Origin of the sequence: Acidovorax sp. ACV01 (assembly GCF_014851495.1) — a bacterium.
GTDB lineage: Bacteria > Pseudomonadota > Gammaproteobacteria > Burkholderiales > Burkholderiaceae_C > Acidovorax > Acidovorax radicis.
Map to the genome: position 1 here is coordinate 1 of NZ_JACUZT010000009.1, position 55,939 is coordinate 55,939.

The following is a 55,939-nucleotide window of genomic DNA, read 5'->3' on the forward strand; positions in this document are numbered from 1 at the left end:
TACAAGGCCGTGGCCAGCGACGACATCGCCACGCAGCACAAGTTGCTCAAGGAGTTCTTCATGCCTTACCTGGCGATTCGCAACCGGGTGGAAGGCTATGGCGTGAGCATCATCAAGGCGGGCGCCAGGATCGTGGGCCATGACGGCGGCCCGGTGCGGGCTCCGCTGACGGACCTGAAGCCCAGCGAGATGGAAGAGCTCAAGGCGCTCATCGACAAGCTCGGCCCGCAGTAAGCACCCCGAAAAGTGAGTCAAGGGCCTGGTTTTCCAGGCCCTTTTTTCCAGCGATTTCCATACACCTCACACCACGCGGCTGGCCGTGCACGGGCGCGTGGTGCCCGCACGGCACGCCAATACAACACCATTACGGAGACACACCACATGCTCAAGACTCTCATCCTCGCCGCAGCCGGCGCCCTGGCCCTTGTCACGCTGAGCGGCTGCGCCACCCACGCGACGGCCACCGCATCTGCCGGGTCCGAGCAAGCCGTGGCCGCCGCCGCTGAACGCCTGCGCCTGGCCATGATCGACCCCACGCCCGCAGCGCTGGCCCCCCTGGTGGCAGACGACCTGAGCTACGGGCACTCCGGCGGCCGTGTGGACACCAAGGACAGCTTCATCGGCGACCTGGTCGCAGGCAAGTCCGACTTCGTGACCATCGCCATCTCCGACCAGACCATCAAGGTCGTGGGCCACACCGCCATCGTGCGCCACACCCTCACGGCCGACACCAACGACTCGGGCAAGCCCGGCAAGGTGCAGATCAAGATCTTGGGCGTGTGGCAGCAACAAAGCGGGCAGTGGCAGCTCCTGGCCCGCCAGGCCGTGCGCACGGCGGCATGATGTAACCCGCAGGGCCGCCGCGTGCGGCCCTTTGTTTTTGCACTTCAGCTCAACGAAGCCCATGACAGAAAATTCCCAGCCCCGCATTCTGCAAATCGGCCGCCTGCCCCTTCCCGCGCTGGAGGCCGAACTGGCAACCCGGTACCACGTCGCCTGCCTGGCCGACCAGCCCGATCCGGCATCCTTTCTGGCCGCACAGGGCGCGGAATTCACCGGGGTGGTGACGACGGCATCCATCGGCCTCAAGGCCGAGGTCATTGCCGCCCTGCCGCGTTTGCAGGTCATCAGCAGTTTCGGCGTGGGTTTTGACGCGTTGGACATCGGTGCTGCCAAGGCGCGTGGCGTGCAGGTGGGCTACACACCCGGCGTGCTCAACGACTGCGTGGCCGACATGGCGTTTGCGCTGATGCTGGATGTGTCGCGCGGCATTGCAGCCAGTGACCGTTTTGTGCGCCGCGGCGAATGGCCCCAGGCCCGCTTCGCACTGGGAACCCGGGTGTCGGGCAAGCGCCTGGGCATTGTGGGCATGGGCCGCATCGGCCAGGCGGTGGCTGAGCGCGCCAGCGGTTTCCGCATGGAGGTGGGCTACCACAACCGACGCCCGGCCGAAGGTTGCCCACTGTCCTATTTCGAGTCGTTGACTGCGCTTGCGCAGTGGGCCGACTACCTCGTGCTGACCGTCGCCGGTGGCACTGGCACGCGCCACCTCGTCAACCGCGATGTGCTCAACGCCCTGGGCCCGAACGGCTACCTCATCAATGTGGCGCGCGGCAGTGTGGTGGATGAGGCCGCGTTGATCGAAGCGCTGACCGAACGCCGCATCGCCGGTGCCGGACTCGACGTGTTCGAGAACGAACCCAGCGTGCCCGACGCGCTGATGGCGCTGGACAACGTGGTGCTGACCCCGCACACCGCCAGCGCCACCCACGAAACCCGCCGTGCCATGGCAGACCTGGTGCTGGAGAACCTGGAATCCTTCTACGCCAGGGGTTCCGTGCGCGTGCCCGTACCGGTCGCCTGATGTAAAAAAGCCCTCGCCGGCATGCGTCGGCGAGGGCCTAGAAACGCGCGCGCCAGGGGCGCGCCGTCCCGGTTACTTCAACACACCCTTGGAGATGTCCATCACCATGCGCGTGGCCAGGTACAGGCGCGGCACGATGGTGTTGATCTGCACGTACTCGGCGTCGTTGGAATGGGCACCGTAGCCCGACAGGCCCATGCCTTCCACGACGGCTCCCTTGGTCTTCAATGCAGCAAACGCCGCATCGGTCCCCCCGCCCGTCGCCTTTTCGACCACGTTGAGCGACAGGCCCAACTCCTGGTAGATCACCTTGCCGTAGCCGGCCACGCGGCGGGATGCCTCGCTGGCTTCGAGCGGCGGGCGGCGCACCTCGAACTTCACGTCCACCTTGGATGCGGGCAGCAGCCGGGTCTTGATCTTCTCTTGCAGCGACTTCTCCAGCCCGTCAAAGTCCGCCACCTTCAGGGCACGCGCATCGGCCTGGGCGGTGGCCTCGGCGGGAATCACATTGCGGTTGGTGCCGGACTTGGAGACCGTCCAGTTGAGCTTGAGGCCTTCGTCGTTTTTCGACAGGTCCTTCATCTGCAGCAGCTGGTGCGACAACTCGTACAGCGCGTTCACACCATCTTCGGGCTTGGCCCCGGCGTGCGAAGCCTTGCCCTGCACCGTGAGGTAGGCAGCCCCAATGCCGCTGGTGGCCAGGCGCAGCGTGCCATCGGTACCGCCGCCTTCGAACGACAACACCACATCCTGCTCGGCTGCCACGCGGGTGATGGTGCTGCGCCAGCCGGGCGAGCTGATTTCCTCGTCGCCGTTGATCAGCACGGTGAGCGTGCCATAGTCCTTGAAGTTGAGCTTTTGCAGCAGGGCCACGGTATGGATGATGAGCGCAATGCCCTGCTTGTCGTCCGAGATGCCCAGGCCGTAGGCCTTGTCGCCGTCGATGCGAAACGGCTGGGCTTTGAGCATGCCCTTCAAGTACACCGTGTCCATGTGCGCGATCAGCATGATCTTCTTGCTGCCCGAACCCTTGAACACGGCCTGCACGGCGGGGCCGACCTTCTCGGGCGTATCGTCCAGGCGGTAGATGTCGTTGGTCTGCAGAACATCCACCGTGCCGCCCAATTGCTTGAGCTGGCTGGCAATGCGTTCGGCGATCTGGTTCAGGCCTTCGATGTCCTTGCTGCCCGACTCGATGTGCACCAGGTCACGCAGGGTGTCGAGCAGCGGCTGCTGCTCCTTCTGGGCCAGCGCATGGACCTCAGCCACAGGTGCAGCGTGGGCCAGGGTGGCGGCAAACGCCAGCGCGAGAGAGGCCATCAAGGGGCGGACAAATGAAGGGGCTGAGTGCGGGTGGTGCATAGTGCGACGGCTCTGCGGTGAGATGAAGAAAGGCGATTATGGAGTCTTGCAACGCCAATTTCAAACACTTCGCAATCTTGCAATTTTTCCATCAACCTCGGTGAGCGATGTTCAACCGACGGGCGTAAACACCTCTGGGCCGAGCCGGGACTTTCGGGCACCTAGTTCGAACAGCCACATGCCGTACAGCGGCAAGGATTCCGCGAGCCGCAGAGGCGCCACCAGCGCGGCCGCCCCGCCCAGCAAAGCAGGGTGTGGCACGACGGCAAGCAGGTCGGACTGCGCCATCAGATGCAGCATGCTGGCAAAGTCAGGGCAGCGCACCGCCATCCTTGGGGCCGGCATTCGCCGCACGCGGTGCGCTTCCGTCAAGACATCCACCGGCCCGCTGACACTGGGCCGCACACACGCCCACGCGGCGCCCTGCAGTTGCGCCAGTGACCGGGCCCGGACCAATGGGTGGCCTTTGCGCGCATAGACCTGGGGATGCAACTCGTACAGGGGGCGCTCCGTCACATCGGGATGCGCAAACTTGCGCGGCTTGGGGGCAATGACCGCATCAAAGCGCCGCTGCAGCAGGCCTTCCAGCAGACTGCCTTCATCGGCCATCGCCATCTCCAGCGAGCGCCGGGCGTTGGGCAGGCACCAGCTGGCATACAGCAGCGGTCCACAGACCAGCGCCGCTGAAGACGTGAGCCCCACCCGCAGCAGATGGCGGTCTGCCGCAGCCACTGACGCGCGGGGCAGCGCCTCGACCCCTTGTGCCAGGGGCAGGGCCTGCGCGGCTACGGCCCGGGCCAGGTCGGTGGGCACATGGCGGCGCCCCTCCCGCACCAGCAAGGGCTGCGCGAAGTGGGCTTGCAGCGCCTTCATGCCATGGCTGATCGCAGGCTGCGACACGCCGCAGGCCTTGGCCGCCAAGGCGAACGAGCCCTGTTCGATGACCGCATGGAGGTATTGCAGGTAGCGCAGATACATAAACACCTTTTATGTATAAGCCACCATTGTCTCTTGTCGTGCGGCGCGGAGTTGGCGAAGCTACGCACTCCACTCCGCGCCCTTTGCATCGCCACTTATGAGCCACACCCCCATCGACACCGTCCGCACCTACCTCGCCCACCTGCATGCCAGCCACACCGACGGGCTGATTGCCTGCTTTGAAGACGATGGCGTGGTGCATTCGCCCTTTCTGGGCACCATGCGCGCGAGGGACTTTTTCCAAAAGCTCGCCCAGGCCTCCAGCCGCAGCGTGATCACCGTGCTGGATCTGTTTGCCTCCGCCCAGCCAGACAACGGCGGCGCCGTGCGGGTCGCCGCCTACTTCCGCTACGACTGGACCTTGAACGATGGCCGGGAGGTGACGTTCACCTGCGTGGATGTGTTCACGTTCTACGCGGGCAGCACGCGGATCCGCGACATGAACATCGTCTACGACACCCACCCGCTGCGCGAAGAAGTGGGCGACAAGTACGCGCCTGAACCAATCACAACAACTCCACGCCCTTGAGCGTGACAAAACTTGTCTCGCGCGTCACCTGCACAAAGTCCTGCAGATACGGCTTGGCCGACAGACTGGGCAGGCAGGCGGCGTGCAGCTCGCCGCGCAGGCCTTTTTCGCCAGGTCCTGCCGCAATGGGCCGCGCCGTCACATAGCCCCGGTCCAGGTAGCTCTGCACCGCCCACAGCGGCAGCGCCGCCACGCCGCGCCCGCTGGCCACCAGCTGCAGCATGGCCACCGTCAGCTCGGTGGTGCGGCGCGGGGGGCGCACACCGGCGGGCTCCAGCACTTGGCGGATCAGGTCCAGCATCTCGTCGGGCACGGGGTAGGTGATGATGGTCTGGTCCGCAAAGTCCTGCGCCACCAAGTGCGGCTTGGCCACCAGCGGGTGCGTGTTGGCCAGCAGTGCGCGGATCTCGAAGCCAAACAGCGCGTGGTAGTCCACGCCCGCCTCATCGGCATCCACCTCGGACACGATGGCCACATCGGCCCGGCCCTGGTGCAGCAGGCCCACAGGGTCGGCATGAAAGCCGCTCACGATGTCCAGTTCCACCTCGGGCCAGCGGGTGCGAAACGCGTCCATGGCGGGCATCAGCCAGTCAAAACAGGTGTGGCATTCCACCGCAATGCGCATCTGCCCGCCCTGCCCCAGCACTAGGCGAGCAATGTCGCGCTCTGCCCCTTCCACCTGCGGCAGCATGGCATCGGCCAACGCCAGCAGGCGTTCGCCCACGGCGGTGAACTGCGGCGGCACCGATTTGCGCTCGAACAGTGGCTGGCCGTAGCGGTCTTCCAGCAGCTTGATCTGGTGCGACAGCGCCGACTGCGTGAGGTTGAGCAACTGCGCGGCCCGTACCAGGCTGCCGCTGTCACGCAGGGCCACCAGCGTGCGCAGGTGGCGCACTTCCAGAATCGACTGATTCATTATTAATTTTCAAGTTGATCGACTAAAACTTTCGTTTGAATAATAAACGAGCCCACACGACCATCGGTGCCTTCATTGCATTGCTCCATTCAGAAGAAGGAAATCACCATGTCGCTCGCCGCTCCAACCACCCGCCGCCCCGTGCTCACGCACACCCTGGGCTTTCCGCGCATGGGGGCGCAGCGCGCGCTGAAATTCGCGCTCGAATCCTTCTGGCGGGGCGACAGCACCGAGGCCGAGCTGCAGGCCACCGCTGCCCAGCTGCGCCAGCAACACTGGCAGGCGCAGGCCGACGCAGGCCTGGGTTGTGTGACCGTGGGCGACTTTGCGCTGTACGACCATGTGGCCAACCACATCCAGTTGCTGGGCTGCGAGCCTGCGCGTTTTGGCTTTGACGCCCACACGCCCGAGCTAGCGCGCTACTTTGCGATGGCGCGGGGCGTATCGGCCTACTCCGCCACCCACAGCGACGAACACCACGCGGGCTGCAGCGCCGGTTGCACCGCCAAGCACCACACCGCTGGCCAGCCCGCGCTGGAGATGACCAAGTGGTTCGACACCAACTACCACTACCTCGTGCCCGAGTTCAGCGCCCACACCCAGTTCCACCTGGCCAGCGAGCGCTTGTTTGCCGAGGTGGCCGAGGCCCAGGCGCTGGGCCACCGCGTCAAGGCTGTGCTGCTGGGGCCGCTGAGCTTTTTGTGGCTGGGCAAATCCAAAACGGCGCGCTTTGACCGCTTCAGCCTGCTCGCACAACTGCTGCCGGTGTACGAGGCCGTGCTGGCACGCCTGAAGGCCCAAGGCGTGGAATGGGTGCAGATCGACGAGCCCATCCTGGGCCTGGACCTGCCCGATGTGTGGCGCCATGCCTTTGAGCCCAGCTACTGGCAACTCGCTCGCAGCGCGCCCAAGCTGCTGCTGGCCACCTACTTCTCGCCGCTGGCCGAGAACCTGCGCCTTGCCTGCCAGCTGCCCGTGGCCGGCCTGCATGTGGATGCCGTGCGCGCCGCCGACGAGCTGGTGGGCGTAGCCGACTGGTTGCCTTCGCACAAAGTGCTGTCGGTAGGCATCGTGGATGGCCGCAACATCTGGCGCACCGACCTGGATGCGGCGCTGCAAAAGCTGCGGCCCGTGGCCGACAAGCACCAGGGCGAGCTGTGGCTGGCGCCGTCGTGCTCGCTGCTGCATGTGCCGTTCAGCTTAGAGGCCGAGACGCAGCTGGACGCCGAGGTGAAGTCGTGGCTGGCGTTTGCGGTGGAAAAACTCGATGAGCTGCGCGTGCTGTCCACCGCCTTGTCACAAGACGAGGCGGCGGTGGACGACGAACTGCACGCCGCCCGCACCGCCCTGGCCGCGCGCCGCGCCAGCCCGCGTGTGCACCGCGCCACCGTGGCGGCCCGCATTGCCGCTGCGGCGCCAGGGGCCGACCAGCGCGCCAGCGCCTTCCCTGCCCGGCAAAAGGCCCAGCGCGCACGGCTGAAGCTGCCGCTGTTGCCCACCACCACGATTGGCTCGTTCCCGCAGACGGCGGAGATCCGCGCGGCCCGTGCCGCCTTCAAGCGCGGGGCACTCGATGCAGCCCAATACCAACAAAAGATGGAAGCCGAAATTGCCCTGGCCGTGCGCAAGCAGGAAGCCCAGGGCATTGACGTGCTGGTGCACGGCGAAGCTGAGCGCAACGACATGGTCGAATACTTTGGCGAGCAGCTCGACGGCTTTGCCTTCACCGCCAACGGCTGGGTGCAAAGCTATGGCTCGCGCTGCGTAAAGCCGCCCATCATTTACGGCGACGTGGCCCGCCCCACGCCTATGACGGTGGCCTGGACGCAGTACGCGCAGAGCCTGACGGCCAAGCCCATGAAAGGCATGCTCACCGGGCCCATCACCATCCTGCAGTGGAGCTTTGTGCGCGACGACCAGCCCCGCGCCACCACGGCCGACCAGATCGCCTGGGCCATCCGCGACGAGGTGTGTGACCTCGAAGCTGCAGGCATCGCCATCATCCAGATCGACGAGCCCGCCATCCGCGAGGGCCTGCCGCTGCGCCGCACGGGGTGGAAGAGCTACCTGGAGCGCGCCACCCGCGCCTTCCGTATCAGTGCCAGTGGCGTGCGCAACGACACGCAGATCCACACCCACATGTGCTACAGCGAGTTCAACGACATCCTGCCCTCCATCGCGGCCATGGATGCCGACGTGATCACGATTGAGACGAGCCGCTCGGACATGAAGCTGCTGCAGGGGTTCGGAGATTTCCGCTACCCCAACGAGATCGGCCCCGGCGTGTACGACATTCACTCGCCCCGCGTGCCTGGCGTGCAGGAGATGGCTGCGCTGCTGGAAAAAGCCGCCGAGGTCGTGCCCGTGGAGCACCTGTGGGTGAACCCCGACTGCGGTCTGAAAACCCGGGGCTGGCCCGAGACCGAAGCCGCCCTGCGCCACATGGTGCAGGCCGCGCAGGAAGTGCGCGAGCGGTTGCTGGAAGAGGCGGCCTTGGCCTGACGGCCCCCCGGTTCAGCCTGCAGCGCGCTTCATCTCGGCCAACTTGACCAGCACCTGCAGCGCGTGGTTCAGCGGCGTCGGCACGCCCAAGGCGGCGCCGCGCTTGACCACATAGCCATTCAGATGGTCGATCTCGGTGGGTTTACCACGCGCCAGATCCTGCGCGGTGGACGAATACTGCCCGGGCATGGTGCTGGCGATGCCGCGCACCGCCGCCTGCACATCGCCCGGAATCGTCACTCCGTCAGCAGCAGCCACCGCCAGGCACTCGGCCACGATGTCGGCAATCACCTGCGTCACGCCGGGCACCTGCACCAGCGGGCCGTAGGGCTGCTGCGACAAGGCCGACAGCGCGTTGTAGGCGCTGTTGAGCACCAGCTTGGCCCAGAGCGCCCCGCGCACGTTGTCTGACACCTGGGTGGGAATACCCGCCGCCGTGAGCTGGCGGGCTACCTCGTCGCTGCGCGGCGAAGGTGCAATCACCAGCTCGCCCCGGCCATGGTGCACCACATGCCCGGGGCCGCCCATGGCAGTGGCCACATAGACCACGGCGGCCGCCACCGGGGTGTTGGCATCGAGCACAGCGCGCACGCGCTCGTCGTTGTCCACACCGTTCTGCAAGGTCAGCACCAGCGCGCCAGGCGCCAGGTGGGGACGAATCTGCTGCGCAGCGTCTTCCGAGTCGGACGACTTCACGCAGAACAGCACCACGTCCGCGCCCTGCACGGCGCTGGCCTCGGTGCTGGCCGCCAGAGGCACCTGCACATCCATCGCCACCGTCTGCAGCCGCAGCCCGTGGTCACGCACGGCCAGCACATGGGCGGGCCGCCCGATAAGCGTGACGGCATGGCCCGCGCGGGCGAGCAAGGCACCGAAGTAGCAGCCCACGGCGCCAGCGCCCATCACGGCAAAACGCAAGGGTGCGGTGGCAGCAGGGGCGGAAGCGGGTGTGGTGGTGGCAGTCATGGGGCGGCTGGCGGCTATTCGGCGATGAGCAGGAAGGAAGGGGGTGGAAGGCAAGGCATGGTACCGCCCGAAGCCCAGGTCGCCCCCACGCGCATTGCCAATTCACCCTGATTGGCGCAAAATGCGCCAATCAGGAGATCGCCATGTCCGCCACCGCCTTTTCTTCCGTCAAGCTCCCCGCCCACCTGGTGGAGCAGGCCCGCCAGGCCGCGCAGCCCATGCGCCGCTCGGTGGCCAGCCAGATCGAATACTGGGCCACGCTGGGCCAGATCGTGGAACACACGGGCCTGAGCGTACAAGAGGCCCGCAGCGCCATCGAGCAGTATGAAGCCGCTGCCGCGCGCCCCACCACCCTGGCAGCCCCCGCGTCGGTGGACGCACTCACTGCCCGCCTGCTGGCAGCCCAAACGCGCGGCACGCTGGCGCAGCGGGTGCGTGAAGTGGTGCTGGAGAACCAGGCCAAAGCCGCCGCCCCTGTCGTCTGACCTTGCATGGTGGCCCCCGCCCAGCAGCCCTCCCCGCCGCCCCGCCGCAACACGCCACCCCGCTGGTTCCACCTGCTGGCAGGCCCGAACGGCGCGGGCAAATCCACGCTGTACCGCGCCCTGGTGCGCGAAGGCATCCTGGGCCCGCCGCTGGAGTTTGTGAACGCCGATCTGTACGAACAGGCGCACCTGCAGCACATTGCTGACCCCGAAGCCCGGTCCGAAGCGGCGCGCCACTGGGCCGATGCACGCCGCGCTGCCTTGATGAGCAAAGGCGCAGACTTCGCCAGCGAAACCGTGTTTTCGCACCCCTCCAAACTGGCGCTGATCGAAGAAGCCCAGCGCTGCGGCTACACCGTGGCCCTGTACATCGTGGCGCTGAACGACCCGGCCCGGCTGCTGGCCCGCGTGGCGCAGCGCGTGCGCGAAGGCGGGCACGCGGTGCCGCCCGAACGCATCCTGGCCCGCTACCCCCGCACCATGGACAACCTGGCCCAGGCCGTAAGGCGGGCCGACGTGGCCTACCTGTATGACGCGGCAGAGGCCGACGGCACCGGACCGCAACTGGTGGCGGTGTGCTCGCCCGTCGAGGTCAAGGCACTGGCCCAGCCGCTACCCGCTTGGGCTCAGCATCTGACCGAGCGGTAGAACGGCCGCGGTCAGCCCGCTTGGGCACTGGAAATGGTGCGCGCCCCGCCCAGCGATGGAAATCAGTGCCAAATTGGCCTCCGGCGCTTATTCCAAAAGCGTTACAAGCTATGCTTTATATAGCAAATTATCGCTTCTTATAACCATTTTATTGTCACGGTCTTTATTTAATTGCAAAGACAATCATTGTCTAGTCAATTAAATTCACCGCCATGACTTCCGACACCTCCAAGCCTTCTTTGCCCCACGCGGGGTTCTACAACGCGGGTCAGCTGCAGCCTGAGAACAGCGTGGGCTACCTGATGCGCAAGGTGATGTCTTCCATCCGCACCCAGGCCGATGCGCAGCTGTCATCCCACGAACTGACCTATGCGCAATGGTTGCCGCTGTTCAAGCTCTCGCTGAACGAGACCGCCACCGTGGCCAGTCTGGCGCGCGACCTGGAGACTGACCCCGCCTCCATGACCCGCTCGCTGGACCGCATGGAAGCCAAAGGCCTGGTCGTGCGCGAGCGCTCCACGGTCGATCGGCGCGTGGTGCAGCTCAAGCTCACCGCCGAAGGCCAACGCATCGCCGCCTTGGTGCCCCCGGTGCTGGCCGACGTGCTCAACGGCCACCTCAGCGACTTCAGCCACGACGAATGGCAACTGCTGTTGTCCATGCTGCGCCGCATGCTCGTGAACGGAAAACCCCCTGTGCCGCCTTCGGCGCCTCCTTCCCCCTGAAGGGGGGCGCCACCGGTGGCCCTGGCCCAGGCCATGCTCGTTTCCAACGCCCTCGTTTTCCTCCACACAACACCCAAAAAAAACCATTCTGGAGATTTCCGTGACCCCCACCGCCCCTGCTCCGCTGTCCACCCGCTCTGCCCTTGTCGCCCACCTGGCGGTGTCGGCCGTTGCCCTGGCCGCCGCCCTCTTCCTGGTCGGCTGCGCCAACCCCGGCCCCAGCCACACGCCATTGGCGCAGACCACCCCGTCGGCCGCCGGCCTGAACGCTGCAGCCACCGAAACTGCCGCCCCCTCCCAATGGTGGAAGGCGCTGGGCGATGAACAGCTCAACACCCTGATCGACCAGGCCCTGCAAGGCAACCCCAGCCTGGCCGTGAGCCGCGCCCGGCTGGAGCAGGCCGTGGCGCTGAGCCAGGTGCGCGAGGCTGCCAACGGCCCGCAGGCCACGCTGGGCGTGGACGCCACCCGCCAGCGCTACACCGCCAACGGCCTGGTGCCCGCGCCGGTGGCAGGCAACACCTACAACAGCGGCACCGTGCAGGCCTCGCTGAGCTGGTCGCCCGACTTCTTTGGCCAGCACGCCGCCGAGCTGCAGGCCGCCCTGGGCCAGGCGCGCGCCGCCCAGGCCGATGCGGCTGCCGCCGCCAACACCCTGGCTGCCCAGGTGGGCCGCAGCTATGTGGCGCTGGCCCGGCTGGTGGCACAGCGCGACGTGGCCACGCGCGCGCTGGCGCAGCGGGAAGAACAACGCAAGCTCACCCAGGAGCGCACCGCCGCAGGCCTGGACAGCCAGGTCGAGCTGACCCAGGCCCAGGCCGCTGTGCCCGACGCCCGCACACAAATCGAAGCGCTCGAAGAGCAGATCACCCTGGGCCGCCGCCAACTGGCCGTGCTGACCGGCCAGGCGCCCGATGCGCTGCCCACGGTCACGCCGCAACTCGCCACCCTGCAGCCCACCGCCGTGCCCGAGGTGCTGGGCGCCGACCTGCTGGGCCGCCGCCCCGACGTGGTGGCCGCGCGCTGGCGCGTGGAGGCTGCGACGCAAGGCGTGAACAGCGCCCGCAGCGAGTTCTATCCCAACATCAACATCGGCGCGTTCATTGGCCTGAACTCGCTGGGGCTGGACCGGTTGTTCAACGGCAGCTCGCGCCAGATGGGTGTGACGCCCGCCCTGCGACTGCCGATCTTCGACGGCGGCCGCCTGCGCGCCCAGCTGGGCGGCCGCGCTGCCGAGCTGGACGCCGCCATCGCCCAGTACAACGCCGCCGTGCTGGATGCGGTCAAGGAAGCGGGCGACGCCGTGGCCTCCATCCAGTCGCTTACCCGCCAGCAGGCCTTGCAGGACGAGGCCGTGGCCAGCGCCGAAAAAGCCTACCGCTTTGCGCAGGAGCGCTACCGCGCAGGCCTGGGCAACTACCTGGTGGTGCTGAGCACCGAAAGCCAGGTGCTGGCCCAGCGCCGCCTGGCCGTGGACCTGCGCGCCCGCCAGCTCGACACCCGCCTGGTGCTGATGAAGGCCCTGGGCGGCGGCTGGACGGACGACACGGCGGCATGAAACACCCCCTGAGCCGCTTCGCGTCTTCCCCCTCTCTCGCTTCGCGGGAGGGGAACGCACCCGGTGGCCTGGCAAAGCCAGTTCCACGGGCGCACTGGCCTCGGCCGCGCCAGTTGCGTAAGTAGCTGGCAAGGCCCGACCCGATCAAAAACACACAACAACACATTCCTGAAAGACCACTGCCATGACCGCCCACAGCGAACCCCTTACCGCCAACGAAGCCAACACCGCCCGCCGCCGGGGCCTCACCATCATTGCCGCCGCCGTTGCGCTGGTGGCGATTGGCTGGGGTGGCTGGCACTGGGCCAACGGCCGCCATGTGGAAACCACCGACAACGCCTACGTGACGGGCAACGTGGTGCAGATCACGCCGCAGATCGGCGGCACCGTGGTCTCCATCGGTGCGGACGACACCGACTACGTGAAAGCCGGCCAGTTGCTGGTCAAGCTCGACCCTGCCGACGCCCGCGTGGCGCTGGAGCAGGCCGAGGCCCAGCTGGCGCAGACCGTGCGTGAAGTGCGCACCCTGTTCGCCAACAACTCCACGCTGAAGGCCCAGGTCAGCCTGCGCAGCGCCGACCTGGCCCGCGCCCAGGCCGAAGCCGCACGCCTGCAGGACGACGTGACCCGCCGCGCCCCTCTGATGGCCAGCGGCGCCGTGGGCAAGGAAGAGTTCCAGCACGCCAACGCCCAGGTCACCGCCGCCAAGAGCACGGTGGCCGCAGCCCAGGCCGCCGTGGTGGCCGCCCAGGAGCAGTTGGCCGCCAGCCAGACGCAGACCGAAGGCACCTCCATCGAGCAGCACCCCAACGTGCAGCGCGCCTCAGCCCGCGTGCGCGAGGCCTACCTGGCCGTACAGCGCGCCCAGCTGGTGGCGCCGCTGGACGGCCACATCGCCAAGCGCGGCGTGCAGGTGGGCCAGCGTGTGCAAGCCGGCGCACCGCTGATGACGCTGGTGGCGCTGAACGACCTGTGGGTGGACGCGAACTTCAAGGAAAGCCAGCTCAAGACCCTGCGCATCGGCCAGGCCGCCGAGCTGGAAGCCGACGTGTATGGCACCAAGGTCACGTACCACGGCACGGTGACGGGCCTGGGCGCCGGCACCGGCGCCGCCTTTGCGCTGCTGCCTGCGCAGAACGCCACGGGCAACTGGATCAAGGTAGTGCAGCGGGTGCCCGTGCGCATTGCGCTCGACCCCAAGGAAGTAGCCGAGCACCCGCTGCGTGTGGGCCTGTCGATGGAAGTGAAGGTGGACACCGCCGACCAGAGCGGCAAGACGCTGGCCGACACCCAGCGCACCACGCCCGTGGCCGCCACCGCTGTTTTCGACGCGCAGTTCAAGGCCGCCGACGACGAAGTGGCCCACATCATCGCCGCCAACCTGGGCCGCAGCGGCAAGGCGGCCGTGGCCGTGGCATCGCCCAAAGTGGGCAAGGCGCCAGCGCAAAGCCAGCAGCAACACGCCTCGGCCCCGGTGGCCTCGGCAGTGCAGTCGCCTGTGGTGCAGTAAACGGGGTGGATAGCGTATGACCGCCGCCAACCCCACTGCAGACGCAGCCGATCTGGCGCCCGCCAAGGCCGCGCCCGCAGCAGCGCAACCACCGGCCCCCGCCGCCTACCCACCGCTGCAAGGCACGGCCTTGCTGCTGGGCACGTTGTCGCTGTCGCTGGCCACGTTCATGAACGTGCTGGATTCGTCCATCGCCAACGTCTCCATCCCCGCCATTGCCGGCGACCTGGGCGTGAGCCCCGGCCAGGGCACCTGGGTCATCACCAGCTTTGGCGTGGCCAATGCCATCTCGGTGCCGCTCACCGGCTGGCTCACCCAGCGCTTTGGCGCGGTGCGCCTGTTCACCATGAGCGTGCTGCTGTTCGTGCTCACGTCCTGGCTGTGCGGGTTTGCCTCGTCGCTCGAGATGCTGGTGTTCTTCCGCGTGCTGCAGGGCCTGGTGGCCGGGCCGATGATCCCGCTGAGCCAGACGCTGCTGCTCGCCAGCTACCCCAAGGCCCTGGCGGGCACGGCGCTGGCGCTCTGGGGGGTGACCACGCTGGTCGCGCCCGTGGTCGGGCCGCTACTGGGCGGGTGGATCACGGACAACATCTCGTGGCCGTGGATCTTCTACATCAACGTGCCCGTGGGCCTGCTGGCCGGGCTGCTGACCTGGGGCATCTACCGCAAGCGCGAGACGCCCATCCGCAAGCTGCCCATCGACACGGTGGGCCTCTCCCTGCTGGTGCTGTGGGTCGGTGCGTTGCAGCTCATGCTCGACAAGGGCAAGGAGCTCGACTGGTTCGCCTCCGGCGAGATCATCACCATGGCCGTCGTCGCGGTGGTGGCCTTTGCCGTATTCCTGGTGTGGGAGCTGACCGAAAAGCACCCGGTGGTGGACCTGAAACTCTTCAAGGGCCGCAACTTCACTTTTGGTGCGCTGGCGCTGTCGGTGGCCTATGCGCTGTTCTTTGGCAATGTGGTGCTGCTGCCGCTGTGGCTGCAGCAGTGGATGGGCTACACCGCCACTTCGGCCGGCATGGCGCTGGCGCCAGTGGGCATCTTTGCCATTTTGCTCACGCCGCTGGTCGGCAAAAAGGTGGGCCAGTGGGACCCGCGCCGCATGGCCACGGGCGCATTCATCGTGTTCGGCATCGTGTTGTGGATGCGTTCGCAGTTCACAGTGCAGACGGACTTCATCCACATCCTGATCCCCACCCTGCTGCAGGGCGCGGCCATGGCGTTCTTCTTTATCCCGCTGACCACGCTGACGCTGGCGGGCATTGCCCCAGAGCGCATCCCCGCCGCCGCGGGCCTGTCCAACTTTGTGCGCATCACCGCCGGGGCCATGGGCACGTCGATCGCCACCACGCTGTGGGAGAGCCGCGCCGCCATGCACCATGCGCACCTGACCGAAGGGCTGGTGCAGGGCCAGGGCGTGTTTGCGCAGACGCTTGACGCCCTGACTGCCACGGGGCTCACCCATTTGCAGGCGCTGGCGCAGGTCAACCGGTTGATCGACCAGCAGGCGTTCACCCGTGCGGCCAACGACATCTTTCTGGGCTCGGCCGGGTTGTTCCTGCTGTTGATTGGGCTGATCTGGCTGACCCGCCGCCCCGCCAGAACGGGGGGCGCAGGTGCTGCGGATGCGGCCGGGGCGCACTAATTTGAGCAAAATTGGCCGCTAGCGCTTATCCATAAAGCGCTAGCAGCTATATTTTCAATAGCATTTCATCTTTTCCCATCAGCACGACCTCAGCCCTCCATCCCACACGGCGTGTCGGAAAACCCTGACCGCCGTGCGGGCGTGGCACCTGCGGGTAGCGCGCTGGATGCGCCCAACAATGCATTCACCGCAACCCACAACAAGGAACCGCCATGTCACTTTCGCTGATTCTCCTGATCGTCCTGATCCTCATCCTGGTCGGCGCACTGCCCACCTGGGGCCACAGCCGCTCATGGGGCTACGGACCCAGCGGCGGGATTGGCCTGGTGGTGCTGATTCTGGTGATCTTGCTGCTGATGGGTCGGATATAGACCTCTGACCGCACCGTGCACATGCCGCCAGCCTCAGAAAAGAGGCCGCGGCCACCGCAAAAAGCACAACGGCCCTTCGTGGGCCGTTGTGCTTTTTTGTGAGTGGAACCGCGTATCGCGCCCAGACACCGCCGCCGCTTACGCCACGCCGGCCCGCTTGGCGCCCGTCGCGGCAAACGCAGTCGAAAACGCTGCAAACTCCTTGTCCGCCACACTGCCATCCGCATTGCCGTTGCGGTCCATCAGTTGCATCACGGCCTGCGAAAAATCGCTGCCCGCCTGGACGCCCTTGGTCTTGGCCAGGCCCTTCAAGAATTCATCCTGCGTGATGGAGCCATCCTTGTCCGCATCAAACCCCGCCGTCAGCTGCGCCTTTTGCGCATCGTCGGCGCCAAAACGGGTCAGCAGCTCCTGAAAATCCTGTGTGGACACCGGGCGGCCCGACAATGCGGCCGACGCTGCATTGGCGGCCGAACCCGCGCTGCCACGTGCCACCGCACCCAGGGCGTTCTCCAACTTGCCCTGCGACACCAGGATGCCTTTGCCTGCAAAGCCCGCCAGAGCCTCCGCCTGCGGGCTCAGGGTGAGCACGGCAGACGGCTCGGGTTCCACATCGGCCCCGCTGCGCCGCGACGCGGCCGACTTGCCAGGGCCGCCGGAGGTGGCGTTGAAAATCAAAGACGCGACCGAAGCAAGGCCAGAGAGAAGGGGGGACATCGCTGTGAACTCCTGTGTGGCGAAAGCCTCGGTGCCTGTGTCAAAAAGACAGGCAACCGCTTCGCCCAGTGAGCCGAGGGTACGCGCCCCCCACCGCCGCAATGCCCGGATGAAACCGCGAAATGAGCGTTACTTCAGCACGTAGCCAGCCAGCACCGACTGCACCTCATAGATGCTGAGCTTCTTTTTGAACTGCTTTTGAAACGGCGCCGCAGAGCCAGAGATCCAGATCTTGAGCTCCGCATCCAGATCGAACGTACCTCCGGTCTCTATGCTGAAGTGCGTGATGCTCTTGTACGGAAGAGAGTGGTACTCGACCTTGCTGCCCGTCATGCCCTGCTTGTCCACCAGCACCAGCCGCTTGTTCGTGAACACGAAGTAATCGCGGATCAGCTGATAGGCATGCTCCACCACCTCGCCCGGGGCCAGGATACGGCTGAATTCCTCCTGGATCTTGGCGGCATCGATCTTGGATGCGTTGCCCATCACGCCGTCAAACAATCCCATGTGCTGTGCTCCGGTGAAGTCGTTGGATCGCGTGTTGTACCGCAACGGCTGCAACGGCTATGGATAGCCCGGCCCAAAGGCCACAAACTCCCCCACCAGCTGGCCCGCAGACTGTCCCTGGTAGTGCAGCGCGGAAGCCTGCGCGATTCGGCCCAGCCCCTTGCGCTGCAGCATGCGGGCGAACGGCTGCCAAACCTCTGGCGCAGGAGCCTGGGCCACGGCGGTGAAGGTGCCGTCGATGGGCGCCAGGTAGTCCATGGTGTTGCGCTGGATCACCAGGCGGCTGCCCAGCCCTTCGGCGGACAGCCGCAGGTGCAGCATCGACCAGGCGGCCAGGATGGCCACGGCCGACGCGCTGCCGCCAAACACCGTCTCGCGGTGGTTGATGTTGGGGGCCAGTGGCGCGCTCAGCACCACCTGGTGCGGCGATGCCTCGACCACGGTGACCCCCATGGCCTGGGACAAGGGAATGTGTTGGTGCAGATAGGACTGGAGTTCAAGAGAGTTCACGGTGCGGCGCCAGGTGGTCAGAGGATGGCAGGGGCGAAACCGGCACATGGATCATGGAAACTGCCCCGCCCCCGCGACGACCACGCCGTTGGAAGGCTCGGGCAGCGTGTCGATCAGCGTCGCGCCGCCCAGGGCGGTGATGCGCACCTGCAGCGGGCCGGTGGCAATTGCGCTGGGGTGGACAAAGTAGTTGTAGTCGGTCCGCGCGACGGCGATCCAGTCCGCGCTGCCGCTGGGCTTGATCTCCAGGCCGGTGATGGGCAGGCGGTGGTTGCGCACCTGGATGGCCACCCACCAGCGGCTGCTCCCCTCTTTGTAGCGGTAGCTCACCGGGCCGGTGAGATCACCCGGCACCACGTGCCAGCGGATGGGCACGCGGCCCGCGACGGGGTCGGCAATGCGGGCGAATGCGGACTCGCTCAGGTCCAGGTCGCCCGTCTTGCACTCGGGGCACTGGTCGGTGATGCGCACGGTGATGGACCCTTTGGGCCCGGTCACCGCCACGAACTGGCCGCAGACGGCGCTGCCCGCGTAGTCAGGGCCGTTCATCGCCGCCACCATGAGGTTGCCGGGGCTCGCGTCGAAAGTGCAGTTGCCCTCGCCCGTGGCGCCGTAGAACGTGCCTTCGCCGGCGTAGGTGGGCGACAGCGCACCGGGTACGGAGGGCGCAGGGGATGCACCCGGCGCCGGGGCCGGGGCCGGAGATGGCGCATCGGCACCTGCGGTGGGCCCATCGGCCGAGCCCCCGCCACCACAGGCGGCCAGGGCCACCAGAAAAAACAGTGCCGCGTGGCGGGCATTGCGGGCATGGCAAACCTGGAGCAGTTTCATCGCAAAGGCCTCGGTTCAAGAAAAAGACAGCGGAGTATCCACAATGGCGGACGCTGGCTGGGGTGCATCGCGGTGCACGATGTGCAGCGCCCCGACCGAGCTGGGAGGCTCGGTCAACGCGCTGCGCAAAAAGGCGGGCCGCAGGTCCAGCGCGGCCAGCTCGTGCAGGGGGAACCACGCAAAGATGAGCGTCTGGTTGCCCTCCACGCCCTCATACGGCCCGTCAGAGGCCGCCAGCAACGACCCGGGGAGCGGGGTCGCATGCAGGTACAGCCCGATCTCGTGGTACGAGTCACCGGCATGGCAGAAGAAGTTTTCCACCACAAAGGCCAGGTTTCCCAGGGCCACGGCCGTGTCGAGCTCCTCATGCAGCTCGCGCGCAATGGCCTCCGAGGCGCTCTCCCCCGGCTCGATGGCGCCGCCGGGCAACGCCCAGAATGTGTCTCGCTCCAGGCGGTGCAGCAGCACCTGGCCGTCTGCGCGCCGCACAACGGCCGCTGCGCGTTGGCGGGTGCGAATAGAGGACGGCGCAGGGCTGGAGGCTGCTGGGGCAGCGGGGGTTGTGGTCATGAAGTCAGGGGTCGGTTGGGGCACGGGCGAGACGATCCTATCCACTGCAGCCCGCATGGACGCGCCCCTGCCCCGGCCACGTTGCAAGCAATCGCAACAGGGCACGACGAGGGCGCTGGCGGTTTTGGGCAGTCTCCTGTGTCACACCGACTGCTAGATCCATGCAGTGCGAATCCAGTCCACGGTGTTCTGCAGCGGGTGGTGGGAGGCGATCTCGTCCATGCGGCCGAGCTTGTCCACTGCGTCCAGCGCAATGGTTTCGTTCGGATTGAACACGATCTGCAGCCGGTGGTAGCGGTCGTCCAGCAGCTGCTGCGCCTGGTAGTCCGAGATGCCGGCAACCCCGTCCATCAGCACATTGATCAGCGGCTGTGCCCACTGGGCATAGCCCCAGTCAAGCGCCTGGCCCTTGATGTAGGTCAGGCTCACACCCGTGCCGAGCGAGAGCATCACCACCTCGTCGAGCGCCGCCCGCTCTGCGGGCTGGTTGCGGCGGGAGATGGCCTGGGCCAGCGCCACGATACTGGGGTTGTTCGCGTACACGCCACCATCGATGTACCCGTCGGCGGAAGGAAAGTACGTGGGCGCCGAACTGGTGTACAGCGCAATGCTGGCCACCAGTTGCTCACCGTCGGAATCGGCCCCCTTGAAGTTGTGGAAGATCTTGGGCTTCCAGGTGCGCTTGGCAGCCACCTCCTCGTTGTCGAGATCGAACGTGGGAATGGCCACCTTGCGCAGGATGTCCTTGAGCTGCAGGTCGCCAAACACAGCCTTGAGTTCGGCCTTGAGGCCTTTGCTGGAGTAATCGGCGCCCACCGTCTTGCCCAGATCGCGCACGTTGTCCCACAGGCTGTCGTCAAAGATGACGCCACCGCGCTGCCGGTAGAGGGTGCAGATTTCCTCAGGCGTCTTGCCGCAGGCCAGGCCGAGCGCGAGGATGCCGCCCGTGGAGGTGCCCGCAAACAGATCCACCGTATCCAGCCAGCCCGCAATCTGCGGGTGGACATTGAGCCGCGCGATCAGCCGTGCCGTGATCAGCCCCCGCAGCCCGCCACCATCCAGGCTCAATATCCGGTACTTGGCCATCGCAAGCCTCCTTCTTCAGCGGATCCACCCCGCATCCGCCACACATGCTAGAGACCCGGCTGCTGAAAGAAAAGACCAGAGAAAGGCGGCGTGGGGCGAAAAAAACCGTCAAAACTGGCCCTGGCGCTTATCCATCAAGCGCCATTAGCTCCTCATTCAATAGCATTGACCGCTGGCAGCAGGAGCCCTTGCTGCGCAGCCACGGTTTCGCGCAAGAACGCCCAGGTCGCCTGCATGCGCGCAACGTGTTTGTTCTCTGCAGGCATCGACATCCAGAACGTGCGCTGAAACCGCGCCACCCCGGGCAACACCGGGACCAGTGATGGGTCTTGCGCCGCCACGAAGGCGGGCAGCACCGCCAGCCCGGCACCGGCGCGCGCCGCCTCGTACTGCGCCAGGATGCTGGTGCTGCGCAGCACAAAATGCGCAGGGCGGTGCAACTCGTCCAGGATCTGCAGTTCCTTGCTGAACAGCAGGTCATCCACATAGCTGATGAAGGTGTGGCCGCGCAGGTCCTCGGCCGTGTGGATGGGCGCATGGCCCGCCAGGTAGCCGCGCGTGCCGTAGAGCTGCAGCACGTAGTCGGTGAGCTTGACCACCAGCACCGCGCCGCGCGCCGGGCGTTCCAGCGAAATCACGATGTCTGCCTCGCGCCGCGACAGGTGCACCAGCCGGGGCAGCGCCAGCAGGTCCACCACCAGGCCCGGGTGGCCCAGCGCAAAGCGGGCCAGCTGGGGCGCCAGGATCAGGTTGCCAAACCCTTCGGTGGTACCAATGCGCACCAGACCGTGCAGCCCCTGGCGCACGCCCGGTGCAGCACTCTCGACCGCAAGAAAGGCCGCCTCCATCGCCTCCACCTTGGGCATCAGCTGCCGCCCGGCCTCGGTCAGCCGGTGGCCCCCGGCTGCACGGGCAAACAGGGCCGAGCCGACTTGCTTTTCCAGCGCCTGCAGGCGACGCGACACGGTGGTGTGCTCCACGCCCAGGCGGCGTGCGGCACCCACCAGCGTGCCGGCGCGCGCCAGCTCCAGAAAGTAGCGGAAATGGTCCCAATCCATGTCCCGATTGTGGCGCCCCGCAAAGTGAAGACGGAAAAACACCCACTTCAGCACCCTCAAAACCAGACCGCTCCAGGCCGATCAGGCCCCCTGGATCGCTATGTCGGACATGTATCGCGTGATACATGTCATTTAGAAATTTACACAGTATGCTTTTTATTGCACACTGCGCCCGCACTGACACCAGCCAGAACTGGGCAGCGCAACCACAAGAGCCTTACAGCCATGGCGGCCGCGATGGCCGCCAGAAACAGTCCAGCGCAAGGGAGAAAAAATGAACGCATTTGCGCAGCCTTCGGGGCTGCCCGCAGGCACGCCTGTGCCCAGCCACGCGCCACGCTGCCTGCAGCGCCTGGCCATGGCGAACATCTGTGTCGCCATTGGCCATCAGCCACCCCTCTTTTTGCGCACCGTGGGCCACACCCTGCCCTCCTTTGCCCACCCGCATCCTTAGTCCCCGACCTCTATGCAACGCACCACCTTTCCCTATAAGTCGCTTTGGGCTGGCCAGGCCTGCCTGGTACTGGCCACTTTCACCGTCCATGCTGCGGATGTGAGCATCACCCCGCCGCCCGGTGGAGGGTTCGTGGTCAAGGGGCCTGCCAATACCGAGCGCCTGCGCGTGCAGGACTCCGGCGAAGTGCGGGTTCCCAGCTTGTCGGGAACCGCCAATACCAATGCCAATGTGCTGTGTTTTGACGGCCCGACCGGGCGGCTCGGCCAGTGCGCACCGGGCGTGACTGCGGGAGCCACCGGCGCCACGGGCCCGGCTGGTCTTACAGGGGCTACGGGCGCCACCGGTGCGACAGGCCCGGCGGGTCTGACGGGCGCAACAGGTGCAGCAGGCCCGACGGGGGCCACGGGCTCTGCGGGCGCGACCGGCGCTACCGGCCCTGCAGGAAGCCCTGGTGCGCAAGGAACAGCAGGTCTCACGGGCGCCACCGGAGCCACGGGCACGGTGGGCCCGGCAGGTGCCACAGGCGCCACGGGTGCGACCGGCCTCCCAGGCCCTGCGGGATCGCTCAATGTCAACGTGCGGACCGCATCCGGCACGGGCACGGCGGACAGCTGCAACGCGACCGCTTGCTGCCTACCTGGGGAGAAAGTTGTAGGGGGCGGGTACGAGGGTGCCAGCGGGGCTGGCGGGATCGACACGGGCGGCGTGTTCATCGCCGCCAACTACCCCACGGTGGGCGGCACCTGCGGCGCTTCGGTGCAAAGTTGGAGCATTCGGCTTCTGAACTCCTACCGCGTTCCCACCTTGACCTCGTCCTGTATCGCTTACGCCATCTGCGCGCAATGACGCCTCTGGAATCACCCGCTGAGCCACAGCCCCAGGGCGTGATGGTGCAGGGCATGCAAACGGCCCGGCTGCCCTGGCGGTTCGACGCCGCTGCAGCCCTGGCCGAAGTGAACGCCCTGCCGTCCTCGCTGTGGCGCACACATTTCAACGAAGGCCGCCACGACGGCGGGTGGCAGGCGCTTGCGCTGCGTTCTGCGCCTGAGGCCCCCATCGACATTGTCCCGGTTGATGTGGCGGCATCGGGCTATGCCAACACGCCCGCCCTGGAACAATGCCCCACGCTGTGCGCCATGCTGGAGACCATGGCTTTGCCATGGAAGTCCGTGCGGCTCATGCAGTTGCTGCCGGGCTGCGAGATCAAGGAGCACACCGATGCCGGTGTGTGCGCAGCGCGCGGCGAGGCCCGCCTGCATGTGCCGCTGCAGACGGGCGAGCAGGTGTTCTTCCATGTTGATGGCGAGCGCATCCCGCTGCGGGCTGGCGAGTGCTGGTACGTCGACGTATCGCGCCCGCACCGGGTTCGCAACCGTGGCAGCCAGACCCGGGTCCACCTGGTGGCGGACACCTCGGTGGACATGCGCCTGTTCGAGGCCTTCCGCGCCAGCGATGCCGGCGAGCCCCTGCCCGACCCCAGCGACCCGTGGAGCCAGTTCATCCGGTTTCGCGACTTCGTGGGAGCGGATGCAGAGCACTCCGCAAGGCTCAGCGCCATCACCAACACCGCCGAGTTCGTGCAGGAATCGGTGCGCATGGGGCAGGACGCCGGCTTTCAATTTGACGCATCGGATGTGGAGTCGGCCATGAAGGCCGGGCGCCGCGCGTGGGTGGAACAATGGATTCTGTGAACTTCAGCGGCTGGCGCCCGATCCGTTTTTACATCGCCAAGGGCCAGGTGATGGTGGACTGGATCCGCATGCTCGACGAGCCGCTGCGCGAGCCCTTCTTCCAGCACGGCATCCAGAGCCAGATGCAGCACCCCTTCCATCTGGCGTTCCGGCGCCAGACGCCGCTTCACGACCTGCTGGCCTGGCATGAACAGTCTCCGGGCCTCGATCCCTCGCTCGTCATCTTCCACGTGTCGCGCTGCGGCTCCACGCTCATCACCCAGGCGCTGGCCGAAAGCCCACACCATCTGCAGCTGTCGGAGCCCGCTCCGGTGGACTTTCTGCTGCGCCAGGCCTTGCCCAGCGGGCTCATCGACAAGGCGCAGGTCGTGCGTGCACTGCGCGCATGGGTCAGCGCCTGGGCCCAGCGCTGCGACAGCGCCAGCCCACGGCTCGAATCCGTGAGCATCAAGCTCGACGCCTGGAACACGGACAAGGCCCCGCTGGTGGCCGATGCCTGGCCCGAAGCGCGCTGGGTGTTTCTCGCCCGGGAACCGCTGTCAGTGCTGGTGTCGCAAATGCGGGAGCGCGCGTTCTTCCTGGTGCCGGGCACGCTGGGCGCCTGCCTGAAAGGCCTGAGCTTCCAGGAACTGGCCCTCATGCCCCATGAACTCTACTGCGCACGGGTACTGGGCGACATCTATGGAGCCATGGCCCGGGAGTTCGACCCCGCACGCACACTGCTGCTGGACCACACCGAGCTACCCGGCGCCATCGAAACAGACCTGCTGCCCCACATGCGCTGGCAGATGCCGGCAGATGACCGTGCGCGGATGCACGAACGCATCACGCGGCACGGCAAGCACCCCCACCAAGCCTATGTTCCAGACACGGAAACCAAACACAGCATGGCAAGCGACCATCTCCAATCCCTGACTGCGCAATGGATCGCCCCTCACTACCAGAGGATTCAGGACTTGCGCCAGTCCCACCGTTCGGCGGCCTCCCATCCGCTGGTTGAGGAGGCACTGCCATGATCGCGCCCCTGCATCGGCGCCATTTCCTGGCCACGGGCGGAGCAGTGGCGGCCACCGGCGTCCAGCTCTCGGCACCTGTTTTCGCATCGGCCGACCCGGCACGTCCCCGGTGGCGCATCCTGGGCATCGCGCCTGCATCAGAAAAGCTGCCGCAGCTTGCGCACGACTACCGGCAAGGCGTGGAGCTGGGCCTGGCGCAGGCTGGCGCCTCGCAGGTCGGGCTGACCTGGCTGTCGGCAGGCCCCTTGCCTGGAGCCCCTGCCAAGGCCATCGGGTCCGCACTGCAGGACGGCAAGATCGATGCCGTGATGGGGTGGATACCCCCTTTGCTGGCAAAAAAGGTATTGGCCCTGACGGAAAAGGCCGGTGTACCCCTCTGGATCAGCGACAGCGGGGCCGACATCGCAGCCCCTTCGGAGCACCACCCCCTGCTGGTTCGCCACAGCCTCGAACTGTGCGCCATGGCGTCCGCGCTGGCCGACACAGTGCATGCGCAATGTGGGTCACGCGCTTTCCTGTCGATGGGCTGGCACGAGTCGGGGTATGACTTCATCCAGGCCTTCCAGCACCGCTGGCGCTCATTGGGCGGGCAGATCGTGGGCCACCACATTGCAGGCACACCAGGACGTTCACCAGAGTTTGGTGACCTGAAACAGGCGATTGTTTCGCAGCAACCCGACGTGGTGATTGCGTTGTTCTCCGGCTCTCAGGCGAACCGTTTTACCCAATGGTGGCAAGCCCAGACGGCCTCTCTGCGCACCGAATTGGCGGGGTTTCCCTGGCTTTCCGATGGCGCCTCGGGCGTTCGTGCATGGACCGTGACAAGCTGGCCCACCGCCAACATCGCAGAGCCTGGCTGGAAGGCCGGCTTCGCACAGGCAGGCCTTGCGTGGACCGCTGGCGCACTGCTGGGTGCCGAGGCGGGCTTCAGCCTGGGCACCGCCCTGGCGGCGGCCACCCCGGGGACCAGCGCACACGACCTTTGGGCAACCTTGCACACCGCACCGCTTTCTGGTCCTCGCGGGGAACGCCGGTGGGCCCATGCCACTAATGACAGCGTGGGTCCACTGTGGGACCGCTCCACCGTGCTCAATACGCAGGCTTGGCCCCAGCGCCAGGCCCATACCGCCCTTTCTGCGTCCTCGGCCGCACACAGCGGCTGGACGACCGGCTACTTTTTGACTTGATGAGGAACCCCCATGAGTAACCCGCTTCTTGCTGAAATCAGAATATTCGCTGGCAATTTCGCCCCTCGCGGATGGGCCTTTTGCCAAGGGCAGCTAATGAGCATTGCCCAGAATACGGCCTTGTTTTCCCTGCTCGGCACCACCTATGGTGGCAATGGACAGACCACCTTTGGGCTTCCAGATCTGCGCGGCCGGGTTCCCGTAGGATGGGGGCAGGGCCAAGGGCTTTCACCAGTGGATCTGGGGGAAGTGTCAGGCAGCCCCACACACACCCTCAACAGCACGGAAATGCCGGCGCATACGCATGCAGCGCCCACGATCCCGGCATCCACCACCCTGGGCACGGTGCAGGAGCCCGGCCCCCTTGCCATACCAGCGGGGTCCAACCAGCGCAATGCCCAGTATGCAGCCAGCAACACCGCGAATACCCAATTGGCCATGAGCAGCGCGACGACGGGCAGTACCGGGGGCAACCAGCCGTTCTCCGTTATGCAGCCCTACCTGGGCCTCAACTACATCATCGCCTTGGAGGGCATATTCCCGTCCAGAAACTGAGTGCTCCCCAGCGGGAGCAAGCGAAAAAAGGGCAAACGGCAGCGGTTGCCCTTTTTTGTTTTCTGGCATCTCACACGGCTCCGAGCTTGCTCCAGGTTGCCCTGACGATGTGCATAAAAGCACATTGGCGTTGCAGTTTGCGGCATTGTAATTACATATTTGCACGCATAACATGCACGGGTTGGCCTGCATTGCGGGCCCTTTCCAACCCCCCGGAGACAAACCCATGAACGCACCCACCAACGTGGCCGCACTGGCCCCCACCGTCAAGCTGCTGATCGGCGGCCAGTTCGTCGAGTCCAAGACCACCGAGTGGCGCGACGTGGTCAACCCGGCCACCCAAGAGGTATTGGCCCGCGTGCCGTTTGCCACGGCCGAAGAAATCGATGCCGCCGTGGCCTCGGCCAAGGAAGCGTTCAAGACCTGGAAGAAGACGCCCATCGGCACGCGCGCCCGCATCTTCCTCAAGTACCAGCAGCTCATCCGCGAAAACATGGCCGAGCTGGCCGCCATCCTCACGGCCGAACAAGGCAAGACCTTGCCCGACGCCGAAGGCGACGTGTTCCGTGGCCTGGAAGTGGTGGAACACGCCGCCAGCATCGGTAACCTGCAGCTGGGCGAGCTGGCCAACAACGTGGCCGGTGGCGTCGATACCTACACCCTGCTGCAGCCGCTGGGTGTGTGCGCGGGCATCACCCCCTTCAACTTCCCGGCCATGATCCCGCTGTGGATGTTCCCCATGGCGATTGCCACGGGCAACACCTTCGTGCTCAAGCCCTCCGAGCAGGACCCCATGGTGACCATGCGCCTGGTCGAATTGGCGCTCGAAGCGGGCATTCCACCCGGCGTGCTCAACGTGATCCACGGCGGCGAAATGGCCGTCAACGCGATCTGCGACCACAAGGACATCAAGGCAGTCTCCTTCGTGGGCTCCACCAAGGTGGGCACCCATGTGTACAACCGCGCCACCCTGGCCGGCAAGCGCGCGCAATGCATGATGGGCGCCAAGAACCACGCGATCATCCTGCCCGACGCAAACAAGGAACAGTCGCTCAACGCCATCGCCGGTGCCGCATTTGGCGCGGCCGGCCAGCGCTGCATGGCCTTGCCCGTGGTGGTGCTGGTGGGCGAGGCGCAAAAGTGGATTCCCGATCTGGTGGCCAAGGCCAAGACGCTCAAGGTCAACGGCGGCACCGAAAAGGGCACGGACGTGGGGCCGCTCGTTTCCTGTGCGGCGCTCTCGCGTGTGGAAAGCCTGATCGAACGCGGCATTGCCGACGGCGCCACGCTGGAGCTGGACGGCCGCAAGCCCACGGTGCCCGGCTATGAAAAGGGCAACTTCGTGGGCCCGACGATCTTCTCGAACGTGCAGCCCGGCATGGCCATCTACGACCAGGAAATCTTTGGCCCCGTGCTGGCCCTGGTGCCCGCCGCCGACATCGATGAAGCCATCGAATTCATCAACAGCAACCCGAATGGCAACGGCACCGCCATCTTCACCCAGTCGGGTGCGGCTGCACGCAAGTTCCAGGAAGAGATCGATGTGGGCCAGGTCGGCATCAACGTGCCAATCCCCGTGCCAGTGCCGCTGTTCTCGTTCACGGGTTCGCGCGCGTCCAAGCTGGGCGACCTGGGCCCTTACGGCAAGCAGGTCGTCATGTTCTACACGCAGACCAAGACGGTGACGGCCCGCTGGTTTGATGACAGCACCACGTCGCATGGTGTGAACACGACGATTAGCTTGAAGTGACATCCCCCTGAGGCGCTGCGCGCCTTCCCCCTTCTCTTGCATCGCTGCGCGATGCGGAAGGGGGACGCCACCCGTGCGGCGGGGCGACCCTTGCACGGTGGCACTGGCCTTAGGCCGCGCCAGTAGTGACCACTGTGGTCGATGGTAAAAGCGGGGCATGCAAATTGATCTGACAATGATGCGGGGATGGACCATGGTCTTCGGTGCGGCTTGCGTGATGCTGGTGGGAGCTGATGCCCACGCGCAAGCCGGTGCCGCCTGCAAACCCAGCGGCACGGTGGACGAAACCAATGCTTGCGCGGTGCAGGCCTTTCAGGCGGCAGACACGCAGATTGGCATCCTTTACGGCGATGTGATGCGCGCCCTGTCGGCCCACGAGCGGCCCCAGCTGCGGCAGGAGCACACGGCCTGGCAGCGCGAACGCACCACGCGCTGCAAGCAGGCCACGCGCAGTGCCGAGTCGCAGCCCCAGTGGCCGCGCCTTTACCACGCGTGTTTGACGACGGAGACCGAGGCCCGCCGCAAGGGCCTGATGCGCTGGCTGACGCTGGACCATCCGTCCGCCAAGCCCTGAGCCTGGCGCCCAGAACAACAAGAACCGACGACGAGACAGAACACCATGGACTTTGAACTCACCGAAGAACAACGCGCCTTTGCCCAGACGGCCCGCGACTTTGCGCAAGCCGAGTTCGCGCCCCACTCGGCGTTGTGGGACGCTGAAGGCATCTTCCCCAAGGAAGCCATCGCCAAGGCAGGCGAACTGGGCTTTTGTGGCCTGTACGCGCCCGAAAACGCGGGTGGCCTCGCCCTGCCCCGCCTGGACGCCACGCTGGTGTTCGAGGAAATGGCCGCCATCGACCCCAGCACCACCGCTTTCATCACCATCCACAACATGGCCACCTGGATGCTGGGCACCTGGGCCACCCCCGCCGTGCGCGACCACTGGGGGCCGCTGCTGACCACGGGCGAAAAGCTAGCGTCCTACTGTTTGACGGAGCCCGGCGCGGGCTCGGACGCCGCCTCGCTCAAGACGCGCGCCGAACTGGTCGGAGCCGAATACGTCATCAACGGCAGCAAGGCCTTCATCAGCGGCGCGGGCAGCACCGACGTGCTGGTGCTCATGGCACGCACGGGCGACTCGGCCTCGGGCGCCAGCGGCATCAGCGCCTTTGCCGTGCCAGCCGATGCACCCGGCATCACCTACGGCAAAAAGGAACACAAGATGGGCTGGAACAGCCAGCCCACGCGCACCATCAGTTTTGACAACGTGCGCATCCCCGCCGATCACCTGCTGGGCCGCGAGGGTGAAGGCTTCAAGATCGCGATGAAGGGCCTGGACGGCGGCCGCATCAACATCGCCACCTGCTCGGTGGGCGCTGCGCAAGGCGCGCTCAACGCCGCGCAGCAATACATGCTGGACCGCAAGCAGTTTGGCAAACCCATCGCCAGCTTCCAGGCGCTGCAGTTCAAGCTGGCCGACATGGCGACCGAGCTGGTCGCCGCGCGCCAGATGGTGCGCCTGGCCGCCAGCAAGCTCGACGCGGGCGCCCGCGATGCCTCCACCTACTGCGCCATGGCCAAGCGTTTTGCCACCGATGCGGGCTTTACCGTGTGCAACGAGGCGCTGCAACTGCACGGCGGCTACGGCTATATCCGCGAATACCCGCTGGAGCGCCTGGTGCGTGACTCCCGCGTGCACCAGATTCTGGAAGGCACCAACGAAATCATGCGCGTGATCATTGCGCGCCGCATGCTGGATGGAGATGCCACGGAGGCCATCCGATAGGCGGATACTCCGATTTTTATAGCTGCCAGCGCTTAACTATCAAGCGCCAGCGATCTATTTAGCCTTAAAACCATGCCCGCCCGCCCCCTCTCCGACGAAACGCTGCACCTGATCGACGCCGTGCGCACGGCGCTTGCGCACCGCAGCGACGTGGAGGAGCGCGCGCTGTTCGGCACCCATGCGTTTTTTGTGGACGGCAAGATGTGTGTCGCCGTCAAGGGTGAAGAGCTGCTGGTGCGCCTGCCACCCGACCGCCACGGCGAATTGCAGGAGATGCAGAACACCCGCGAGATCTCGCCCGGCGGCGGCATGAAAGGCTACTTCTGGGTGGAACCCAACGGCTACGCCACACGGGCGCAGTGGAACTACTGGGTCGAAGAAGCCCTGGCCTACAACCCGTTGGCCAAGGCGTCGCCGCGCAAGAAGAAAACAACCAACACTCCGGCTGCAGCGAAGAAAGCACCCGCCAGCACCGGCACCAAGCCGAAGACAAAAGCCACGGCGAAGAAGCACAGCATCTTCGAAGCCGACGACTGATCTGCCCCACCCTACCCGGAGCCCACCACCATGCCCCTTCGCATCGTCCGCCTTGGCACCCCGCGCGCAGCTGATGAAGGCACCCGCATTGGCACCGTGCGTCGCCCGCCGCGTGGCGTGCCCAAGGCCGAGTTCGCAAGCCGCGACTACTACGACGTGTGGTATCCCATGCTCTCCCCCAGCGCCGAGTTGATGGCCCAGGGCCAGCAGGTACAACCCGGTAAGGAAGGCGACAAGGAGTGGGAGGCGTTCGTCAAATTGTTCCGCAAGGAGCTGGCCCAGCCCGAGGCCAGCCGAACGCTGGATTTGCTGGCCGCGCTGTCGCACCACAGCGCCATGTCGCTGGGCTGCTACTGCGAGGACGAAGCCCGCTGCCACCGCTCGGTGCTGCGCGCTGAGCTGGCCGGCCGTGGGGCAGACATCAGCCGCTAGATTTCAAGCATTTTTGGCCTCTAGCGCTTGATGGATAAGCGCTACCAGCTATCAAATTCATATTAACCCAGACACCATCCCTTTCACCATCACAACGACATCCAGGAGCAACACACCATGAAAATCGCATTCATTGGCCTCGGCAACATGGGCGGCCCCATGGCCCACAACCTGCACAAGGCAGGCCACGAGGTGAGCGCGTTCGACCTCTCGCAGCCCGCACGCGACAAGCTCGCGACCGACGGCGTGCCCATCGCCTCCGATGCCAAGGCAGCAGTGGCTGGCGCCGAAGTCGTCATCAGCATGCTGCCCGCCAGCCCGCATGTGGATTCACTCTTTCTGGGCCAGGGCGAGCTGCTGGCCCAATTGCCTGCGGGCACGCTGGTGATCGACTGCTCCACCATCGCTGCCGCCACCTCCCGCAAGGTGGCCGACGCCGCCAAGGCCAAGGGCGTGGCCTTCATCGACGCCCCCGTCTCGGGCGGCACCGGCGGTGCCATTGCGGGCACGCTGACCTTCATGGTCGGCGGCGACGCGGCTGACCTGGAACGCGCCCGCCCCGTGCTCGAAAAGATGGGCGCCAACATCTTCCACGCAGGCAGCGTGGGCGCAGGCCAGACGGCCAAGATCTGCAACAACATGCTGCTGGGCATCTTGATGGCAGGCACCAGCGAGGCCATCGCCCTGGGCGTGGCCAACGGTCTGGACCCCAAGGTGCTGTCCGAAATCATGCGCCGCAGCTCGGGCGGCAACTGGGCGCTGGAGAAGTACAACCCCTTCCCCGGCGTGATGGAAACCGCGCCCGCCAGCAAGGGCTATGCGGGCGGCTTCGGCACCGACCTGATGCTCAAGGACCTGGGCCTGGCGCAGGAGAACGCCATGGCGGTGAAGGCCGCCACCCCCCTGGGCGGCATGGCGCGCAACCTGTATGCGGCGCACAGCCTGGCGGGGCATGGGGCGCTGGACTTCTCCAGCATCATCAAGATGGTGCAGAAGGGTTGATCGAACACTCCTCAATCACAAAAAACGCCAGCGTCTGCTGGCGTTTTTTGTTTGGACTGAGCGGAGTTGAGAACACCGCTCACCTGTCCAAGCGGCCATTCGGCAGACCGCGCGTCCAGTGGCGCAAACACCTAACTCCGTTGTCCCACTTTGAGACGGTGACGCGGCATCACAAAAGCGGCAACTGCCATCAAGCCGATCAACAGGATCAAGCCCCATTCGGACAGGGTAGGCACGGAGGTGGCCGCTGGGGCCGCCGCTATGGACCAGACCCGAGCAGAACCAAATGCCAGCGACCGGCTGGTGTCGCCAGCCAGGACGAGAGTGCATGAATCCGGCACACCCGCAGGCGAGGCGGCGACGGTAAGACACTGCGCGTTGTGATCGACTTCCCCTGTTGCCTGGAAAAATATCCAGGAATGCCGATCACCCGGCACATGGGGAGAAGTTCCGGTCAACCAGCGCTGGACCCGGATATCCGTGGCGGTGATGGCGCCGGAGGCGTTGGTGGACACGTTGAAAAGGAAGATGCGAGCAGCCGGGTCTGCGCTGGAGTAGGTGTGGATCCCATCCGAGAAGCTGAAGGCCGTGACCAAGGGCGCGATGTTCGCGCCAGCAAGATTGGCCGCCAGCGGGGCGGACGTTGTGAACGAGCCTGATGCGCCTATGCCTGTATTGAAGTTCTGGCAGGGGCCCGTGACACAGAGCGTGAAATTAATGAGCAGGGTGTAGTTACCCGTCGCGGTTGCCACGTAGGTCGTGGGCTGCGCATGGGCCGCCGCCGCAGTGCACAGCAGCACAAGCGCCGCGAGCCAATTCTTAAGGCAATCTTTCATTGGGGCCCCCTCTCCGTTTTTTTGAAAAAAAGAGAGCCATGGTACCTACATTCGTCCCGGATGTGGCCTGGCACCCGACATGGTCCAGTCGTTCCAAGTGCTAGGCGAACCCTCCGGTTTTATCTGCTTCCTGAATAGTCCAAAAAACCCAGTCCTCACGCCGCGAGGGTGTGGTTGGAAATTTCCTCCAGACTCACCCACCAAACTCCGTCCGCAGTTGAGTATGATTCGCATCCCCTCATGCTGCGCCGCACCATCCCCGCCCTGCCTTTCCACATCGTGCTTCTGCTGGTGGCGTTGTTCAACGCCCTGGCAGGCGCGCCCTTGCATGAGGCTCGGCACATTCAGGAGGTGGTGGCCAACACCACGGCCTCGGCAACCGCAGGCGACGTAGACGCGTTGGCAAGCAGCCCAACGGCCAGCGGCGAGCACAGCGAAGAGACACATACCACCTGTGCCTGGTGCCTGACCCACGCGCTGGAGGCTGGCCTGGCGCATGCAGCGGCCCACCAGCCGCCACTGCCCGCAGAACCCACCGCCGTAGCACCGCAAGGCGCAGACCCCTTCACGGCCCAGCAGGTGCGCTGGCCGTTTGCCGCGCGCGATCCCCCGCCAGCCCATCGGGCCTGACACGCGTCAGGCCCCAGCCAGCCAGCGCCCTGTGGCGCACCCCCTTCTTGTTTTCGGCCTTGTGTTCACCCGGCGGGGTGGGCACGGGCATGCGGCTCTGTGCGCCCGCCATCCCCCGGCGAGCGCGGGCCGGTGTTCCTGGCTTTTGCATTCATTGCTTTTGGACTGGTTTGCCATGCGTTCTTCGTCTTCTCTTTTTTCCTCACGCCTTGTGGCCTTGCCGCGCCCCACGCTGACGGCTGTGGCGGTTGCGTCGCTCTTTGCATCCCTCAGCCCCGCCTGGGCCACTGACGACGATGCGATCGCCGCCCCCACCCTCTCTGCCGTGGACGTGGTGGGCCGCAGTGCCTCAGGCGCCTACTACGCCGACGAAGCCGAGGGCGCCAAGACCAGCCTGCCGCTGCGCGAGCTGCCGCAATCCGTGCGTGTGATGTCGCGCCAGACGCTGGACGACCTGGGCGCCACCAGGCTGGACGATGTGCTGGACTACGTGGGCGGCGTCTCGCGCCAGAACAACTTTGGTGGGCTGTGGGACAACATCGCCATCCGGGGCCTGCCGGGCAACGAGAACACGGGCATGGCGACCTTGCTCAACGGCTTTTCATCCAACCGGGGCTTCAATGCGCCGCGCGATCTGGCGGGGGTGGAGCGGGTGGAGTTCCTCAAGGGCCCTGCGGCCGCGCTGTATGGCAGCAGCGAGCCCGGCGGCACGCTCAACATCGTGAGCAAGAAGCCGCTATGGAAGGCTGCCCATTCGGTAGAGGCCTACGCAGGCAACCACGGCCTGGGCCGTGCAGCGCTGGACGCCACCGGCCCCATCAACGACCGTCTGGCCTACCGCCTGAATGTGGCGGTGGAAGACAAAGGCAGCTTTCGCGACCATGTGAGCGCGCAACGGCAGGTGGTGGCGCCAGCGTTTACCTGGAAACTCTCGCCCGACACGGTGCTGGAGTACACGTCTGAATTTCTGCGCCACGCCACGCCGCTGGACCGGGGTGTAGTGGCTGTGAACAACCGCCTGGGCGCCGTACCTGCCAGCCGCTTTCTGGGCGAGCCCGCCGATGGCGATGTGACGGTAACCAACCAGACCCACCAGCTGGTGCTGTCCCACGAATGGAACGCCGACTGGCGCAGCCGTGCGGGCCTGTCGTACCGCGAGACCGGGCTCAAGGGCTTTTCGACCGAGGCCACCGCCCTGCAGGCCGATGGCCGCACGCTGACGCGCCAGCGGCGGTATCGCGACTTCCAGTCGGACGACGTGGCCGTGCAGGCCGAGCTGCAGGGCAACCTGCGCACGGGCGGGCTGGAGCATGAACTGCTGGTGGGGGTGGAGAGCTTCCGGTTCAGCATGGATTCGGCAATGCTGCGCGTGAACCCCAGCGCTACGGCACCCTATGCCATCGACATCTTCAACCCGGTGCACGGCCAGGCTCAGCCCGCGCCCGGGCGCAACACCGACACGCTGGAGAAGCAGCGCAACACCGCGCTATATGTGCAAGACACCTTGAAACTGGGCGAGCAATGGCGCGTGATGGCCGGGCTGCGGGCCGACCACTACGACCAGAGCCTGCAAAACCGCATCACCCACCGCACCACGGCGCAAAGCCCCTCGGCCGTGTCGCCGCGCCTGGGGGTGAGCTGGCTGCCGCTGCAGGGCGTGACGGTGTATGCCAATGCGGGCACGTCGTTCCGCCCCAACGCGGGCAGCGATGCCGCGGGCAACGCCTTCGACCCCGAAAAAGCCCACGCCCTGGAGCTGGGCGCCAAGTGGGAGAGCGCCGACCAGCGCCTGGGCGCCACGGCGGCGCTGTTCGACATCACCAAGCGCAACGCCCTGACCAGCGACCCGCTGAACGCAGGCTTTTCTGCTGCTGCAGGCGAGGTGCGCAGCCGGGGGCTGGAGCTGGACCTGTCGGGCCGCGTGAGCGCACATTGGCGGGTGAACGCCAGCCTGGTGTTCAATGACGTGGAAGTGACCCGCGACAACACGCTGGAGGTGGGCGGCCGCCTGCTGAACGTGCCCAAGGTCAACGGCAGCGTGCTGGCGGTGTACGAAAACGCGCTTGCCAACGGCCAGCGCTATGGCGTGGGCGGCGGTGTGACCCACATGGGTAAACGCCTGGGCCAGGCCCGCACGCAGGCCGAGGCCAATGCGGGCACGGCTGCATTTGACCTGCCCAGCTACACCACGGCCAAGCTGATGGCCTATTGGCGCCTGAGCCCCACACTGAACCTGTCGCTGGACGTGGACAACGTGTTTGACAAGGTGCACTACACCAGCTCGTACAGCCGCGTGTGGGTGGCGCCGGGGGCAGCGCGCACCGTCACCGTCGGGCTGCAGGCGAAGTTCTGAGTGGTGCCGGTGACCTGCATGACAACACTTTCAGCCGCCCCCAAACCCCTGACACGCCGCCGTGCCTTGCAGGCCCCCGTGGCCGCGCTGGCGGCAGGCGCCCTGCCCGCTGCCTGGGCGCAGGGTACACCACCCGCATCCGCCCCCGCACCACTGCAAATCGTCGGCCCGTGGGAGATCAGCGGCCTGGCGCCCGCCAGCAGCGGCTACGTGTTCACACGCCTGCAGGTCACCGAAACCCTGCTGGACGCTGCAGACGACGGCCAGCCACGGCCCGCGCTGGCGCGGCTCTGGCGCCGGTCGGCGGATGGGCTGGTGTGGCAGTTTGAGCTGCGGCCCGGGGCGCGTTTTCATGATGGCACGCCGGTGACCGCCGCCGCCGTGGTGCGCAACCTGCAGGCCGCGCAGGTGGCGCCTGCGCTGCTGAGCCAGGCGCCCATCGAATCCATCACCGCGCCCGACGAGGGCACGGTGCTCATTCGCCTGCAGCGCCCCCACACCGCCCTGCCCGCGCTGTTGGCGCACTCCAGCACCATGGTGCTGGCCCCGGCCAGCTATGGGACGGACGGCAAGGTGCGCAGCATCATCGGCAGCGGCCCGTACCGCATCGCCGTGCTGGTGCCGCCGCAGCAGGTCGAGACGGTAGTGTTCGACGCCTACGACGGCCCGCGCCCCGCGATTGCCGCCGTGCGCTACCTGGCTGCCAGCCGCGCCGAAACCCGCGCGCTGATGGCCGAGAGCGGCCAGGCCGACCTGGCGTACGGGCTGGACCCCGCCAGCCTGCGGCGGCTGCGGCGCCATGCGCAGAACCCGGCGCAAACACGCCGCGCGCAAGTTCGCATCGAATCGGTCACGCTGCCACGCACCGTCATCGTCAAGCTCAACGCGGGCCTGCCTGCGCTGCGCGATGTGCGCGTGCGCCAGGCGCTGAGCCTGGTCATCGACCGCGCGGGCATTGCGCTGGCGCTGATGGGCGACGAGGCGCTGGCCGCCACGCAGCTGCTGCCGCCCACGCTGGGCGCGTGGCACAACCCGCACCTGCCCCCGCTGCAGCACGACCCCGAAGCCGCCGCGCGCTTGCTGCGCGCCGCTGGCTGGCAACGCCACGGCGACGGCCTGCGTGATGCCGAGGGCCAGCCGCTGCAGCTGGTGATCCGCACCTTTGTGGACCGACCCGAGCTGCCGCTGATTGCCACCGCCTTGCAGGAGCAATGGCGGCTGGCGGGCATTGCCGTGAACGTGAGCATCGGCAACTCGGGCGATGTGCCTCTGGGCCACCGCGACGGCAGCCTGCAGCTGGCGCTGGCTGCACGCAACTACGCCAATGTGCCGGACCCCACAGGCACGCTGGCGGGCGACTTTGCCGCCCAGGGCGGCGACTGGGGCGCCATGGGCTGGCACAGCGATGCCGTGGTGCAGGCCCTGCAAGCGCTGGCGCGCACCCAGACCACGCCCGAGCACACACGCGCCCTGCGGCAAACCATCACGCACACCCTGCAAGCTGAGCTGCCCGTGATCCCCGTGGCGTGGTACCGCCAGCATGTGGCCGTGGCCCCCCGGCTGGCGGGCGTCACGCTGGACCCGTTGGAGCGTTCTTACCGCCTGACCGGCATGGAGTGGACCAACCCATGAACCCCTTGATTTCAAAACCCTGGGCCGCCCTGCTCAGCCGCAGGCTGGTGCAGGTGCTGGCCGTGTCCCTGCTGATCGGCACGCTGTGCTTTTTGATGGTGCGCGCCCTGCCAGGCGACCTGGCCATGCGCGTGGCGGCGGGCCGCTATGGCTACGACCTGGTGAGCAACGCCGCCGCCGACGCCGTGCGCGCCGATCTGGGGCTGGACCGCCCCGGCTGGCTGGCACTGCTGCACTGGTGGCGAGACATGGCCACCTTCAACCTGGGGCAGTCGCTGGTGTCGCAGCGTTCGGTGTGGCACGAGGTCACGCACCACCTGGGCGCCACGCTGCGGCTGTCGGCCGCCGCGCTGGCCATTGCCTTTGCCGTCGGTGTGCCGCTGGGCGTGTGGGCAGGGCTGCGGCCCCAGGGCTGGGTGGACAAGGCCAGCTGGCTGATGGCCGTGGTGCTGCGGGCGCTGCCGCCGTTCTTGCTGTCGGTGCTGCTCATCCTGCTGGTGGCGGTGCAATGGGGCTTTTTGCCAGCAGGCGGTGACGAGAGCCAAGCCAGCCTGGTGCTGCCCGCGCTCACGCTGGGGCTGGGCCTGGCCGCCGGGCTGGCGCGTGTGACCCGTGCTGCGATGCTGGAGGTGGTGGTGTCGCCCTTTTTTGAATTTGCCCGCACCAAGGGCCTGAGCGACTGGCAAGCGCTGGTGCGCCACGGCCTGCGCAATGCGGCCGTGCCGGTGACGGCCTACCTGGGCGTGCAGGCGCTGTTTCTGGTGGAAGGCGCGCTGGTGGTGGAGACGCTGTTTGCCTGGCCCGGCATCGGCCACGCGCTGGTGCACGCCGTGTTTGGGCGCGACATCCCTGTGGTGCAAGGCACGGCCCTGTGCATGGGCGTGCTGTTTGTGGTGTTCAACCTGCTGGTGGATGCGGCGTGCCTCGCGCTGGACCCCCGACATACCCAGAAGGTGGCGAAATGAGCAGCCCCCCTGAGTCGCTGCGCGCCATCCCCCCAGAGGGGGGACGCACCCCGGTGGCCTGGCAAAGCCAGTTCCACGGGGGCGCTGAGGCAGAGCCTTCTGTCCCCTCGCGTCCTTTCCGCCGGCCTGTTCGCACCGTGCTGGGCATTGCTTTGCTCGGCCTGCTGGCTCTGTTTGCCCTGCTCGGCCCCTGGCTGGTGGGCGCCAGCCCGGTGGTGCAAGACCTGCGCAACACCCTGGCGCCCCCCAGCGCCCAGCACTGGCTGGGCACCGATGTGCTGGGCCGCTCGGCGCTGGCGCGGCTGGCGCATGCGGCGCAGCTCTCGCTGGGCATGGCGCTGCTGGCGGCCGTGAGCGCCGCCGTGCCCGGCACGCTGCTGGGCATTGCCGCCGCATGGCGCGGTGGGCGCACCGAGCGCGCGCTGCTCATGCTGTCGGACTCGGTGCTGGCCATCCCCGGCCTGCTGCTGGTGCTGCTGATTGCGGCACTGACACCCGGCGCGCTGTGGGCGCTGTATGCGGGCCTGTCGGCGGCGCTGTGGGTCGAGTACTTCCGCGTCAGCCGCGCGGTGGCCCGGCCCGTGCTGGCGGGCGACGCGGTGCAGGCATCGCGCCTGCTGGGCTTTGGGCGCGGCTATGTGCTGCGCCACCACCTGCTGCCCGCGCTGGCACCCACACTGGGCACGCTGCTGGCCTTCACCACCTCGCAGGCCGTGCTGGCGCTGGCCGCGCTGGGTTTTGTGGGCGTGGGCATGCAGCCGCCCACGCCCGAGCTGGGCCTGATGATGACCGAGGCCATGCCGTATTACGAAGAAGCCCCCTGGCTCATTGCCGCCCCCACCGCCCTGCTGGTGTGGCTGGTGGCGGCGATGATGCTGCTCAACCCCGACCGGGAGACCACATGACCACGCCTTTGAAATCCGACGCACTGCTGGTCGTAGAGGGCCTGGGCATCCAGGTCGGCGGCAAGCGGCTGCTGCGCGACATCAGCTTCAGCCTGCGGCCGGGCGAGGCGCTGACGCTGGTGGGCGAAAGCGGCGCGGGCAAGTCGCTGCTGGCCCAGGCCATCATGGGCAACCTGCCGCCCGCGCTGCAGGCCACGGGCCAGATCACGCTGGATGGCACCACCACCCGCGCCCAGGACGCCGCCGCGCGCCGCGCCCTGTGGGGCCGCAAGCTCGCGCTGCTGCCGCAAGAGCCCTCGCTCGCGCTCAACCCCCTGGCCCGCGTGGCACCGCAGCTGGCCGAGGTGTACCGCCTGCTGCACCAGCAGCCCGCCAGCGCCGCCAGCGCACAGGCCGAACAGGTGCTGGGCGCTGCGGGCCTGGGCAGTGCTGGCAGCCACTACCCCTGGCAACTATCGGGCGGCATGGCCCAGCGCGCCGTAGCCGCCATCACCCTGGCCGGTGGTGCCCCGGTGCTGATGGTGGACGAGCCCACCAAGGGCCTGGACGCGCATTGGCGCAGCCGCATGGTGGAGCTGTTCCGGGGTGTGCTGCAGGCGGGCGGCTGCCTGCTCACCATCACGCACGACATGGAGGTGGCCCAGGCGCTGGGCGGCCAGGTCATCGTGCTGCGCCATGGGCAAGCGGTGGAGCAAGGCGACGTCCACACCGTGGCGGCAGCGCCGCAGCACACCTTCACCCGCCAGCTGATGGATGCCGACCCCGCCCGCTGGCTGCCGTTCGCGCCGCCCCTGATCGGCGAGCCCGTGGTGCAAGCGCGCGGCATCTCGAAGGCCTATGGCGCGCAGAAGCTGTTTGCGCCCATGGATCTGAATATCCGCAGCGGCGAACGCGTGGCGGTGCAGGGCCCCAGCGGCACCGGCAAAAGCACGCTGGGCAATGTGCTGCTGGGCCTGGTAGCGCCCGACACGGGCCGTGTGGAGCGCAGCGCCTGGCTGCGCCCGCATGCGTTCCAAAAGCTGTACCAGGACCCGGTCAGTTCGTTTGCCCCGCACATCAGTCTGGCCCAGTCGCTGCGCGATGCTGCCCGCCTGCACCGCTGCGACTGGAAGGCAGTGCAGCAGCGCCTGGAGCAACTGCGCGTGCCCGAGGATCTGTTGGCACGCAAGCCAGAGCAGGTGTCCGGCGGTGAGTTGCAGCGCATTGCGCTGGCGCGGGTGCTGGTGGCCCAGCCGGCCTTGCTGTTTGCCGACGAGCCCACGTCACGGCTGGACCCTATTACCCAACACGAGTCGCTGAAAGTGCTGCTCGATGCGGTGCAGGAAACCGGGGCCGCTTTGGTGCTGGTGACCCATGACGAACACATCGCAGGGGCCATCTCGACGAGAACCCTCCACTTCGCAGCGGCGGCCCCCCATCCGCTGGGGTCGTAGCGGCAAGGAAAGTCTGTGGGGGCCGCCGGCCAGGTTCACGAACCAGAATGTGCCCCCCGGCCCTGCGCCAGAGGGAGAAGAAAACGGACCTCAAACACCTCTGCGGCTACCGGCTTGCTGAGCAGGTAGCCCTGGATTTCGTCGCAACCCAGCAGTGCAAGCCGGCGGCGTTGGTCGTCCGTCTCGACCCCTTCGGCAACCACCTTGAGTCCCAGCGAGTGGCCCATGCTGATGATGGCCGAGACCAAGGCCTGGCCCTGCTGGCCCGTGTCCATCCCCAGGATGAAAGAGCGGTCGATCTTGAGGGTGTCAGCCGGCAGCGTGGCCAGATAGCTCAAAGACGAGAACCCGGTGCCAAAGTCATCGATGGCGATCGTGATGCCCATCTCACGCAGGGCGTGCAGGCTGCTGCGGCTGTGCTCCACATCCTCCATGACCATGCTCTCGGTAATCTCCAGCTCCAGCCCGGCCCCTGCGGCCGGGTCAAAGGCCAGCGCCTCGCGCACCTCGGCCACAAAGCTGCGGTGGCGCAGCTGCAGAAACGACACGTTGACCGCCACACGCAGCGGCGCACGGCCGGACTGCCGCCAGCGCTGGTTGTCTGCCAGCGCCTGCTGAAGCGCCCAGCGGCCTACGTCGTAGATGAGGCCCGTTTCCTCCAGGATGGGAATAAAAAGCCCGGGTGGCACCAGGCCACGCTCGGGGTCGTTCCAGCGGATAAGGGCCTCGGCACCTGTCACCACGCCACTGGCCAGACACTGCTTGGGCTGGTAGTGCAGAACAAACTGTTCCCGCTCCAGGGCCTCGCGCAGGCGGCCTTCCATGCCCAGGGCCTCGGCCACCCGGGTGTTCATCTCGGAGGTGTAGAACAGCAGGCTGTCTGCCGAGGCCTTGGCCTTGTTGACAGCCGCCTCCGCATTGCGCAGCAGCGTTTCGGCATCCGCGCCATCCATGGGGTACAAGGCGAGACCCGCCTTGGCGGCCATGCGCAGCTCGGTGGCGCCCAGGGCAAAGGGCGTGTCAAAACAGGTGCGCAAGAGATGATCCACCGCGAGGGCCACCGACCCTGCATCGCGCGCATCGGTCACCGCGATGCCGTAGCTGTTGATGCCAATGCGCGCCACGTCATATACATCCCCTGCAGCGTGCTGCAGCCGCTGCGCCACTTGCCGGAGCAGTTCGTCACCCATCTGACGCCCCAGCGTGTCATTGACGAAGCGAAAGCGGCTGATGTCCATCAGCGCGATACCCAGCAAAGGCCGGGGGCCTTCGCGCGGGCGCAAGTGCTGGCCGGTGCGTTCCAGAAAAAGGGTGCGGTTGGGCAGCCCGGTGATCTCATCGTAGTAGGCCAGGTAGCTCAGCCGGTCTTCCTTGTCGAGGTGATCCAGTGCAAAACCGATGTCCCCGGCCAGCTCGGTCAACAGCTTCATCTCGGTCTCGTCGAAGAAGCCCACCTCTTCGGAAAACAGCGCCAGCACCCCCACCACCTCGCGCGCAACCAACAAAGGCAGCATGGCCAGCGATGCCACCCCGCTCTGCGCCAGCAGGTCTGGAAAGAGAATTCTCGGGTCGCCCGCCACGTCGTCGCAAACGGCGGGAAGCCCCGTGCGCACCACCTGCGCGCTCAGGCTCTCGCCCGGGGTAGGCTGCGCGTGAAGCCGCAGGCGGTCCCGGATGTGCGACAGGAAATCCTCTCCAGCCCCGGACAGCGCCACGGGAACCAGCTGTTGGCTGGGCAGGTCCACCCTGCCCAGCCACGCGATCTTGAACTGTCCCTCCTCCACCGCGATGCGGCACGCCTCGTGAAAGAGCTCGTCGCGCTTGCGCACCCGCACGATCAATGTGTTGATGCCGCTGAGCATGGCGTACACCCGGTTGAGCCGCTTGATCTTGTGCTCGGCGTCCTTGCGCTCGGTGATGTCTTCACCCAGGGCGGCCACCCCCGTCACCTGTCCACCCGCCGACCGCAGCACGGTGTTGTTCCAGTGCACCAGCCTGCGCTCGCCAGAACGGGTGAGGATTTCGTTGTCGTAGTGCCAGGCCGAGGGCCGATCCGCCAGCACATCGGCGAACACATCACGCACATCCGCCAGCTCCGGTGGCAGAAACAGCGAGAACCAGCTTTGCCCGAAGACCTCCTCGCGCCGCCACCCGGTCAGGCGCAACAGGTAGTCGTTGCAGTAGGTGATGCGACCTTCGCAATCGAGCATCAACGAGATCATCTCGACCTTGTCGAGCATGTCGTTGAAGCGCCGATCACTTTCGTGCAACTCTTCTTCGGCGCGTTTTTCCTTGGTGACGTCCTGGATGGTGTTGAACCAGCGGCTTTGTTCACCACGGCCTGCCTCGTCTTCCAGGGGCTCCATCACCTGCCGCAGGTGCAGCAGTTCGCCATCTGCGCGCAGCACTCGGTAGGTGAAATCCAGGCGAGCCCCCTGGTGCGCGGCCTGCAGCGCATGTTGGCGGAACATGTCGCGGTCTTGCGGGTGCACCAGCGCCAGCCAATCACGCGCGGACTTTGGCATGGCCTCTTCGGCCAGCCCCAACATGTCTGGCAGCGTGTCCAGCCAGCTTTCAAAAGCGCCATCGGGCCCACTGATCACATGGGTGATCTTGGCAAGTGCCTGCGCCCTTCGCAGGCTGGCCTTGTTGGTGCGCAGCGCGTCCATGGCACGCTGGCGCTCGAACACTTCCACCTGCAGTTGTTCGGCGTGTTTCTGGATCTCGATGTACAGGCTGCCGTTTTCGTAGATGCGGCCCACCTGGGCCCCCAGGATGGCCAGGACTTTTTCGTCGTCGGCACTGAACGCATCCTCGCCCTGCTTGTTGGCCAGGCAGATCCAGCCATAGGAAAACGAGAGCGAGGTGATGGGCGCAATCAACCCCGTATGCAGTGGCGGGTAGCCCGCAGGCAGGCCAATCTCGCTCGGGTCTCCGCTTTCATTGGCCAGGCGCTGCGAGCGGCGTGCGGCACGCAACTGCCCCAGAAGGCCATGCGAAACCACCGGCAAGTCCAGCAACCCAGGCAGCGCGGGCTCGATGCCACTGGTGCAGGTGATGGAGGTATCGCCTTGCTTGCGCACCACACCCAGCACCGCATACTGCGCCCCCACCAGCTCGCGTGCGCCACGGCACACATTGGCCAGCAGCACCTGCGGGTCCCGCTCGGAGGCCAGCTGCAGGTTCAAATCGGTCAGCGCCGCCAGGCGCCGGTTCATGGTTTCCAGCTCGGCGATGTTGCCCGTGAGCTTGTCCGTCATGAGCTGCAAGTGCCGCGTCTGAAAGCTGTGTTCCAGTGGACGGAAAGGCTGTGGCGGCACCTGGGACAAGGCCTGTTCAATGGCCGAGATGATTTCCTGTGGCTCGCAGGGTTTCACCAGCACCTGCGTCACTCCACAGGCCAGTGCCAGGTTGCGGGCCTCCTGCTCGCGGTAGTGCGCACTGTAGAAAATCACCTGCGTTGCGGCCAATTGATGGTCGGCCCGCAGCTGGCGAACAAATTCGTAGCCGTCCATCGTCGGCATCAGGATGTCGGAAATCACCAGGTCAGGGTGCTCGGCACGCACGAGGGCCAGCGCCTCGGCACCGTCCGAGGCCTCCAGGGCCTGGTGGCCGCTGTGCCCAATGAGCGTGACCACCAGCGCACGGTTGGCCGAAAGGTCATCGACAACAAGGATCTTGGCCATGCTACCCCGGGGACCAACGTGAGGCCGCGCCCGGCGGCGCGCAGGACGACGAGCCCAGAAACGCCTCGACCTGGCTCACGAAGGTTTCTGGCGTGATGGGCTTGGACAGGTGCTCGTCAAAACCGACTTCAAGCGCCTTCTCGCGGTCGCCCGGCATGGAAAAAGCGGTCACCGCCACCAACGGCACCACACGCCATGTGGGGTGCGAGCGCAGGCTTTGTGCCACCTCATACCCATTCATCACAGGCATTTGCAGATCGCACAAGATCAGGTCGGGCCTTTCGGCCAACGCCAGCCCCAGGCCTAGCGCACCGTTTTCGGCCAGCAGCACGCGGTGTCCTGCGTTTTCGAGCAGATAGGTGACGAGCATCCGACTGGCGTCATCGTCTTCGATGACCAGGATCGTGGCTTTCATGCGCTGGCCTCCTGAAATTTCACCGTGAAGGTGCTGCCCTGCCCCTCGATGCTCTCCAGGCCCACGCTTCCCCCCAGGGCCTCGGCAAGCTTGCGGCTGAGGTGCAGCCCGAGGCCGGTGCCTTCGTGGTGGCGCTGGTCGGCGCTTTCGACCCTGGAGAAGGCCTCGAAGAGCCGCGATTGCTCTTGCAAGGGAATGCCGGGCCCGGTATCGCGCACCGACACCTGCACGGTGCGCCCTTGGGACGCGGGGGTTTCCTCCAGCACCACGTCGACACGCCCCTGCGGCGTGAATTTAATGGCATTGCCCACCAGATTGATCAGTATCTGGCTGAAAGCCCGGCGGTCGGTGTGCAACTGCACCGCATGGGCGGGGGCCTGTACGTTGAACACCAGACCCTTGCGCACGGCCTCCGGCTCCAGCGTTGCGGCGACCTCTGCCACGATGCCACGGCAATCGAGTGCCTCGACGTGGAGCGACACCTTGTTGGCGCTGAGCTTGGCCACATCGAGCAAGTCGTTGATGAGCGAGAGCAGGTGCCGCGCCCCCGTCTGCACGATGCGCAACTGTTTGTCCTGCTCAGGGTTGAGCGGCCCCGGCAACTGCATCAGCAAGGTGCCCGTGAAACCGATGATGGCGTTGAGCGGAGTTCGCAGTTCGTGGGACATGCTGGCCAGAAAACGGTCTTTGACCAAGGCCGCATTTTCAAGCTCCAGGTTCTTGTCGCGCAAGGCCCGTTCGATCCGTTTGCGCTCGGTCACATCACGGATCGCGCTGGAGACAAACAGGCCTTCTTCCGTCTCCAGCGGGCTCAGGCTGATCTCGACCGGAAACTCGGAACCGTCCTTGCGCAGGCCATACAGATCAAGGCCTGCGCCCATCGAGCGGGAACGTGGTTCCGCAAAAAAACGGTGGCGATGTTCGGGGTGCCGGCCACTGAAGCGCTCGGGCACCAGCAGCTCGATCTTCTGGCCCAGGAGTTCGTCGCGGCTCCAGCCAAACAGTTTCACGGCCTGCGAATTGACCAGCACAATGCGGCCCTCCCGGTCGACGATGACCATCGCGTCCGGCGCGGCTTCCAGCAGGTCCTTGAACTTCTGGTCGGCCCGCTTGCGGTCGGTGATGTCGCGGATGGCACTCATCACCATCGCCCCTTCTTCGGTGTGGATCGGGCTCAGGCTGATCTCCACCGGAAATTCCCCACCGTCCTTGCGCAGGCCAAACAGCTCCAGCCCCGCCCCCATGGTGCGGGTGCGCGGTGTTCCGAAGAAACCGCTGCGGTGCCCCAGGTGTGCACCCCGGTAGCGGTGAGGCAACAGCACCTCCACCGCCTGCCCCAGCAACTCGGCCCTTTCGTAGCCAAACACGCGCCCGGCCTGGGAGTTCACCAGGACGATGCGGCCCGTTACGTTGACCATCACGATCGCGTCGGGGGTGGATTCGAGCAGGTCACGAAACCGCGCCTCCAGCAGCTTGGCCTCGCGCTGGACCTTGAGCTGGGTGACATCCTTCTTGCTCGACAGAAAGTACAGCAGTTGGCCAGCCTCGTCGTACACAGCCTTGGTGGACACGTTGACGTGCACCAGCGAACCATCCTTGCGGCGACGCACCGACTCGTGCACGGTAGTCAGGCCCCGCAGGGCCTCTGCCCGGATCTCATCTTCTTCATGGGCCCGGTTCTCGGGAACAATGAGATCAATGAGGCGCCTGCCTTGGGCCTCTGCCGGTGCATAGCCAAAGATCGCTTCGGCAGCCGGGTTCCAGTTGAGCACCACCCCCTCAGGCGACAGCACCAGCAGCGCATCGGGGTTTTGCTCCCAATATGCGGCAGAAAAATCAGAAGCCATGCAGCCCTCCCTGTAGGGACCACCCCCTACCTGCATCCCTTTGTAGTGTGTGCGTGCGGATGCAAGCCCCTGCCATCACCAGCCCTGGTCCATGGCTGGCCTCATATTAGGCGGTAAGTCTCCAGATTGCCAACATTCAAATGCCAAGGAGCCCCCTGGCGGCAACGACCAGGGTGGGCGCGGCTGCGGGGCCTGCTGCGCTTCGGCGCGGCAACAAAAAGCCCCTGCTCCACCAAGGAAGCAGGGGCTTTCTCTGGAAAGCGAAAAACTCGGTGCAGGCTTACATGTTGTCGATCATTACCTGGCCAAAACCCGAGCAGCTCACCTGGGTGGCGCCGTCCATGAGGCGGGCGAAGTCGTAGGTCACCTTCTTGGAAGCAATCGACTTCTCCAGAGAACTGATGATCAAGTTGGCCGCTTCAATCCAGCCCATGTGGCGCAGCATCATTTCGGCAGAAAGAATCTCAGAACCGGGGTTCACGTAGTCCTTGCCTGCGTACTTCGGGGCCGTGCCGTGCGTGGCTTCAAAACAGGCCACGGAGTCAGACATGTTGGCGCCAGGCGCAATGCCGATACCGCCCACTTGCGCTGCGAGCGCATCGGAGATGTAGTCGCCATTGAGGTTGAGCGTGGCCACCACCGAGTATTCGGCGGGGCGCAGCAGGATCTGCTGCAGGAAGGCATCGGCGATGCTGTCCTTGATGGTGATTTCCTTGCCGGTCTTGGGATTCTTCAGGCGGCACCATGGGCCGCCGTCAATCAGCTCGGCGCCAAATTCCTTCTGCGCCAGGGCGTAGGCCCAATCGCGGAAGCCACCTTCGGTGTACTTCATGATGTTGCCCTTGTGCACGATGGTCACGCTGGGCTTGTCGTTGTCGATGGCGTACTGGATGGCCTTGCGCACCAGGCGCTCCGTGCCCTCGATTGAAACAGGCTTGACGCCGATGCCCGAGGTGTTGGGAAAACGGATTTTTTTGACGCCCATTTCGTCCTGCAGGAACTTGATGAGCTTCCTGGCCTTGTCGGATTCGGCTTCGAACTCGATGCCGGCGTAGATGTCTTCCGAGTTCTCGCGGAAGATCACCATGTTGGTCTTCTCGGGCTCCTTGAGCGGCGATGGCACGCCCTTGAAATACTGCACGGGGCGCAGGCAGACATACAGATCCAGCTCCTGGCGCAAGGCGACGTTGAGCGAGCGGATGCCGCCGCCCACGGGCGTGGTCAGCGGGCCCTTGATCGACACCACATACTCACGCAGCACCTGCAGGGTCTCTTCCGGCAGCCAGACATCGGGGCCATAGACCTTGGTCGATTTCTCGCCCGCATAGACCTCCATCCAACGGATCTTTTTCTTGCCGCCATAGGCCTTGGCCACGGCGGCATCCACCACCTTGATCATCACAGGCGTGATGTCCAGGCCGGTGCCGTCGCCTTCGATGAAGGGGATGATGGGCTCGTCCGGCACATTCAGGGACATGTCGGCATTGACGGTGATTTTCTGGCCTTCAGCAGGCACCAAAATGTGCTGGTAGGTGGTCATGGGTGAGATGTCTCCTGTGTGCGCCAAAACGGATTCGGCAGATACGGCAAAGCAGTGTGGTTTCGAACCATTCTAATGACAAAAATTTTCGCCCAAGCCCCTGTCAACGCACCGCGCGCTGCTATCGTTGCGAGTGGAGCCGTACGGTTTTCGTGCGGCCCTCAACCCTTCGTTCACACTGGAAACGGCATATATGAAAAAACTCCTCGCTGTCCTCGTGGCCGGTCTGTTCACCGCTGGTGCTTTTGCACAGGCGCCTGCAGCCGCTCCTGCCCCCGCCACCGCACCCGCAGCCGCCCCCATGGCTGCCCAGGCTCCTGCACCGGTAGCCAAGACCCAGGCAACCAAGACCGCCAAGAAGAAGACCAACAAAAAGGTCGCCAAGAAAAAGACGGCCCACAAAGCCGCCTGAAACCGGGAACAGAGACCTGGTTGAGGCCTCCAACCTCCTCCCAGGTCCCCGTTGATTCAAAATCGCCCGCAGTTGCGGGCTTTTTTATGGGCAGGGCCGCGCTGCGAACTTTCCGCCCGCCATGCAATCAGCCTATCGTGTTCGTATCCGTGTTGATCAGAAAGCCTCTCCCATGACCGCCTTTCGCGCCGCCCCGCCCCCCACCACCGGGACCACACGCCTCGAGCGTCTGGACTGCCTTGCCCGCCGCGCCACCTGCGCCCTGGGTTTGGCCATGCTGGCCGGACTCACGCTGCCCGCAGTGGCCACGGCCCAGGAAGGGCCGCAACTGAACCTGCAGCGGATCGAACTCACCGCAGGCATGCACCGCATCGACGCCCAGGTGGCCCAGGCACCCCAGGAGCGCCAGACTGGCCTGATGTTTCGCAAGGAGATGCCCCAGCACGAGGGCATGCTGTTCGTGTTCGAGCAAGCTTCGCAGCAGTGCTTCTGGATGAAAAACACGCTGCTCCCGCTCACGGCCGCCTTCGTGGCGGATGACGGCACCATCGTGAACCTGGAAGACATGAAGCCCCAGACACTGGACTCGCACTGTTCCTCCAAGCCCGTGCGCTACGTGCTGGAGATGAACCAGGGCTGGTTTGCCAAGAAGGGCATCAAGGCCGGCACCAAGCTCGCAGGCGCGCCGTTCAGCCGCAAATAACAGGGCCACGCCGGGCCTTGTTTGCTATATTTTTAATAGCAATTACCGCTTGATACTCAAGCGCCAGCAGCCCATGGGGTTTGAAAATCGATTGAACAATCGAACCTCCCAACAAAAAACGGCCCGAGGGCCGTTTTTTGTTGGTTCGCCAGCTGGTTCACCCAGCGGGCCCGCCGTGCATCAGGCGAAGTTGGCTTCCGCAAACTTCCAGTTCACCAGGCTTGAGAGGAAGGTCTCGACGAACTTGGGGCGCATGTTGCGGTAGTCGATGTAGTAAGCGTGTTCCCACACGTCCACGGTCAGCAGCGCCTTGTCGGCGGTGGTCAGCGGCGTGCCGGCGGCGCCGGTGTTGACGATGTCCACGCTGCCGTCAGACTTCTTCACCAGCCAGGTCCAGCCCGAACCGAAGTTGCCCACGGCGCTCTTCACAAACGCTTCCTTGAAGGCGGCGTAGCTGCCCCACTTGGCGTTGATGGCCGCAGCCAGCGCGCCGGATGGCTCGCCGCCACCTTGGGGAGCCATGCAGTTCCAGAAGAACGTGTGGTTCCAGATCTGGGCCGCGTTGTTGTAGATGCCGCCGCTCGACTTCTTGATGATCTCTTCGAGCGTCATGGCTTCGAACTCAGTACCCTTTTGCAGGTTGTTCAGGTTCACCACGTACGCGTTGTGGTGCTTGCCGTGGTGGTACTCCAGAGTCTCCTGGCTGTAGTTCGGCGCCAGGGCATCGATGGCGTAAGGCAGCGGGGGAAGGGTATGTTCCATGGTGGTGTTTCCTTGTGGTTTGAAATTCCGGGATGCCATCTGCAACGCTTTCTTTCCTGAGCAATGCAGTCGGACACAGCGCGAAGGGGGCATTGTAGGAACATCAGCAGACCTGTGCAGCGTGAGGCCACCCAGATCCGGCCCGCAGCACCACAAACCGCCGCTGTCCTACAGCAACAGCCCATCCGACGGCATCAAGACATCACAGCAGGCGCGGCTGGGCCACCGTCACGTCCACCACGCCGTCGGCCAGTGTTGCGCGCAGGGCATCGCCAGGGTGGGCCTGGCGCACACTCGTCACGGCCTGCCCCTCGGTGTCGGTCAGCAGGGCATAGCCGCGCTGCAGCACCAGGCGCGGGTCCAGCAGATTCAGCCGCAGGGCCGCACGGTCCAGCCGCTCGGCCTGCTGCACCAGGCGCCGCTGCATTTTTTGAGGCAAATCGGCCTCCAGCGCTTTCTGTGATTGCGCAAGACGCTGCAATTTCAATAGCACTCCGTGGCGCATGCGCTGGGCCATGCGCGCCAGCTGCATTTGCTCGCGGGCCACCAGGCTCGACGGGCGGCCCAGCCGCGCCGCGGCCTGGTCCAGCCGCTGGTGCCGTGCGTCGAGCTGGCGCTGCACACCGTCGCCGATGCGTCCAGCCAGCAGCCCCAGCGCACCCAGCCACACGTCGCGGGGCTGGGCCACCAGCTCGGCGGCGGCAGTGGGCGTGGGCGCGCGCAGGTCGGCGCAGAAGTCGGCGATGGTGAAGTCGGTTTCGTGCCCCACGCCACACACCAGCGGCACCGGGCTTTGCACGATGGTGCGGGCCAGTTGCTCGTCATTGAAGGCCCAGAGGTCCTCGATGGAACCGCCTCCGCGCACCAGCAGGATCACGTCAATGGGCGGATTTTTGGCAAAATCAGCCCCTGGCGCTTGTCCAGCTTGCGCGAGCAGATACACTTTTGATAGCGCAGCCACCAGCGCAGCAGGCGCCGCAGCCCCCTGCACTTGCGCAGGCACCAGCACCACCGGAATATGGGGCACGCGCCGGCGCAGCGCGGTGACCACATCGTGCAGGGCCGCCGCCCCGGTGGACGTTACAAGGCCAATACCACGCGGCTGCAAAGGCAACGGGCGCTTTCGAGCGTTGTCAAAAAGTCCTTCAGCGTCCAGCTGGGCCTTCAGGCGCAGAAACTGCTCAAACAGCGCGCCCTGCCCGGCCCGCTGCATGCTTTCCACAATGAACTGAAGATCGCCGCGCGCCTCGTACACCCCCAGACGCCCCCGCACTTCCACCAATTCGCCATCGCGCGGCGAAAAGTCAAGCAGGCCGGCGGCACGGCGAAACATGGCGCAGCGCAATTGCCCGTTGGCGTCCTTGACCGAAAAGTAGCAATGCCCGCTGGATGCGCGCGAGAAGCCCGTGATCTCGCCGCGCACCGCGACAGGATTGAAGCGCGCTTCCAGAGCATCAGCAATGGCGCGGCACAGCGCGCCAACCTCCCACACACGGGGCGCCACTGCTGGGCCTGGGCGCTCAGACATTAGAAACGGCGGGCGTTTGCGCCCCATTGGAAGCCGGAGTACTCCACAGAATCAGGCCAGCGGAGGGACTCGACATCGGCACGTTACAAATGGGCTGCAAAACACGAGCGCACGTGCAAGTTATTGATTTATATGGTTTTTTCACTGCACAATTTTTCATCAATCTGTTGCAAGCACGGCGGGACGCCACTTTGCGGGGTTGCAGAACCGGGTTGCCCACAAAGTTATCCACAGTTTTTGTGGGTGAGCAGACGGGGCAGTGGCGCGCACAGCAACGTAACGGTTTGTGACGAAGTGGGCCCTGCAAGCTGGGCCATAATCGCCGATTGCTTTCATCTGCGCGGAGAGAGATTTGCTGTCCATCATACAAGCCGCAGGCTGGCCCATCTGGCCCCTGATTGCGTGTTCCATCCTGGGAATGGCGCTGGTTTTCGAACGCTTTGTGGCCCTCAAAACGGCCCGTGTCGCCCCCCCCAAACTGCTCGATGAAGCGATCACGGTCTCATCCAAGGCCGTACCCACCCCCGACATCGTGAACCAGCTGGCGCAAAACTCCGCCCTGGGCGAGGTGCTGGCCAGTGGCCTGCGCACGCTCAACAGCAACCCCCAGTGCAGCGAGACCGACCTGCGCGCCGCCATGGAAGGCGCCGGGCGCGCCGTGGCCCACCGGCTGGAGAAGTACCTGGCGGCCCTGGCTACCATCGCCTCGGCCGCGCCGCTGCTGGGCCTGTTGGGCACGGTGATCGGCATGATCGAGATCTTCGGCTCCCAATCCGGCAGCGGTGGCGTGGGCCAGGCCATGGGTGGCGGCAATCCGGCCCAGCTGGCACATGGCATTTCGGTGGCGCTGTACAACACGGCGTTCGGACTGATCGTGGCCATTCCGGCGCTGATCTTCTGGCGCTACTTCCGCGCCCGGGTGGATGCCTACCTGCTCACCCTGGAATTGGCGTCGGAACAATTCGTCCGCCACATCCTGCGTCTGCGCAAAGCCAAATAAGCTCCATGAACTTCCGCCCCCGCGCCAAGGAAGAGCCGGAGATCAACCTGATCCCGTTCATCGACGTGCTGCTGGTGATCCTCATCTTTTTGATGCTGACCACCACCTACAGCAAGTTCACCGAGCTGCAGCTCACGCTGCCCGTGGCCGATGCCGAGCAGCAGCGCGACCACCCGAAGGAAGTCATCGTGTCCGTGGCCGCCGACGGGCGCTATGCCGTCAACAAGGCGGGGGTGGACGGCAAGAGCGTGGATGCGATTGCGCAGGCCTTGCGCAGTGCCGCCAGCGCGGGCCCCGGCAGCGTGGTCATCATCAGCGCCGATGCGATGGCGCCGCACCAGTCCGTGGTTTCGGTGATGGAGGCCGCGCGCCGGGTGGGCCTCACGCAGATCACGTTTGCCACGCAGTCGTCGGCCGCGGCGCGCAGCACCAGCCGCTGACACGGCATGGCTGCCCCCGGGCCGCAGCCGCCCTCACCCTCTTCGTCAGCCGCAGCACGCGACACCGTTCTACCCCAGGCCACGGGGTTGCAAAAGACCTGGCAAACGCGCGGACCGGTCGCTTTGGCACTGTGGCCGGTCTCGCTGGTGTACCGAACATTGGTAGGCATCCGACGCGCTCTTTATCGCATGGGCATGCTGAAGGCGGAACACCCCGGCCGCCCCGTCATCGTCGTGGGCAATGTGATTGCCGGAGGCGCTGGCAAAACCCCCGTGGTCATTGCCCTTGTCCAGCACCTGCAAGGCCTGGGCCTGCGCCCCGGCGTGGTTTCGCGCGGCTATGGCCGCAGCACCACCGACTGCCGCGCGGTAGCGCCCGACAGCCCAGCCCGCGAGGTGGGCGATGAACCCGCCCTCATCGCGCGCAGCTGTGGCGTGCCCGTGTTTGTTGCGCCCCACCGCATCACCGCCGCCCACGCCCTGCGTGCTGCTTACCCGGACACCGACGTGATCGTGTGCGACGACGGCCTGCAACACCTGGCCTTGTCACGCGACCTGGAGGTCTGCATCTTCAACGAACAGGGCGTGGGCAACGGCTTCCTGCTGCCGGCGGGGCCCCTGCGCGAGCCCTGGCCTCGCGCGGTGGATTTTGTGCTGCATGCAGGGGGTCTGCCGCCTGGAAACGACCCCGCCCATGCCTACGGCCTCAAGCGCCGCCTGGCCTCCTACGCCCTGCGTGTAGACGGCACCCGGATACCGCTGTCTGACCTGCAAGGCCAGCCGCTGCATGCCGTGGCGGCCGTGGCACGCCCCGAAGTGTTCTTTGCCATGCTGCAGTCCGAGGCACTGCAACTGGCACACACGGAGGCCTTGCCAGATCACTACGATTTTGATAGCTGGAACCGCAATTCTGACAAGCGCTACACGCTTGTTTGTACAGAAAAAGATGCCGTCAAGCTCTGGCGGTACCATCCGGACGCACTGGCTGTGCCCCTGCAATTGCAGATTGAACCGGCCTTTTTTGCGGCGCTGGATGCGCGGCTGCAGGCCTTGGGCGTCCGCAGCCATTGACGATTCACCGCCCGGGCCGCCGCTATCATCCCAGCCTGCCCGAACGAACCTCCTGGAAAGCGCTGTCACCATGGATCCCAAACTGCTTGAACTGCTGGTCTGCCCCGTCACCAAAGGCCCGCTGACCTACGACCGCGATGCCCAGGAACTGGTCTCCCGCAGCGCCCGCCTGGCCTATCCGGTGCGGGACGGCATCCCGGTGTTGCTCGAAAACGAAGCCCGCACGCTCACCGACGAGGAACTGGAGCAGTGAGCAGCGCAGGCGCAGCCCCCATCGCTCCAGGCGTTGCGGCGGCGGGCAGCCACTTCACGGTGCTGATCCCGGCCCGCATGGCATCCAGCCGCCTGCCCGACAAACCCCTGGCCGATATAGCGGGCCTGCCCATGGTGGTGCGGGTGGCCCAGCGTGCCGCGCAGAGCGCGGCAGCCCGCGTGGTGGTGGCCGCCGATGACCCCCGCATCCTGCAGGCCTGCGCCGCCCATGGCGTGGAAGCAATCTTGACCCGCGCCGACCACCCCAGCGGCAGCGACCGCCTGGCCGAGGCCTGCACACAACTGGGCCTGGACGGGGACGACGTGGTCGTCAACGTGCAAGGCGATGAACCCCTGATGGCCCCCCGCCTCATCAACGCTGTCGCGGCCTTGTTGCCTGCCCGCCCCGAGGCCAGCATGGGCACCGCAGCCCACGCCATTGCATCCCTGGCCGACTACACCAACCCCAATGTGGTGAAAGTGGTGCTTGACGCGCGCGGCCTGGCGCACTACTTCAGCCGGGCGCCCATCCCTTTTGCGCGTGATCATGTGGGTTCGCCCTGGTGGCAAGGCGCTGCACACGCGGCGACACCCGGCGTGGCGGCCCTAGCGGGATTTGCGCCATTGCGGCATGTGGGCATCTACAGCTATCGCGCAGGCTTCCTTCGGGAATTTCCGACCCTGGCGCCCGCCCCCACCGAGGCGGTGGAAGCGCTGGAGCAACTGCGCGCGCTGTGGCACGGCCACCGCATTGCGGTGCACCTGGCAGAAACCGCCCCGGGCCCGGGTGTGGACACGCCCGAAGACCTGGAGCGGGTGCGCGGCCTTTTTCGCTGAGGTGGCGCCCGGCTGCGTGCGATGCACCTGCCAGCGCCATGCAGCGGCTATCCACGCCGCGGCACCCTTGCCAAAACCGGTGCAGGGTGTAAGTCAGCGCAAGGAGTCGCATGCTATCCTCGCCCGCAACGAGAGCACCGCATCCCGGGCGCACAGAACGGCTTCAGGCGCCCTTCGAACGTCCCCGCCAGCGGCGCCAACCGATTTCTAACCTTCGAGGACTTCCATGAGACTGATTCTGTTGGGCGCGCCTGGCGCCGGAAAGGGCACGCAAGCCACATTCATCTGCCAGAAGTACGGCATCCCGCAAATCTCCACCGGCGACATGCTGCGCGCCGCCGTCAAGGCTGGCACGCCTCTGGGCCTGCAGGCCAAGGCCGTGATGGATTCGGGTGCCCTGGTCAGTGACGACATCATCATCGGTCTTGTGAAGGAACGCATCACGCAGCCCGACTGCGCACAGGGTTTCCTGTTCGACGGTTTTCCGCGCACCATTCCCCAGGCAGACGCCATGAAGGCAGCGGGCGTCAAGCTCGACTACGTGCTCGAAATCGATGTGCCTTTTGACGCCATCATCGAACGCATGAGCGGCCGCCGCTCGCACCCTGCCAGCGGCCGCACCTACCACGTCAAGTTCAACCCACCCAAGGTGGAAGGCAAGGACGACGTGACGGGCGAAGAGCTGATCCAGCGCGAGGACGACAAGGAAGAAACCGTCAAGAAGCGCCTGCAGGTCTACAGCGACCAAACACGCCCGCTGGTGGACTACTACAGCAACTGGGCCAAGGCCGAGCCTGAGGTTGCACCCAAGTACCGCGCCATCAGCGGCACGGGCAGCGTAGACGAAATCACGGCACGCGCGCTGCAGGCACTCGCCAGCTGACGCGTGGGGCACACGCCCCCGAAACCAGCGACGCCCAAGCACCCCGGGCGTCGCTTTT

Annotated in this window: 55 protein-coding genes and 1 pseudogene; 38 read left to right on the forward strand and 18 right to left on the reverse strand. The window is 65.9% G+C overall.

Features of this window, described 5'->3' with window-relative positions; all coding sequences use genetic code 11:
* From IB243_RS22260 to IB243_RS22270, 3 genes and pseudogenes are all read left to right on the forward strand, one after another.
* Window positions 1–234 (forward strand): annotated as a pseudogene (locus IB243_RS22260) (5-dehydro-4-deoxyglucarate dehydratase); the annotation flags it as partial.
* A gap of 147 nt (window positions 235–381) precedes the next feature.
* The gene (locus IB243_RS22265) at window positions 382–843 is read left to right on the forward strand and encodes a nuclear transport factor 2 family protein (RefSeq protein WP_192429418.1); all 462 of its coding nucleotides are present in this window, start codon (window positions 382–384) and stop codon (window positions 841–843) included.
* Window positions 844–904: 61 nt separating this feature from the next.
* The gene (locus tag IB243_RS22270) at window positions 905–1,864 is read left to right on the forward strand and encodes a 2-hydroxyacid dehydrogenase (RefSeq protein WP_192429419.1); all 960 of its coding nucleotides are present in this window, start codon (window positions 905–907) and stop codon (window positions 1,862–1,864) included.
* Window positions 1,865–1,936: 72 nt separating this feature from the next.
* On the opposite strand, the gene IB243_RS22275 is transcribed toward IB243_RS22270, so the two are convergent.
* Both IB243_RS22275 and IB243_RS22280 read right to left on the reverse strand, forming a co-directional pair.
* Complete coding sequence (locus IB243_RS22275) at window positions 1,937–3,226, reverse strand: M20/M25/M40 family metallo-hydrolase (protein ID WP_192429420.1); 1,290 nt, start codon at window positions 3,224–3,226, stop codon at window positions 1,937–1,939.
* 111 nt (window positions 3,227–3,337) lie between these two features.
* Entirely contained in the window at window positions 3,338–4,204 is an 867-nt protein-coding gene (locus IB243_RS22280) for a LysR family transcriptional regulator (protein WP_192429421.1), read from the reverse strand.
* Window positions 4,205–4,301: 97 nt separating this feature from the next.
* On the opposite strand from IB243_RS22280, the gene IB243_RS22285 reads away from it, so the two are divergent.
* The gene (locus IB243_RS22285) at window positions 4,302–4,733 is read left to right on the forward strand and encodes a nuclear transport factor 2 family protein (RefSeq protein WP_192429422.1); all 432 of its coding nucleotides are present in this window, start codon (window positions 4,302–4,304) and stop codon (window positions 4,731–4,733) included.
* Here the strand turns inward: IB243_RS22285 and IB243_RS22290 are convergent.
* Window positions 4,711–5,649 carry a LysR family transcriptional regulator gene (locus IB243_RS22290; protein WP_192429423.1) on the reverse strand — a complete coding sequence of 313 codons (939 nt, stop codon included), beginning with the start codon at window positions 5,647–5,649 and terminating at the stop codon, window positions 4,711–4,713. The genes IB243_RS22285 and IB243_RS22290 overlap by 23 nt on opposite strands.
* Window positions 5,650–5,757: 108 nt before the next feature.
* On the opposite strand from IB243_RS22290, the gene metE reads away from it, so the two are divergent.
* Window positions 5,758–8,151 (forward strand): 5-methyltetrahydropteroyltriglutamate--homocysteine S-methyltransferase, encoded by a 2,394-nt coding sequence (gene metE / locus IB243_RS22295; protein ID WP_192429424.1) that lies wholly within the window; start codon window positions 5,758–5,760, stop codon window positions 8,149–8,151.
* A 12-nt stretch (window positions 8,152–8,163) separates the two neighbouring features.
* On the opposite strand, the gene IB243_RS22300 is transcribed toward metE, so the two are convergent.
* The gene (locus IB243_RS22300; RefSeq protein WP_192429425.1) at window positions 8,164–9,117 is read right to left on the reverse strand and encodes a ketopantoate reductase family protein; all 954 of its coding nucleotides are present in this window, start codon (window positions 9,115–9,117) and stop codon (window positions 8,164–8,166) included.
* Window positions 9,118–9,260: 143 nt separating this feature from the next.
* Between IB243_RS22300 and IB243_RS22305 the strand changes: the two genes are divergently transcribed.
* From IB243_RS22305 to IB243_RS22335, 7 genes are all read left to right on the forward strand, one after another.
* Entirely contained in the window at window positions 9,261–9,602 is a 342-nt protein-coding gene (locus tag IB243_RS22305; RefSeq protein WP_192429426.1) for a hypothetical protein, read from the forward strand.
* 6 nt (window positions 9,603–9,608) lie between these two features.
* Window positions 9,609–10,250 (forward strand): zeta toxin family protein, encoded by a 642-nt coding sequence (locus IB243_RS22310; protein WP_192429427.1) that lies wholly within the window; start codon window positions 9,609–9,611, stop codon window positions 10,248–10,250.
* A 212-nt stretch (window positions 10,251–10,462) separates the two neighbouring features.
* Window positions 10,463–10,975 (forward strand): MarR family winged helix-turn-helix transcriptional regulator, encoded by a 513-nt coding sequence (locus IB243_RS22315; RefSeq protein ID WP_010459009.1) that lies wholly within the window; start codon window positions 10,463–10,465, stop codon window positions 10,973–10,975.
* A 100-nt stretch (window positions 10,976–11,075) separates the two neighbouring features.
* Complete coding sequence (locus IB243_RS22320) at window positions 11,076–12,533, forward strand: efflux transporter outer membrane subunit (protein ID WP_192429428.1); 1,458 nt, start codon at window positions 11,076–11,078, stop codon at window positions 12,531–12,533.
* Window positions 12,534–12,717: 184 nt separating this feature from the next.
* A complete protein-coding gene (locus IB243_RS22325) occupies window positions 12,718–14,043 on the forward strand; it encodes an HlyD family efflux transporter periplasmic adaptor subunit (RefSeq protein ID WP_192429429.1) in 1,326 nt (441 codons plus the stop codon).
* Window positions 14,044–14,059: 16 nt separating this feature from the next.
* The gene (locus IB243_RS22330) at window positions 14,060–15,688 is read left to right on the forward strand and encodes a DHA2 family efflux MFS transporter permease subunit (protein WP_225585229.1); all 1,629 of its coding nucleotides are present in this window, start codon (window positions 14,060–14,062) and stop codon (window positions 15,686–15,688) included.
* A gap of 212 nt (window positions 15,689–15,900) precedes the next feature.
* On the forward strand, window positions 15,901–16,059 hold the full coding sequence (locus tag IB243_RS22335) for a DUF3309 family protein (protein WP_007856361.1): 159 nt from the start codon (window positions 15,901–15,903) through the stop codon (window positions 16,057–16,059).
* Window positions 16,060–16,197: 138 nt separating this feature from the next.
* On the opposite strand, the gene IB243_RS22340 is transcribed toward IB243_RS22335, so the two are convergent.
* The 7 genes from IB243_RS22340 to IB243_RS22370 form a co-directional block, all read right to left on the reverse strand.
* Window positions 16,198–16,776, reverse strand: a complete 579-nt coding sequence (locus IB243_RS22340; RefSeq protein ID WP_010459024.1) for a hypothetical protein — start codon at window positions 16,774–16,776, stop codon at window positions 16,198–16,200.
* 129 nt (window positions 16,777–16,905) lie between these two features.
* Window positions 16,906–17,283 (reverse strand): PH domain-containing protein, encoded by a 378-nt coding sequence (locus tag IB243_RS22345; protein WP_192429430.1) that lies wholly within the window; start codon window positions 17,281–17,283, stop codon window positions 16,906–16,908.
* A gap of 57 nt (window positions 17,284–17,340) precedes the next feature.
* Window positions 17,341–17,793 (reverse strand): YiiD C-terminal domain-containing protein, encoded by a 453-nt coding sequence (locus IB243_RS22350; RefSeq protein ID WP_370540378.1) that lies wholly within the window; start codon window positions 17,791–17,793, stop codon window positions 17,341–17,343.
* 51 nt (window positions 17,794–17,844) lie between these two features.
* Window positions 17,845–18,624, reverse strand: coding sequence for an expansin EXLX1 family cellulose-binding protein (locus IB243_RS27365; protein ID WP_192429432.1), 780 nt, complete (start codon window positions 18,622–18,624; stop codon window positions 17,845–17,847).
* A 15-nt stretch (window positions 18,625–18,639) separates the two neighbouring features.
* Window positions 18,640–19,218, reverse strand: a complete 579-nt coding sequence (locus tag IB243_RS22360; protein WP_370540379.1) for an NUDIX hydrolase — start codon at window positions 19,216–19,218, stop codon at window positions 18,640–18,642.
* A 129-nt stretch (window positions 19,219–19,347) separates the two neighbouring features.
* Window positions 19,348–20,280 carry a patatin-like phospholipase family protein gene (locus IB243_RS22365; protein ID WP_192429434.1) on the reverse strand — a complete coding sequence of 311 codons (933 nt, stop codon included), beginning with the start codon at window positions 20,278–20,280 and terminating at the stop codon, window positions 19,348–19,350.
* Between the two features lie 152 nt (window positions 20,281–20,432).
* Entirely contained in the window at window positions 20,433–21,338 is a 906-nt protein-coding gene (locus tag IB243_RS22370; RefSeq protein WP_057224591.1) for a LysR family transcriptional regulator, read from the reverse strand.
* A gap of 274 nt (window positions 21,339–21,612) precedes the next feature.
* Here IB243_RS22370 and IB243_RS22375 point away from each other — a divergent pair, with 274 nt between their 5' ends.
* From IB243_RS22375 to mmsB, 12 genes are all read left to right on the forward strand, one after another.
* Window positions 21,613–21,792 (forward strand): hypothetical protein, encoded by a 180-nt coding sequence (locus IB243_RS22375; protein ID WP_192429435.1) that lies wholly within the window; start codon window positions 21,613–21,615, stop codon window positions 21,790–21,792.
* A 12-nt stretch (window positions 21,793–21,804) separates the two neighbouring features.
* The gene (locus IB243_RS22380; protein WP_192429436.1) at window positions 21,805–22,641 is read left to right on the forward strand and encodes a collagen-like protein; all 837 of its coding nucleotides are present in this window, start codon (window positions 21,805–21,807) and stop codon (window positions 22,639–22,641) included.
* A complete protein-coding gene (locus tag IB243_RS22385) occupies window positions 22,638–23,486 on the forward strand; it encodes an aspartyl/asparaginyl beta-hydroxylase domain-containing protein (protein ID WP_192429437.1) in 849 nt (282 codons plus the stop codon). Before IB243_RS22380 ends, IB243_RS22385 begins: the two co-directional genes overlap by 4 nt.
* A complete protein-coding gene (locus IB243_RS22390) occupies window positions 23,474–24,502 on the forward strand; it encodes a sulfotransferase family protein (protein WP_192429438.1) in 1,029 nt (342 codons plus the stop codon). The genes IB243_RS22385 and IB243_RS22390 overlap by 13 nt, the downstream gene beginning before the upstream one ends.
* Entirely contained in the window at window positions 24,499–25,689 is a 1,191-nt protein-coding gene (locus IB243_RS22395; RefSeq protein ID WP_192429439.1) for a hypothetical protein, read from the forward strand. The genes IB243_RS22390 and IB243_RS22395 overlap by 4 nt, the downstream gene beginning before the upstream one ends.
* A 12-nt stretch (window positions 25,690–25,701) precedes the next feature.
* Window positions 25,702–26,244, forward strand: a complete 543-nt coding sequence (locus IB243_RS22400; RefSeq protein ID WP_192429440.1) for a phage tail protein — start codon at window positions 25,702–25,704, stop codon at window positions 26,242–26,244.
* Between the two features lie 226 nt (window positions 26,245–26,470).
* The gene (locus IB243_RS22405) at window positions 26,471–27,994 is read left to right on the forward strand and encodes a CoA-acylating methylmalonate-semialdehyde dehydrogenase (protein WP_192429441.1); all 1,524 of its coding nucleotides are present in this window, start codon (window positions 26,471–26,473) and stop codon (window positions 27,992–27,994) included.
* A gap of 193 nt (window positions 27,995–28,187) precedes the next feature.
* Window positions 28,188–28,568, forward strand: a complete 381-nt coding sequence (locus IB243_RS22410; RefSeq protein ID WP_192429603.1) for a lysozyme inhibitor LprI family protein — start codon at window positions 28,188–28,190, stop codon at window positions 28,566–28,568.
* A 45-nt stretch (window positions 28,569–28,613) separates the two neighbouring features.
* Entirely contained in the window at window positions 28,614–29,780 is a 1,167-nt protein-coding gene (locus IB243_RS22415) for an acyl-CoA dehydrogenase family protein (protein ID WP_192429442.1), read from the forward strand.
* 72 nt (window positions 29,781–29,852) lie between these two features.
* On the forward strand, window positions 29,853–30,317 hold the full coding sequence (locus IB243_RS22420; RefSeq protein ID WP_192429443.1) for a TfoX/Sxy family protein: 465 nt from the start codon (window positions 29,853–29,855) through the stop codon (window positions 30,315–30,317).
* A gap of 30 nt (window positions 30,318–30,347) precedes the next feature.
* Window positions 30,348–30,749 carry a DUF488 domain-containing protein gene (locus IB243_RS22425; protein ID WP_192429444.1) on the forward strand — a complete coding sequence of 134 codons (402 nt, stop codon included), beginning with the start codon at window positions 30,348–30,350 and terminating at the stop codon, window positions 30,747–30,749.
* A 99-nt stretch (window positions 30,750–30,848) separates the two neighbouring features.
* A complete protein-coding gene (gene mmsB, locus IB243_RS22430; protein ID WP_370540383.1) occupies window positions 30,849–31,751 on the forward strand; it encodes a 3-hydroxyisobutyrate dehydrogenase in 903 nt (300 codons plus the stop codon).
* Window positions 31,752–31,882: 131 nt separating this feature from the next.
* Here mmsB and IB243_RS22435 read toward each other — a convergent pair whose 3' ends face one another.
* On the reverse strand, window positions 31,883–32,587 hold the full coding sequence (locus IB243_RS22435) for an IPTL-CTERM sorting domain-containing protein (RefSeq protein WP_192429446.1): 705 nt from the start codon (window positions 32,585–32,587) through the stop codon (window positions 31,883–31,885).
* A 240-nt stretch (window positions 32,588–32,827) separates the two neighbouring features.
* On the opposite strand from IB243_RS22435, the gene IB243_RS22440 reads away from it, so the two are divergent.
* The 6 genes from IB243_RS22440 (at window position 32,828) to IB243_RS22465 (ending at window position 40,505) form a co-directional block, all read left to right on the forward strand.
* Window positions 32,828–33,217 (forward strand): DUF2946 family protein, encoded by a 390-nt coding sequence (locus IB243_RS22440; protein ID WP_192429447.1) that lies wholly within the window; start codon window positions 32,828–32,830, stop codon window positions 33,215–33,217.
* Between the two features lie 175 nt (window positions 33,218–33,392).
* Complete coding sequence (locus IB243_RS22445; RefSeq protein ID WP_225585231.1) at window positions 33,393–35,570, forward strand: TonB-dependent siderophore receptor; 2,178 nt, start codon at window positions 33,393–33,395, stop codon at window positions 35,568–35,570.
* Window positions 35,571–35,588: 18 nt separating this feature from the next.
* Window positions 35,589–37,202 carry an ABC transporter substrate-binding protein gene (locus IB243_RS22450; RefSeq protein ID WP_225585233.1) on the forward strand — a complete coding sequence of 538 codons (1,614 nt, stop codon included), beginning with the start codon at window positions 35,589–35,591 and terminating at the stop codon, window positions 37,200–37,202.
* Entirely contained in the window at window positions 37,199–38,167 is a 969-nt protein-coding gene (locus IB243_RS22455) for an ABC transporter permease (RefSeq protein WP_192429448.1), read from the forward strand. The genes IB243_RS22450 and IB243_RS22455 overlap by 4 nt, the downstream gene beginning before the upstream one ends.
* Window positions 38,164–39,072, forward strand: coding sequence for an ABC transporter permease (locus IB243_RS22460; RefSeq protein WP_192429449.1), 909 nt, complete (start codon window positions 38,164–38,166; stop codon window positions 39,070–39,072). Before IB243_RS22455 ends, IB243_RS22460 begins: the two co-directional genes overlap by 4 nt.
* A complete protein-coding gene (locus IB243_RS22465; RefSeq protein WP_192429450.1) occupies window positions 39,069–40,505 on the forward strand; it encodes an ABC transporter ATP-binding protein in 1,437 nt (478 codons plus the stop codon). Before IB243_RS22460 ends, IB243_RS22465 begins: the two co-directional genes overlap by 4 nt.
* Before the next feature lie 35 nt (window positions 40,506–40,540).
* Here the strand turns inward: IB243_RS22465 and IB243_RS22470 are convergent, their stop codons facing one another.
* From IB243_RS22470 to icd, 4 genes are all read right to left on the reverse strand, one after another.
* Window positions 40,541–44,191, reverse strand: a complete 3,651-nt coding sequence (locus tag IB243_RS22470; RefSeq protein WP_192429451.1) for an EAL domain-containing protein — start codon at window positions 44,189–44,191, stop codon at window positions 40,541–40,543.
* A 1-nt stretch (window position 44,192) separates the two neighbouring features.
* Window positions 44,193–44,606, reverse strand: a complete 414-nt coding sequence (locus IB243_RS22475; RefSeq protein WP_192429452.1) for a response regulator — start codon at window positions 44,604–44,606, stop codon at window positions 44,193–44,195.
* Window positions 44,603–46,453, reverse strand: a complete 1,851-nt coding sequence (locus IB243_RS22480; RefSeq protein WP_192429453.1) for a PAS domain S-box protein — start codon at window positions 46,451–46,453, stop codon at window positions 44,603–44,605. The genes IB243_RS22475 and IB243_RS22480 overlap by 4 nt, the downstream gene beginning before the upstream one ends.
* Window positions 46,454–46,733: 280 nt before the next feature.
* Entirely contained in the window at window positions 46,734–47,993 is a 1,260-nt protein-coding gene (icd, locus tag IB243_RS22485; RefSeq protein ID WP_057270819.1) for an NADP-dependent isocitrate dehydrogenase, read from the reverse strand.
* A gap of 193 nt (window positions 47,994–48,186) precedes the next feature.
* Between icd and IB243_RS22490 the strand changes: the two genes are divergently transcribed.
* A complete protein-coding gene (locus IB243_RS22490) occupies window positions 48,187–48,405 on the forward strand; it encodes a hypothetical protein (RefSeq protein WP_192429454.1) in 219 nt (72 codons plus the stop codon).
* Window positions 48,406–48,577: 172 nt separating this feature from the next.
* Entirely contained in the window at window positions 48,578–49,108 is a 531-nt protein-coding gene (locus IB243_RS22495; RefSeq protein WP_192429455.1) for a DUF192 domain-containing protein, read from the forward strand.
* A 180-nt stretch (window positions 49,109–49,288) separates the two neighbouring features.
* On the opposite strand, the gene IB243_RS22500 is transcribed toward IB243_RS22495, so the two are convergent.
* Window positions 49,289–49,870 (reverse strand): superoxide dismutase, encoded by a 582-nt coding sequence (locus IB243_RS22500; RefSeq protein ID WP_192429456.1) that lies wholly within the window; start codon window positions 49,868–49,870, stop codon window positions 49,289–49,291.
* 202 nt (window positions 49,871–50,072) lie between these two features.
* The gene (gene xseA / locus IB243_RS22505) at window positions 50,073–51,398 is read right to left on the reverse strand and encodes an exodeoxyribonuclease VII large subunit (RefSeq protein ID WP_192429457.1); all 1,326 of its coding nucleotides are present in this window, start codon (window positions 51,396–51,398) and stop codon (window positions 50,073–50,075) included.
* 352 nt (window positions 51,399–51,750) lie between these two features.
* Between xseA and IB243_RS22510 the strand changes: the two genes are divergently transcribed.
* The 6 genes from IB243_RS22510 to adk all read left to right on the forward strand — a co-directional run bounded on the left by IB243_RS22510 (window position 51,751) and on the right by adk (window position 55,881).
* Window positions 51,751–52,398 (forward strand): MotA/TolQ/ExbB proton channel family protein, encoded by a 648-nt coding sequence (locus IB243_RS22510; protein ID WP_192429458.1) that lies wholly within the window; start codon window positions 51,751–51,753, stop codon window positions 52,396–52,398.
* Between the two features lie 5 nt (window positions 52,399–52,403).
* Window positions 52,404–52,838, forward strand: a complete 435-nt coding sequence (locus tag IB243_RS22515; RefSeq protein ID WP_010458814.1) for a biopolymer transporter ExbD — start codon at window positions 52,404–52,406, stop codon at window positions 52,836–52,838.
* Window positions 52,839–52,844: 6 nt separating this feature from the next.
* Entirely contained in the window at window positions 52,845–53,909 is a 1,065-nt protein-coding gene (gene lpxK / locus IB243_RS22520; RefSeq protein ID WP_225585234.1) for a tetraacyldisaccharide 4'-kinase, read from the forward strand.
* A 70-nt stretch (window positions 53,910–53,979) separates the two neighbouring features.
* On the forward strand, window positions 53,980–54,162 hold the full coding sequence (locus tag IB243_RS22525) for a Trm112 family protein (RefSeq protein WP_010458810.1): 183 nt from the start codon (window positions 53,980–53,982) through the stop codon (window positions 54,160–54,162).
* Window positions 54,159–54,998, forward strand: coding sequence for a 3-deoxy-manno-octulosonate cytidylyltransferase (gene kdsB / locus IB243_RS22530; RefSeq protein ID WP_192429459.1), 840 nt, complete (start codon window positions 54,159–54,161; stop codon window positions 54,996–54,998). Before IB243_RS22525 ends, kdsB begins: the two co-directional genes overlap by 4 nt.
* 226 nt (window positions 54,999–55,224) lie before the next feature.
* Entirely contained in the window at window positions 55,225–55,881 is a 657-nt protein-coding gene (adk, locus tag IB243_RS22535; RefSeq protein WP_010458805.1) for an adenylate kinase, read from the forward strand.
* The last annotated feature ends 58 nt before the right edge of the window (window positions 55,882–55,939 follow it).

Bases quoted from the DNA above. Each gene is read 5' to 3' on its own strand.
- IB243_RS22385 (WP_192429437.1), top strand. From the start codon at position 22,638: ATGACGCCTCTGGAATCACCCGCTGAGCCACAGCCCCAGGGCGTGATG.
- IB243_RS22445 (WP_225585231.1), top strand. From the start codon at position 33,393: ATGCGTTCTTCGTCTTCTCTTTTTTCCTCACGCCTTGTGGCCTTGCCG.
- IB243_RS22525 (WP_010458810.1), top strand. From the start codon at position 53,980: ATGGATCCCAAACTGCTTGAACTGCTGGTCTGCCCCGTCACCAAAGGC.
- adk (WP_010458805.1), top strand. From the start codon at position 55,225: ATGAGACTGATTCTGTTGGGCGCGCCTGGCGCCGGAAAGGGCACGCAA.
- IB243_RS22425 (WP_192429444.1), top strand. From the start codon at position 30,348: ATGCCCCTTCGCATCGTCCGCCTTGGCACCCCGCGCGCAGCTGATGAA.
- IB243_RS22380 (WP_192429436.1), top strand. From the start codon at position 21,805: ATGCAACGCACCACCTTTCCCTATAAGTCGCTTTGGGCTGGCCAGGCC.
- IB243_RS22315 (WP_010459009.1), top strand. From the start codon at position 10,463: ATGACTTCCGACACCTCCAAGCCTTCTTTGCCCCACGCGGGGTTCTAC.
- IB243_RS22395 (WP_192429439.1), top strand. From the start codon at position 24,499: ATGATCGCGCCCCTGCATCGGCGCCATTTCCTGGCCACGGGCGGAGCA.
- lpxK (WP_225585234.1), top strand. From the start codon at position 52,845: ATGGCTGCCCCCGGGCCGCAGCCGCCCTCACCCTCTTCGTCAGCCGCA.
- IB243_RS22390 (WP_192429438.1), top strand. From the start codon at position 23,474: ATGGATTCTGTGAACTTCAGCGGCTGGCGCCCGATCCGTTTTTACATC.
- IB243_RS22365 (WP_192429434.1), bottom strand. From the start codon at position 20,280: ATGGCCAAGTACCGGATATTGAGCCTGGATGGTGGCGGGCTGCGGGGG.
- IB243_RS22460 (WP_192429449.1), top strand. From the start codon at position 38,164: ATGAGCAGCCCCCCTGAGTCGCTGCGCGCCATCCCCCCAGAGGGGGGA.
- IB243_RS22500 (WP_192429456.1), bottom strand. From the start codon at position 49,870: ATGGAACATACCCTTCCCCCGCTGCCTTACGCCATCGATGCCCTGGCG.
- IB243_RS22415 (WP_192429442.1), top strand. From the start codon at position 28,614: ATGGACTTTGAACTCACCGAAGAACAACGCGCCTTTGCCCAGACGGCC.
- IB243_RS22405 (WP_192429441.1), top strand. From the start codon at position 26,471: ATGAACGCACCCACCAACGTGGCCGCACTGGCCCCCACCGTCAAGCTG.
- IB243_RS22310 (WP_192429427.1), top strand. From the start codon at position 9,609: ATGGTGGCCCCCGCCCAGCAGCCCTCCCCGCCGCCCCGCCGCAACACG.
- IB243_RS22515 (WP_010458814.1), top strand. From the start codon at position 52,404: ATGAACTTCCGCCCCCGCGCCAAGGAAGAGCCGGAGATCAACCTGATC.
- IB243_RS22490 (WP_192429454.1), top strand. From the start codon at position 48,187: ATGAAAAAACTCCTCGCTGTCCTCGTGGCCGGTCTGTTCACCGCTGGT.
- IB243_RS22475 (WP_192429452.1), bottom strand. From the start codon at position 44,606: ATGAAAGCCACGATCCTGGTCATCGAAGACGATGACGCCAGTCGGATG.
- IB243_RS22450 (WP_225585233.1), top strand. From the start codon at position 35,589: ATGACAACACTTTCAGCCGCCCCCAAACCCCTGACACGCCGCCGTGCC.
- IB243_RS22470 (WP_192429451.1), bottom strand. From the start codon at position 44,191: ATGGCCAAGATCCTTGTTGTCGATGACCTTTCGGCCAACCGTGCGCTG.
- IB243_RS22420 (WP_192429443.1), top strand. From the start codon at position 29,853: ATGCCCGCCCGCCCCCTCTCCGACGAAACGCTGCACCTGATCGACGCC.
- IB243_RS22325 (WP_192429429.1), top strand. From the start codon at position 12,718: ATGACCGCCCACAGCGAACCCCTTACCGCCAACGAAGCCAACACCGCC.
- IB243_RS22340 (WP_010459024.1), bottom strand. From the start codon at position 16,776: ATGTCCCCCCTTCTCTCTGGCCTTGCTTCGGTCGCGTCTTTGATTTTC.
- IB243_RS22375 (WP_192429435.1), top strand. From the start codon at position 21,613: ATGAACGCATTTGCGCAGCCTTCGGGGCTGCCCGCAGGCACGCCTGTG.
- metE (WP_192429424.1), top strand. From the start codon at position 5,758: ATGTCGCTCGCCGCTCCAACCACCCGCCGCCCCGTGCTCACGCACACC.
- IB243_RS22465 (WP_192429450.1), top strand. From the start codon at position 39,069: ATGACCACGCCTTTGAAATCCGACGCACTGCTGGTCGTAGAGGGCCTG.
- xseA (WP_192429457.1), bottom strand. From the start codon at position 51,398: ATGTCTGAGCGCCCAGGCCCAGCAGTGGCGCCCCGTGTGTGGGAGGTT.
- IB243_RS22495 (WP_192429455.1), top strand. From the start codon at position 48,578: ATGACCGCCTTTCGCGCCGCCCCGCCCCCCACCACCGGGACCACACGC.
- IB243_RS22305 (WP_192429426.1), top strand. From the start codon at position 9,261: ATGTCCGCCACCGCCTTTTCTTCCGTCAAGCTCCCCGCCCACCTGGTG.
- IB243_RS22265 (WP_192429418.1), top strand. From the start codon at position 382: ATGCTCAAGACTCTCATCCTCGCCGCAGCCGGCGCCCTGGCCCTTGTC.
- icd (WP_057270819.1), bottom strand. From the start codon at position 47,993: ATGACCACCTACCAGCACATTTTGGTGCCTGCTGAAGGCCAGAAAATC.
- IB243_RS22335 (WP_007856361.1), top strand. From the start codon at position 15,901: ATGTCACTTTCGCTGATTCTCCTGATCGTCCTGATCCTCATCCTGGTC.
- IB243_RS22270 (WP_192429419.1), top strand. From the start codon at position 905: ATGACAGAAAATTCCCAGCCCCGCATTCTGCAAATCGGCCGCCTGCCC.
- IB243_RS22300 (WP_192429425.1), bottom strand. From the start codon at position 9,117: ATGACTGCCACCACCACACCCGCTTCCGCCCCTGCTGCCACCGCACCC.
- IB243_RS22345 (WP_192429430.1), bottom strand. From the start codon at position 17,283: ATGGGATTGTTTGACGGCGTGATGGGCAACGCATCCAAGATCGATGCC.
- IB243_RS22280 (WP_192429421.1), bottom strand. From the start codon at position 4,204: ATGTATCTGCGCTACCTGCAATACCTCCATGCGGTCATCGAACAGGGC.
- IB243_RS22400 (WP_192429440.1), top strand. From the start codon at position 25,702: ATGAGTAACCCGCTTCTTGCTGAAATCAGAATATTCGCTGGCAATTTC.
- IB243_RS22480 (WP_192429453.1), bottom strand. From the start codon at position 46,453: ATGGCTTCTGATTTTTCTGCCGCATATTGGGAGCAAAACCCCGATGCG.
- IB243_RS22275 (WP_192429420.1), bottom strand. From the start codon at position 3,226: ATGCACCACCCGCACTCAGCCCCTTCATTTGTCCGCCCCTTGATGGCC.
- IB243_RS27365 (WP_192429432.1), bottom strand. From the start codon at position 18,624: ATGAAACTGCTCCAGGTTTGCCATGCCCGCAATGCCCGCCACGCGGCA.
- IB243_RS22435 (WP_192429446.1), bottom strand. From the start codon at position 32,587: ATGAAAGATTGCCTTAAGAATTGGCTCGCGGCGCTTGTGCTGCTGTGC.
- IB243_RS22290 (WP_192429423.1), bottom strand. From the start codon at position 5,649: ATGAATCAGTCGATTCTGGAAGTGCGCCACCTGCGCACGCTGGTGGCC.
- IB243_RS22455 (WP_192429448.1), top strand. From the start codon at position 37,199: ATGAACCCCTTGATTTCAAAACCCTGGGCCGCCCTGCTCAGCCGCAGG.
- IB243_RS22370 (WP_057224591.1), bottom strand. From the start codon at position 21,338: ATGGATTGGGACCATTTCCGCTACTTTCTGGAGCTGGCGCGCGCCGGC.
- IB243_RS22410 (WP_192429603.1), top strand. From the start codon at position 28,188: ATGGTCTTCGGTGCGGCTTGCGTGATGCTGGTGGGAGCTGATGCCCAC.
- IB243_RS22440 (WP_192429447.1), top strand. From the start codon at position 32,828: ATGCTGCGCCGCACCATCCCCGCCCTGCCTTTCCACATCGTGCTTCTG.
- IB243_RS22285 (WP_192429422.1), top strand. From the start codon at position 4,302: ATGAGCCACACCCCCATCGACACCGTCCGCACCTACCTCGCCCACCTG.
- IB243_RS22330 (WP_225585229.1), top strand. From the start codon at position 14,060: ATGACCGCCGCCAACCCCACTGCAGACGCAGCCGATCTGGCGCCCGCC.